This is a genomic window from Streptomyces sp. NPDC041135, assembly GCF_055592085.1.
The window spans coordinates 1-56,512 of sequence record NZ_JBVIYZ010000011.1; the positions used below are offsets into that span (position 1 = coordinate 1).

General features: G+C 72.8%; 50 protein-coding genes (1 of these 50 cut by a window edge). 25 read left to right on the plus strand and 25 right to left on the minus strand.

The genetic code is table 11. The features are described from left to right. The 4 genes from ACZ6CZ_RS24070 to glgB all read left to right on the plus strand — a co-directional run. On the plus strand, positions 1-386 hold a 386-nt coding region (locus ACZ6CZ_RS24070), incomplete at its 5' end, for an alpha-glucosidase C-terminal domain-containing protein (RefSeq protein ID WP_469024688.1). Beyond that, a complete protein-coding gene (gene treS / locus ACZ6CZ_RS24075) occupies positions 383-2,083 on the plus strand; it encodes a maltose alpha-D-glucosyltransferase (protein WP_469024691.1) in 1,701 nt (566 codons plus the stop codon). The genes ACZ6CZ_RS24070 and treS, both read left to right, overlap by 4 nt. A gap of 90 nt (positions 2,084-2,173) precedes the next feature. Beyond that, positions 2,174-3,682 (plus strand): maltokinase N-terminal cap-like domain-containing protein, encoded by a 1,509-nt coding sequence (locus tag ACZ6CZ_RS24080; RefSeq protein WP_469024694.1) that lies wholly within the window; start codon positions 2,174-2,176, stop codon positions 3,680-3,682. 323 nt (positions 3,683-4,005) lie between these two features. Next, a complete protein-coding gene (glgB, locus tag ACZ6CZ_RS24085) occupies positions 4,006-6,228 on the plus strand; it encodes a 1,4-alpha-glucan branching enzyme (protein ID WP_469025228.1) in 2,223 nt (740 codons plus the stop codon). A gap of 57 nt (positions 6,229-6,285) precedes the next feature. Here the strand turns inward: glgB and ACZ6CZ_RS24090 are convergent, their stop codons facing one another. The 5 genes from ACZ6CZ_RS24090 to ACZ6CZ_RS24110 form a co-directional block, all read right to left on the minus strand. After that, a complete protein-coding gene (locus ACZ6CZ_RS24090; RefSeq protein WP_469024696.1) occupies positions 6,286-8,547 on the minus strand; it encodes a HelD family protein in 2,262 nt (753 codons plus the stop codon). A gap of 147 nt (positions 8,548-8,694) precedes the next feature. Next, positions 8,695-9,027 carry a thioredoxin family protein gene (locus tag ACZ6CZ_RS24095; RefSeq protein ID WP_469024699.1) on the minus strand — a complete coding sequence of 111 codons (333 nt, stop codon included), beginning with the start codon at positions 9,025-9,027 and terminating at the stop codon, positions 8,695-8,697. Further along, a complete protein-coding gene (locus tag ACZ6CZ_RS24100; protein WP_469024702.1) occupies positions 9,024-9,452 on the minus strand; it encodes a MerR family transcriptional regulator in 429 nt (142 codons plus the stop codon). Before ACZ6CZ_RS24100 ends, ACZ6CZ_RS24095 begins: the two co-directional genes overlap by 4 nt. Positions 9,453-9,505: 53 nt before the next feature. Next, entirely contained in the window at positions 9,506-10,285 is a 780-nt protein-coding gene (locus ACZ6CZ_RS24105; protein ID WP_469024704.1) for a DUF2127 domain-containing protein, read from the minus strand. Between the two features lie 99 nt (positions 10,286-10,384). After that, positions 10,385-12,061 carry an MFS transporter gene (locus ACZ6CZ_RS24110; protein ID WP_469024706.1) on the minus strand — a complete coding sequence of 559 codons (1,677 nt, stop codon included), beginning with the start codon at positions 12,059-12,061 and terminating at the stop codon, positions 10,385-10,387. Positions 12,062-12,168: 107 nt separating this feature from the next. Between ACZ6CZ_RS24110 and ACZ6CZ_RS24115 the strand changes: the two genes are divergently transcribed. Further along, positions 12,169-12,792: a TetR/AcrR family transcriptional regulator gene (locus ACZ6CZ_RS24115; protein ID WP_469024708.1), complete on the plus strand. Its 624-nt coding sequence runs from the start codon at positions 12,169-12,171 to the stop codon at positions 12,790-12,792. Positions 12,793-12,919: 127 nt separating this feature from the next. Here the strand turns inward: ACZ6CZ_RS24115 and ACZ6CZ_RS24120 are convergent, their stop codons facing one another. After that, on the minus strand, positions 12,920-14,296 hold the full coding sequence (locus ACZ6CZ_RS24120) for a cation:dicarboxylate symporter family transporter (RefSeq protein WP_469024710.1): 1,377 nt from the start codon (positions 14,294-14,296) through the stop codon (positions 12,920-12,922). A 152-nt stretch (positions 14,297-14,448) separates the two neighbouring features. Here ACZ6CZ_RS24120 and ACZ6CZ_RS24125 point away from each other — a divergent pair, with 152 nt between their 5' ends. The 3 genes from ACZ6CZ_RS24125 (at position 14,449) to ACZ6CZ_RS24135 (ending at position 17,659) form a co-directional block, all read left to right on the plus strand. Then, on the plus strand, positions 14,449-16,092 hold the full coding sequence (locus tag ACZ6CZ_RS24125; protein ID WP_469024711.1) for an ATP-binding protein: 1,644 nt from the start codon (positions 14,449-14,451) through the stop codon (positions 16,090-16,092). 65 nt (positions 16,093-16,157) lie between these two features. Then, positions 16,158-16,802, plus strand: a complete 645-nt coding sequence (locus ACZ6CZ_RS24130; RefSeq protein ID WP_469025230.1) for a response regulator — start codon at positions 16,158-16,160, stop codon at positions 16,800-16,802. Positions 16,803-16,942: 140 nt separating this feature from the next. Then, positions 16,943-17,659, plus strand: a complete 717-nt coding sequence (locus ACZ6CZ_RS24135; protein ID WP_469024714.1) for a helix-turn-helix domain-containing protein — start codon at positions 16,943-16,945, stop codon at positions 17,657-17,659. Between the two features lie 23 nt (positions 17,660-17,682). Here ACZ6CZ_RS24135 and ACZ6CZ_RS24140 read toward each other — a convergent pair whose 3' ends face one another. Then, the gene (locus ACZ6CZ_RS24140; RefSeq protein WP_469024716.1) at positions 17,683-18,708 is read right to left on the minus strand and encodes an ATP-dependent 6-phosphofructokinase; all 1,026 of its coding nucleotides are present in this window, start codon (positions 18,706-18,708) and stop codon (positions 17,683-17,685) included. Positions 18,709-18,895: 187 nt separating this feature from the next. Between ACZ6CZ_RS24140 and pta the strand changes: the two genes are divergently transcribed. From pta to pyk, 3 genes are all read left to right on the plus strand, one after another. Further along, on the plus strand, positions 18,896-21,028 hold the full coding sequence (pta, locus tag ACZ6CZ_RS24145; protein WP_469024718.1) for a phosphate acetyltransferase: 2,133 nt from the start codon (positions 18,896-18,898) through the stop codon (positions 21,026-21,028). Then, on the plus strand, positions 21,025-22,248 hold the full coding sequence (locus tag ACZ6CZ_RS24150; protein WP_469024721.1) for an acetate kinase: 1,224 nt from the start codon (positions 21,025-21,027) through the stop codon (positions 22,246-22,248). Before pta ends, ACZ6CZ_RS24150 begins: the two co-directional genes overlap by 4 nt. An 82-nt stretch (positions 22,249-22,330) precedes the next feature. Beyond that, on the plus strand, positions 22,331-23,764 hold the full coding sequence (pyk, locus tag ACZ6CZ_RS24155) for a pyruvate kinase (RefSeq protein ID WP_469024723.1): 1,434 nt from the start codon (positions 22,331-22,333) through the stop codon (positions 23,762-23,764). 101 nt (positions 23,765-23,865) lie between these two features. On the opposite strand, the gene ACZ6CZ_RS24160 is transcribed toward pyk, so the two are convergent. From ACZ6CZ_RS24160 to ACZ6CZ_RS24175, 4 genes are all read right to left on the minus strand, one after another. Next, complete coding sequence (locus ACZ6CZ_RS24160) at positions 23,866-25,287, minus strand: hypothetical protein (RefSeq protein WP_469024726.1); 1,422 nt, start codon at positions 25,285-25,287, stop codon at positions 23,866-23,868. Continuing rightward, complete coding sequence (locus tag ACZ6CZ_RS24165) at positions 25,277-25,939, minus strand: DUF6114 domain-containing protein (RefSeq protein ID WP_469024729.1); 663 nt, start codon at positions 25,937-25,939, stop codon at positions 25,277-25,279. The genes ACZ6CZ_RS24160 and ACZ6CZ_RS24165 overlap by 11 nt, the downstream gene beginning before the upstream one ends. 114 nt (positions 25,940-26,053) lie before the next feature. Beyond that, positions 26,054-26,692, minus strand: a complete 639-nt coding sequence (locus tag ACZ6CZ_RS24170) for a DUF6230 family protein (protein WP_469024732.1) — start codon at positions 26,690-26,692, stop codon at positions 26,054-26,056. Between the two features lie 662 nt (positions 26,693-27,354). Then, positions 27,355-28,329, minus strand: a complete 975-nt coding sequence (locus tag ACZ6CZ_RS24175) for a tetratricopeptide repeat protein (protein WP_469024735.1) — start codon at positions 28,327-28,329, stop codon at positions 27,355-27,357. 334 nt (positions 28,330-28,663) lie between these two features. Between ACZ6CZ_RS24175 and ACZ6CZ_RS24180 the strand changes: the two genes are divergently transcribed. Beyond that, the gene (locus ACZ6CZ_RS24180) at positions 28,664-29,386 is read left to right on the plus strand and encodes a TetR/AcrR family transcriptional regulator (protein WP_469024738.1); all 723 of its coding nucleotides are present in this window, start codon (positions 28,664-28,666) and stop codon (positions 29,384-29,386) included. Between the two features lie 19 nt (positions 29,387-29,405). Here ACZ6CZ_RS24180 and ACZ6CZ_RS24185 read toward each other — a convergent pair whose 3' ends face one another. The 8 genes from ACZ6CZ_RS24185 to ACZ6CZ_RS24220 form a co-directional block, all read right to left on the minus strand. Beyond that, positions 29,406-31,106, minus strand: coding sequence for an acyl-CoA mutase large subunit family protein (locus tag ACZ6CZ_RS24185; protein WP_469024740.1), 1,701 nt, complete (start codon positions 31,104-31,106; stop codon positions 29,406-29,408). Between the two features lie 150 nt (positions 31,107-31,256). Continuing rightward, the gene (locus tag ACZ6CZ_RS24190; RefSeq protein WP_469024743.1) at positions 31,257-31,595 is read right to left on the minus strand and encodes a DUF3817 domain-containing protein; all 339 of its coding nucleotides are present in this window, start codon (positions 31,593-31,595) and stop codon (positions 31,257-31,259) included. Positions 31,596-31,638: 43 nt separating this feature from the next. Beyond that, positions 31,639-32,148, minus strand: coding sequence for a MarR family winged helix-turn-helix transcriptional regulator (locus tag ACZ6CZ_RS24195; protein WP_469024746.1), 510 nt, complete (start codon positions 32,146-32,148; stop codon positions 31,639-31,641). A 142-nt stretch (positions 32,149-32,290) separates the two neighbouring features. Then, positions 32,291-32,941, minus strand: coding sequence for a TetR/AcrR family transcriptional regulator (locus ACZ6CZ_RS24200; protein ID WP_469024749.1), 651 nt, complete (start codon positions 32,939-32,941; stop codon positions 32,291-32,293). Continuing rightward, positions 32,938-33,648, minus strand: a complete 711-nt coding sequence (locus tag ACZ6CZ_RS24205; protein ID WP_469024752.1) for a DUF4166 domain-containing protein — start codon at positions 33,646-33,648, stop codon at positions 32,938-32,940. Before ACZ6CZ_RS24205 ends, ACZ6CZ_RS24200 begins: the two co-directional genes overlap by 4 nt. Then, positions 33,645-34,400, minus strand: a complete 756-nt coding sequence (locus ACZ6CZ_RS24210) for a hypothetical protein (RefSeq protein WP_469024755.1) — start codon at positions 34,398-34,400, stop codon at positions 33,645-33,647. The genes ACZ6CZ_RS24205 and ACZ6CZ_RS24210 overlap by 4 nt, the downstream gene beginning before the upstream one ends. 155 nt (positions 34,401-34,555) lie before the next feature. Next, positions 34,556-34,849 carry an MTH1187 family thiamine-binding protein gene (locus ACZ6CZ_RS24215; protein ID WP_469024757.1) on the minus strand — a complete coding sequence of 98 codons (294 nt, stop codon included), beginning with the start codon at positions 34,847-34,849 and terminating at the stop codon, positions 34,556-34,558. Beyond that, positions 34,846-35,196, minus strand: coding sequence for a DUF3817 domain-containing protein (locus tag ACZ6CZ_RS24220; protein WP_469024760.1), 351 nt, complete (start codon positions 35,194-35,196; stop codon positions 34,846-34,848). Before ACZ6CZ_RS24220 ends, ACZ6CZ_RS24215 begins: the two co-directional genes overlap by 4 nt. 188 nt (positions 35,197-35,384) lie before the next feature. Here ACZ6CZ_RS24220 and ACZ6CZ_RS24225 point away from each other — a divergent pair, with 188 nt between their 5' ends. The 4 genes from ACZ6CZ_RS24225 to ACZ6CZ_RS24240 all read left to right on the plus strand — a co-directional run bounded on the left by ACZ6CZ_RS24225 (position 35,385) and on the right by ACZ6CZ_RS24240 (position 38,046). Then, positions 35,385-36,017, plus strand: a complete 633-nt coding sequence (locus ACZ6CZ_RS24225) for an AIM24 family protein (protein WP_469025232.1) — start codon at positions 35,385-35,387, stop codon at positions 36,015-36,017. Then, positions 36,018-36,668, plus strand: a complete 651-nt coding sequence (locus ACZ6CZ_RS24230) for an AIM24 family protein (protein ID WP_469024763.1) — start codon at positions 36,018-36,020, stop codon at positions 36,666-36,668. Beyond that, positions 36,665-37,477, plus strand: a complete 813-nt coding sequence (locus tag ACZ6CZ_RS24235) for an AIM24 family protein (RefSeq protein WP_469024766.1) — start codon at positions 36,665-36,667, stop codon at positions 37,475-37,477. The genes ACZ6CZ_RS24230 and ACZ6CZ_RS24235 overlap by 4 nt, the downstream gene beginning before the upstream one ends. Positions 37,478-37,569: 92 nt before the next feature. After that, positions 37,570-38,046, plus strand: a complete 477-nt coding sequence (locus tag ACZ6CZ_RS24240) for a MarR family winged helix-turn-helix transcriptional regulator (protein ID WP_469024769.1) — start codon at positions 37,570-37,572, stop codon at positions 38,044-38,046. Positions 38,047-38,083: 37 nt separating this feature from the next. On the opposite strand, the gene ACZ6CZ_RS24245 is transcribed toward ACZ6CZ_RS24240, so the two are convergent. The 3 genes from ACZ6CZ_RS24245 to ACZ6CZ_RS24255 all read right to left on the minus strand — a co-directional run bounded on the left by ACZ6CZ_RS24245 (position 38,084) and on the right by ACZ6CZ_RS24255 (position 41,803). Beyond that, positions 38,084-39,346 (minus strand): MFS transporter, encoded by a 1,263-nt coding sequence (locus ACZ6CZ_RS24245; protein WP_469024772.1) that lies wholly within the window; start codon positions 39,344-39,346, stop codon positions 38,084-38,086. A gap of 262 nt (positions 39,347-39,608) precedes the next feature. Continuing rightward, entirely contained in the window at positions 39,609-40,565 is a 957-nt protein-coding gene (gene meaB, locus ACZ6CZ_RS24250; protein WP_469024774.1) for a methylmalonyl Co-A mutase-associated GTPase MeaB, read from the minus strand. 35 nt (positions 40,566-40,600) lie between these two features. Beyond that, positions 40,601-41,803 carry an acetyl-CoA C-acetyltransferase gene (locus ACZ6CZ_RS24255; RefSeq protein WP_469024776.1) on the minus strand — a complete coding sequence of 401 codons (1,203 nt, stop codon included), beginning with the start codon at positions 41,801-41,803 and terminating at the stop codon, positions 40,601-40,603. A gap of 148 nt (positions 41,804-41,951) precedes the next feature. Here ACZ6CZ_RS24255 and mce point away from each other — a divergent pair, with 148 nt between their 5' ends. The 7 genes from mce to ACZ6CZ_RS24290 all read left to right on the plus strand — a co-directional run bounded on the left by mce (position 41,952) and on the right by ACZ6CZ_RS24290 (position 51,764). Then, on the plus strand, positions 41,952-42,392 hold the full coding sequence (gene mce, locus ACZ6CZ_RS24260; protein ID WP_469024778.1) for a methylmalonyl-CoA epimerase: 441 nt from the start codon (positions 41,952-41,954) through the stop codon (positions 42,390-42,392). 212 nt (positions 42,393-42,604) lie between these two features. Further along, positions 42,605-46,486, plus strand: coding sequence for a polarized growth protein Scy (scy, locus tag ACZ6CZ_RS24265; RefSeq protein WP_469024781.1), 3,882 nt, complete (start codon positions 42,605-42,607; stop codon positions 46,484-46,486). 183 nt (positions 46,487-46,669) lie between these two features. After that, a complete protein-coding gene (locus tag ACZ6CZ_RS24270; RefSeq protein ID WP_469024783.1) occupies positions 46,670-47,605 on the plus strand; it encodes a cellulose-binding protein in 936 nt (311 codons plus the stop codon). 81 nt (positions 47,606-47,686) lie between these two features. Further along, entirely contained in the window at positions 47,687-48,661 is a 975-nt protein-coding gene (locus ACZ6CZ_RS24275; RefSeq protein ID WP_469024786.1) for an ATP-binding cassette domain-containing protein, read from the plus strand. 4 nt (positions 48,662-48,665) lie between these two features. Beyond that, a complete protein-coding gene (locus ACZ6CZ_RS24280; RefSeq protein ID WP_469024789.1) occupies positions 48,666-49,436 on the plus strand; it encodes an ABC transporter permease in 771 nt (256 codons plus the stop codon). 166 nt (positions 49,437-49,602) lie between these two features. After that, positions 49,603-50,907 (plus strand): ABC transporter ATP-binding protein, encoded by a 1,305-nt coding sequence (locus ACZ6CZ_RS24285; RefSeq protein WP_469024792.1) that lies wholly within the window; start codon positions 49,603-49,605, stop codon positions 50,905-50,907. After that, positions 50,904-51,764 carry an ABC transporter permease gene (locus ACZ6CZ_RS24290; protein ID WP_469024795.1) on the plus strand — a complete coding sequence of 287 codons (861 nt, stop codon included), beginning with the start codon at positions 50,904-50,906 and terminating at the stop codon, positions 51,762-51,764. Before ACZ6CZ_RS24285 ends, ACZ6CZ_RS24290 begins: the two co-directional genes overlap by 4 nt. A 24-nt stretch (positions 51,765-51,788) precedes the next feature. Here ACZ6CZ_RS24290 and ACZ6CZ_RS24295 read toward each other — a convergent pair whose 3' ends face one another. Continuing rightward, positions 51,789-52,130 carry an ATP/GTP-binding protein gene (locus tag ACZ6CZ_RS24295; protein ID WP_469024797.1) on the minus strand — a complete coding sequence of 114 codons (342 nt, stop codon included), beginning with the start codon at positions 52,128-52,130 and terminating at the stop codon, positions 51,789-51,791. A 222-nt stretch (positions 52,131-52,352) separates the two neighbouring features. Between ACZ6CZ_RS24295 and ACZ6CZ_RS24300 the strand changes: the two genes are divergently transcribed. After that, positions 52,353-53,381, plus strand: a complete 1,029-nt coding sequence (locus tag ACZ6CZ_RS24300; protein ID WP_469024800.1) for an LLM class flavin-dependent oxidoreductase — start codon at positions 52,353-52,355, stop codon at positions 53,379-53,381. 126 nt (positions 53,382-53,507) lie between these two features. Here ACZ6CZ_RS24300 and ACZ6CZ_RS24305 read toward each other — a convergent pair whose 3' ends face one another. Beyond that, positions 53,508-53,900, minus strand: coding sequence for an SCO5389 family protein (locus ACZ6CZ_RS24305; RefSeq protein ID WP_469024803.1), 393 nt, complete (start codon positions 53,898-53,900; stop codon positions 53,508-53,510). Between the two features lie 254 nt (positions 53,901-54,154). Here ACZ6CZ_RS24305 and nucS point away from each other — a divergent pair, with 254 nt between their 5' ends. Continuing rightward, positions 54,155-54,826, plus strand: coding sequence for an endonuclease NucS (gene nucS, locus ACZ6CZ_RS24310; RefSeq protein WP_469024805.1), 672 nt, complete (start codon positions 54,155-54,157; stop codon positions 54,824-54,826). A gap of 28 nt (positions 54,827-54,854) precedes the next feature. Here nucS and ACZ6CZ_RS24315 read toward each other — a convergent pair whose 3' ends face one another. Further along, positions 54,855-56,512 carry the 3' portion of an ATP-binding protein gene (locus ACZ6CZ_RS24315; RefSeq protein ID WP_469024808.1) on the minus strand. It continues 859 nt past the right edge of the window, so only the last 1,658 of its 2,517 coding nucleotides appear in the window; its start codon lies off the right edge, out of view — the gene reads right to left on this strand; the stop codon is at positions 54,855-54,857.

The window sequence follows — 56,512 nt, forward strand, 5'->3', positions numbered from 1 at the left end:
AGGGCCGCACCATCGCCCCCCTCATCACCCGCCTCAACGCCGTCCGCCGCGCCCACCCCGCCCTCCAGCAACTGCGCGACCTGCACTTCCACCACGCCGATCAGGAGGCGGTGATCGCCTACTCGAAGCGCAGCGGTTCGAACACGGTTCTGGTCGTCGTCAACCTCGACCCGCACCACACCCAGGAGGCCACGGTCTCGTTGGACATGCCGCAACTCGGCCTGGATTGGCACGAGTCGGTGCCGGTGCGTGACGAACTCACCGGCGAGACCTATCACTGGGGCAGGACCAACTATGTGCGACTCGAACCGGGTCAGCGCCCCGCGCACATCTTCACGGTTCTGCGACCGTCCTCCCCGCAGATCGGAGGGTCACCCACCACATGATCGTCAACGAGCCCGTCCAGGACACCTTCGAGGACACTCCTGCCAAGGACCGGGACCCGGAGTGGTTCAAGCGTGCCGTCTTCTACGAGGTACTGGTCCGCTCCTTCCAGGACAGCAACGGTGACGGCGTCGGCGACCTCAAGGGCCTGACCGCCAAACTCGACTACCTCCAGTGGCTCGGCGTGGACTGCCTCTGGCTGCCGCCGTTCTTCAAGTCGCCGCTGCGCGACGGCGGGTACGACGTGTCGGACTACACGGCCGTGCTCCCGGAGTTCGGTGACCTCGCCGACTTCGTGGAGTTCGTCGACGCCGCCCACCAGCGCGGCATGCGCGTGATCATCGACTTCGTCATGAACCACACCAGCGACCAGCACCCGTGGTTCCAGGAGTCGCGCACCAACCCCGACGGCCCCTACGGCGACTACTACGTCTGGGCCGACGACGACAAGCAGTACCAGGACGCGCGGGTCATCTTCGTCGACACGGAGGCATCCAACTGGACGTACGACCCCGTGCGCAAGCAGTACTTCTGGCACCGCTTCTTCTCCCACCAGCCGGACCTCAACTACGAGAACCCGGCCGTGCAGGAGGAGATGATCTCCGCGCTGAAGTTCTGGCTGGACCTGGGCATCGACGGGCTCCGGCTGGACGCCGTGCCGTACCTCTACCAGGAGGAGGGCACCAACTGCGAGAACCTCCCCGCCACCCACGCGTTCCTGCGGCGGGTACGCAGGGAGATCGACGAGCAGTACGCCGACAAGGTGCTGCTGGCGGAGGCCAACCAGTGGCCGGAGGACGTCGTCGACTACTTCGGCGACTACCCCAGCGGCGGCGACGAGTGCCACATGGCGTTCCACTTCCCCGTCATGCCCCGCATCTTCATGGCCGTGCGCCGCGAGTCGCGCTACCCCGTCTCCGAGATCCTGGCCAAGACCCCGGCCATCCCCTCGGGCTGCCAGTGGGGCATCTTCCTGCGCAACCACGACGAGCTGACCCTGGAGATGGTCACCGACGAGGAACGCGACTACATGTGGGCCGAGTACGCGAAAGACCCGCGGATGCGCGCCAACATCGGCATCCGGCGCCGGCTCGCCACCCTGCTGGACAACGACCGCAACCAGATGGAGCTGTTCACGGCCCTGCTGCTGTCGCTGCCGGGTTCGCCGATCCTGTACTACGGCGACGAGATCGGCATGGGCGACAACATCTGGCTCGGCGACCGCGACGCGGTGCGCACCCCCATGCAGTGGACCCCCGACCGCAACGCCGGATTCTCCTCCTGCGACCCCGGACGGCTGTTCCTGCCCACGATCATGGACCCGGTCTACGGCTACCAGGTCACCAACGTCGAGGCCTCCATGTCCTCGCCGTCCAGCCTGCTGCACTGGACCCGCCGCATGATCGAGATCCGCAAGCAGAACCACGCCTTCGGACTCGGCTCCTACACCGAACTGCAGTCCTCCAACCCGGCCGTCCTCGCCTTCCTGCGCGAGTACGAGGACGACCTGGTGCTGTGCGTGCACAACTTCTCGCGGTTCGCGCAGCCCACCGAACTCGACCTCAGTCCGTTCAACGGGCGGCACCCGGTCGAGCTGTTCGGCGGGGTGCGCTTCCCCGCGATCGGTGAACTGCCCTACCTGCTCACGCTGGCGGGGCACGGCTTCTACTGGTTCCGGCTGCGCCGGGACGCCGCGTAGTGCTGTGACCGGGTGGGGCGGTTTCCTCCGCCCCGCCCGGGGCACGCAGTAGTAACACCCCGACGACCCGGGGAAAGGACGTGACGCCCCATGGCGGAAACGGTCACCACTTCCGGTACCACTCCCTCCGGTGCCTCCGCAGGCACCACCCCCTCCTCCGGGGCCTCCTCAGGCTCCGCGAGGCATGCCTCCCTGCTCGCGTCCCTCGATCCGCTGCTGCGCGAGTGGCTGCCGAGGCAGCGCTGGTTCGCGGGCAAGGGACGCCCGGTCACCGGCTTCTCCGCGGTGGCCGTCACCGAGCTGCTCCCGGCCCCGGTGCCCGCGGCCACGCTCGAGCAGAACGGCGCTCCCATCGGCCGCCTCGGCCTGTACCACCTGCTGGTGCGCGCCCACCAGCCGGCCGCCCTGGGCGCCCCGGCCCAGCCCGGCGACTGCTACCAGCTGCTGATAGGCGTGCGCGAGGCGCTGCCGCCCCGGCTGGCGCCCGCGCTCATCGGACACGTGGAGGACGGTCCGCTCGCCGGGCACACGGTCTACGACGCCCTCTTCGACGCCCGGCCCGCCGATCTGCTCCTGGAGGCCCTGCGCACCCAGGCCCGGATCGGCGGGCTGCGTTTCGAGCGGGACGAGACGCAGGAGATCCGGGACGGGCTCGTCGCCCGCCTGATGACCGCGGAGCAGTCCAACTCCTCCGTCGTCTATGGAGATACGTTCATCCTCAAGCTGCTGCGCCGGGTCGTGCCCGGTGTCAATCCCGACCTGGAGCTGCCGCTCGCCCTCGCCCGGGAGGGCTGCGCCCGGGTGCCCGCGCCGACCGGCTGGCTGCGCGCCGAGGTGGACGCGGACTCCTACGTCCTGGGCGTGCTCCAGCCCTTCGTGCGGGGCGCGGCGGACGGCTGGGAGCTGGCGCTGCGCGAGCTGGCCAAGGGCGAGGACTTCGCCGCCGAGGCGCGGGCGATCGGCCGGGCCACCGCCGAGGTGCACACCGCCCTCGCCCGCGCCCTGCCCACGGTCACGCTCGGTCACCAGCAGCTGCGGTCGCTGGTCGACGGCATGATCGAGCGCCTGGAGGCCGCCGTCCAGGCGGTGCCCGCGCTGCGGCCGTACGAGCCGGGGCTGCGCTCCGCCTACGCGGCGCTGGCCGACCTGGCCTCGGAGGGCCGCACCTGGACCGCCCAGCGGGTCCACGGCGACCTGCACCTCGGTCAGTGCCTGCGCTCGGCGTCCGGGGACTGGTCGCTGATCGACTTCGAGGGCGAACCGGCCCGGCCGCTGGCGGAACGGCGCATGCCGCAGCCGGCGGTGCGGGACGTCGCCGGGATGCTGCGCTCCTTCGACTACGCGGCCCACTCGGTGAACCCGCCGGTGCCGGGCTGGGCGGACACCTGCCGGGCCGCCTACTGTGCCGGGTACGCGGAGGTGGCCGGCCGCGACCCGCGCACCGACCCCGTGCTGCTGCGGGCCTACGAGACCGACAAGGCGGTCTACGAAGTCGTCTACGAGGCCCGGCACCGCCCCGACTGGCTGCCCGTGCCGATGTCGGCGGTCCGCCGCCTCGCCACGTCCGACCCGACCCTCGCCCGGGAGACTCGTCCGTGACGTCCAAGAAGTCAGCGACCCCGAAGAACAAGTCCGAGAAGAACAAGTCCGTGAAGAACAAGCCCGAGAAGAACAGGCCCGACAGGGACACGGCCGAGCAGGACAGGCCCGGGAAGGGCACCGTGGCCGAGGAAGCGGCAGAGCGGGGCGCCGCCGCCGGGGGCACCACCGGGACGGCCGCGGCGGCCGCTCCCGCGGAGGTCCCCGGCGCCCGCGCGCCGGAGCCCGCCCCCGCCCCTGCCCCTGCCTCCGAAGCTGTGCCGCAGGCGGCGGCGCCGCGGGTGCCGGCGCCCGCCCGGGAGCCGGTGCCGCAGGCCGCGCCGGTGCCCGAGTCCGGCCCGCGGGTCCTGGAGGTCGCCGTCTCGCCCGCCCTGGACGCCGGTGACCGCGAGCGGCTGCTGCACGGCACCCACCACGCCCCGCACTCCGTCCTGGGCGCCCACCCGGTGCCCGGCGGGGTCGCCTTCCGCGCCTTCCGGCCCTACGCGCGGTCCGTGACCGTCCTGTCCGGCGAGGCGCGGGCGGAGCTGCACGACGACGGCGACGGGTTCTTCTCCGGCCTGCTGCCGCTGTCCGAGGTCCCCGGGTACCGGCTGCTGGTCGGCTACGACAGCGGCGTCCACGAGACCGAGGACGCCTACCGCTTCCTGCCCACCCTCGGCGACCTCGACCTGCACCTCGTCGGCGAGGGCCGGCACGAGCAGCTGTGGCAGGCGCTGGGCGCGCGGCCGATGACCCACCAGGGCGTGGCCGGCACCAGCTTCTCGGTGTGGGCGCCGAACGCACGGGGCGTGCGCGTGGCGGGCACCTTCAACTTCTGGGACGCCGCCGGGCATCCGATGCGCTCGCTCGGCGGCTCCGGGGTGTGGGAGCTGTTCGTGCCGGGGATCGGCGAGGGCGAGCTGTACAAGTTCGAGATCACCCGCCCGGACGGCTCCCGCACGCTGCGCGCCGACCCGATGGCCCGCCGTACCGAGGTGCCGCCCGCCACCTCCTCGATCGTGTACGCCTCGCACCACGAGTGGGAGGACGACGAGTGGCTGGCCCGGCGCGCCGAGGTGCCGGCGACCCGGGCGCCGATGTCGGTCTACGAGGTCCACCTGGCCTCCTGGCGACCCGGTCTGACGTACCGTCAGCTTGCCGAGCAGCTGCCGGCGTACGTGCGGGAGATGGGGTTCACCCATGTCGAGCTGATGCCGGTCGCCGAGCACCCCTTCGGCGGCTCCTGGGGCTACCAGGTCACCGGCTTCTACGCCCCCACGGCCCGCCTGGGCACCCCGGACGACTTCAAGTTCCTGGTCGACGCCCTGCACCGGGCCGGCATCGGCGTGCTGATGGACTGGGTCCCGGCGCACTTCCCGCGCGACGCGTGGGCGCTGGCCGAGTTCGACGGGCGCCCGCTGTACGAGCACTCCGACCCGCTGCGGGCCGCCCATCCCGACTGGGGCACCCTGGAGTTCGACTTCGGCCGCCGCGAGGTGCGCAACTTCCTCGTCGCCAACGCCGTGTACTGGTGCGAGGAGTTCCACATCGACGGCCTGCGGGTGGACGCCGTCGCCTCCATGCTCTACCTCGACTACTCGCGCGAGCCGGGCCAGTGGACGCCGAACGAGCACGGCGGGCGGGAGAACCTCGACGCGGTGGCGTTCCTCCAGGAGATGAACGCGACCGTGTACCGGCGGGTGCCCGGCGTGGTGACCATCGCCGAGGAGTCGACGGCCTGGGACGGTGTCACGCGCCCCACGCACCAGGTGGGGCCGGGCGGCTTCGGCGGGCTGGGCTTCGGGCTGAAGTGGAACATGGGCTGGATGCACGACTCGCTGGACTACGTGGGCCACGCGCCGGTGCACCGCGCGTACCACCACCACGAGATGACCTTCTCCATGGTGTACGCCTACAGCGAGAACTACGTCCTGCCGATCTCCCACGACGAGGTGGTGCACGGCAAGCGCTCACTCGTCTCCAAGATGCCCGGCGACTGGTGGCAGCAGCGCGCCGACCACCGCGCCTACCTCGGCTTCATGTGGGCCCACCCCGGCAAGCAGCTGCTGTTCATGGGGCAGGAGTTCGCCCAGGGCGCGGAGTGGTCGGAGGCGCACGGCCCGGACTGGTGGCTGCTCGACCCGGCGTACGGGGCGGAGGCCGACCACCGGGGGGTGCGCGACCTGGTCCGCGACCTCAACACCGTGTACCGGCACACGCCGGCGCTGTGGCAGCAGGACACCGACCCGGCGGGCTTCCAGTGGGTGGTGTCGGACGCGGCCGACGACAACGTCTTCGCCTTCCTGCGCTACGACGCCGAGGGCACGCCGCTGCTCGCCGTCTCCCACTTCTCCCCCGTCGTCCGCCACGACTACCGCCTCGGGGTCCCCGACGACGTCTCCGCCTGGCAGGAGGTCCTCAACACGGACCTCGCCAGGTACGGCGGCAGCGACGTCGGCAACCCCGACCCGGTCAAGCCCGAACCACAGGGCTGGCACGGCCGGCCGTCCAGCATCCGCCTGACCCTGCCGCCCCTCTCGACGGTCTGGCTCCGGCCGGCCTGATCCCCGTCCTCCCGTCCCGCAGGCCCGGGCCGCTCAGGCGGCCCGGGCCGGAGAGGGTCAGGTGGTGGTCAGGCCCGCGGGGAGCGGGCCGGTGTGCAGGACGGCGAGGTGCTGGGTGGCCCGGGTGAGGGCGACGTACAGGTCGCTCGTGCCGTAGGCGCCCGGTTCCACCACCAGGACCGAGTCGAACTCCAGCCCCTTGGCCTGGCGCGGGTCCAGCAGGACCACGGTGCGCGTCAGGTCGGGTTCGGCGCCGGCGGTGACCCCGTCCAGCCGGGCGGCCAGCGCCCGGTGCAGTGCGCGCGGGGCGATGACCGCCAGCCGGCCTTCGGCCGGGGTGAGTGCGGCGACCGCCTCGCGCACCGCGCCGGGCAGGCCGTCCCGGGCCACCTGCCGCACCCAGGGCTTCACTCCCGTGGAGCGGACCGAGCTGGGCGGTTCGAAGTCCGGCCGGCCGGCGCGGACCACGGCGGCGGCGAGGTCCATGATCTCGGCCGGGGTGCGGTAGTTGACCCCGAGCCGGGTGTGCTCCCAGCGGTCCTCGACGTACGGGGCGAGGATGTCCTGCCAGGAGCCGACCCCGGCCGCCTCCGACGTCTGGGCGGGATCGCCCACCAGCGTCATCGAGCGGGTGGGGCTGCGCCGCATCAGCAGCCGCCAGGCCATCGGCGACAGCTCCTGCGCCTCGTCGACGATGATGTGCCCGAACGCCCAGGTGCGGTCGGCGGCGGCGCGTTCGGCGGCGCTGCGGTGATCCGCCTCCTCCTGCCGCTCGGCGAACCGCTCGGCGTCGATGATGTCGTGCGCGGACAGCACCTCCGACCCCTCCGGGTCGCCCTCCTCCTTGTCCTCGAACTCGTACGTCCGCGAGGCGTACGACACGTCCAGCACGCCCTGCGCGTACGCCACCTGGGTCTCGCGCTCGCGGTCCGCGCGGGCCCGGGCGAGCCGGTCGTCCTCGCCGAGGAGTTCCGCCGCCTCGTCCAGCAGCGGCACGTCCGCCACGGTCCAGGCCCGGGTCACCGGGCGGCGGATCGCGGCCGCGTCCTCCTCGCCGACGTATCCCTCGGGGGCGGCGAGGAAGTCGGCGACCAGCCGCCGCGGGGTCAGCCGGGGCCACAGCCGGTCGACGGCCGCCCAGACGCCCGGGTTCTCGGCGAGTTCGTCGCGGATCTGGGTGATGTCCGCGGCGTCCAGCAGGCTGCTGCCGTCGTAGGGGTCGGTGCCCACGCGCTCGGCGTACAGCTCGGTGAGCGTGTTGAGGATGTGGCCCTCGAAGTGCTCGCGGGCCGCGTTGTGCGGCAGTCCGGCGGCCCGGGTGCGCTCGCGGGCGACGCGGACCAGGCCGTCGTCGAGCATCAGGACCTCGCGGTCGTGCTCGACGGTGATGACCGGGTCGGGCAGTGCCTGCCGGTCGCGGACCACGGCGGCGAGCACGTCGGCCATGTCGGCGCGGCCCTTGACCGCGGCGGCGGCCGGGGTGTCGGTGGCCGTGGCCCGCACTCCGGGGAACAGCTCGCCGACCGTCGCCAGCAGGACGCCCGTCTCGCCGAGGGAGGGCAGCACCTCGCCGATGTAGCCGAGGAAGGCGGGGTTGGGGCCGACGATGAGCACGGCCCGCCGTGCCAGCAGTTCCCGGTGCTCGTAGAGCAGGTAGGCGGCCCGGTGCAGGGCGACCGCGGTCTTGCCGGTGCCGGGGCCGCCCTCGACCACGAGCACGCCCCGGTGCGGGGCCCGGATGATGCGGTCCTGGTCGGCCTGGATGGTCCGCACGATGTCGCTCATGCGGCCGGTGCGCGCGGAGTCCAGCGCGGCCAGCAGCACGGCGTCGCCGCTGGGATCCTCGTGACCGGTGCGGGTGGCGTCGCCGAGGTCCAGGATCTCGTCGTGCAGGGCCGTCACCGTACGGCCGGCGGTGGCGATGTGCCGGCGCCGCCGCAGGCCCATCGGGGTGTGCCCGGTGGCCAGGTAGAACGGGCGGGCGACGGCGGCCCGCCAGTCGACGAGCAGCGGGGTGCGCTCGGCGTCGTCACGGCGCAGTCCGATCCGGCCGATGTGGTGGGTGGCGCCGGAGGTGAGGTCGATGCGGCCGAAGCAGAGCGAACCGTCCACCGCGTCCAGGGCGGCGAGCAGCCCCGACCGCTCGGCGACCAGGATGTCCCGCTCCAGCCGGGCCTGCATGGGCTTGTCGCCCTGGGCGAGCGCGTCCGCGACGGCCGTCTCGGTGTCGCCGCGCAGCGCGTCCACCCGCGTGTACAGTCCGTCGACGAATTCCTGCTCGCGCCGCAATTCCTCGTCCGGAAATTCGGTGTTTGACAATTCCGCTCCCGCCCGGATATACTGTGCCCACTGAACTTCTTACGCGACCCTTTTCCGAAAGTCGCGAACCACTGAATATACGCAGAGAAATCCCCTGAGTGCAATTACTCGGGGGATTTCTTCATGTCCGGGCGGCGGGGGGCGGGATCACAGCACGTCGGTCAGTTCCTCCAGCAGCCGCCGCTTGGCCCGCGCGCCCACCATCGACCGCACCGGCTCGCCGTCCCGGAAGACCATCAGGGTCGGCGTGGACAGCACGCCGTAACGGATCGTCGTCCGCGGATTGCGGTCCACGTCCAGCTGGACGACGCGCAGCCGGTCGCCCTCCTCGGCGGCGATGTCCTTCAGCACCGGCGCCAGCTGCCGGCACGGCCCGCACCAGTCGGCCGTGAACTGCACCAGCACCGGCAGTCCGCAGCCGAGCACCTCCGTCTCGAAGTCGGTGTCCGTCACCTCGGTCAGTCCGCTCACCACGCTCATCCCGTCAGCTCTCCCAGCTCGCACACGGGTTCCGGGCCCCCCGGAACCAGCGCCTCGGCGGCCAGCTCGTCCCGGGCCCGCTCGGCCCGCGCCAGCTGCCCGGCGACCGTCTCCCGCACCCCTTGGAGCTGCCCGATGAGCGCGTCCAGTTCGCCCAGCTTGCGCCGGTAGACCGCGAGCGACGCCGGGCAGGCGTCGCCCTCGGGGTGCCCGGCCCGCAGGCACTCCACGAACGGCCGCGTCTCCTCGAGTCCGAACCCGAAGTCCTGGAGGGTCCGGATCTGGTCCAGCAGCCGCAGGTCGCCCTCGTCGTAGGTGCGGTGGCCCTTGCCGTCGCGCCGGGCGGGCAGCAGCCCGCGTGCCTCGTAGTAGCGCAGGGTGCGGGTGGTGGTCCCGGCCCGTGCGGCCAGCTCGCCGATTCGCATGTCCCCGACCGTAGGTGTTGACGTCGGCGTCAAGGCAAGCCTCCCGGTCCCGGTCACACCGTCCGCGGGTCGGCGGCGGTGCCGGCCGACTCCGCCAGCTCCAGCAGCGACGCGCTGTGGCGCTCCTCGTCGAAGGCCCGGCGGCCGCCGCGCAGACCGAACAGGCGCTTGGCGAGCGCGATGTAGAGGACGGCGAGGATGTTGAGGACCAGGGTGGCGATCTTCAGCCAGCTGACGTGCTCGGTGAGTTCGTAGATCTCCAGCGGCAGGAACGCGGCGGTGGCCACCACCGTCAGGTACTCCGCCCAGCGTTTGGCGTACCACAGGCCCACGGCCTCGACGAGTTCGACCGCCGCGTAGGCCAGCAGCAGGGCCGCCACGAGGACGAGGGTGTGGTGCCGGTAGCCGAAGGCCTTCTGGATGGAGCCGACGACCGGGGAGTGGTCGAGGTCGTAGTGGAAGTGCCGGAACACCGGGCGGAAGACGTTCAGGTTCTCGTCGAACAGCCGCCGCACGGCGTCCTGGCTGTTGCTGAACTTCCACACCGCCACCGCGACCAGCACGATGAACACCCCGCGCACGGCCCGCTCGACCGCCAGGAACCGCAGGACGAACAGGTCCCGCAGCACCTTCCCGCGCGGCACCAGCGGCGCGTCGGCGGACGGTCCCGAGCCGTGCGGCTCGCCGAGCGCGAAGTCGCCGCAGCGCAGGCAGCGCCAGACGTCCCCGAGCGCGGTGACGGCGTGCAGCCGCGTCCGCAGTCGGGGATCGTCGGGTGCGTAGGTCACATGACCCTTGCGCGCACAGGTGCGCCGGTCCCAGTCGATCGTCATCCCCCGTGCCTCCATGCCCGCCGATGTCCGGGAACGTGCCGTCCCGGAACTCCGGCACGGCACGTTAGTGGATGCGGGCGCCCACCGGGCCCGCCGGGGTCAGCGGGCGTCGCTGCCCACCGGCTCGCGCCGCTCCTCGGACGCCTCCTCGGCGGCGGCCGCCTCCCGGCGCGGCAGCAGCACGGCCACCAGGACGGTCCCGGCGCCCAGGACGAGCGCGCCGATCAGGCTGGTGCGGGCGACCGCGTCGGCGAAGGAGGAGCCGACCGCGTCGGCCAGCTGCCGGGCCCCGCCGGCCAGGCCCGCGGCCTGCTGCTTCAGCCGGCCGGCCTGCTCGGGGTCACTGACCTGCGCGGCCTGCGCGGCGAGCCGCTGTGCCTTCTCCCCGATGCCCTGCGCGACCGCGTACCCGCCGCCGACCGAGTCCCGGGCGGTGGCCAGAGCGCTCGCCGGGAGGCCGCGGCCGGCGGTGGCGTCGGTGAGGCGGTCGGCGTACGTCGTCGACAGCAGCGAGCCGAGGATCGCGATGCCGAGCGAGCCGCCCAGCTCCAGCGAGGTGTCGTTGACGGCGCCGCCGACGCCCAGCTCCGACTCCGGGAACGCGCCCATGATCGCGTCGGTGCAGGGCGAGAGGGCGAGGCCGATGGCCAGGCCCAGCAGCACGAGCGGGGCCACGAAGTCGCCGTAGGAGGAACCCGCGTCCACCCGGGTCAGCAGCGCCAGGGCGGCCGTGCCGCCGGCCATGCCCGCGGTGACCGTCCACTTCATGCCCAAGCGGGGGGTGAGCCAGCCGGTGAGGGCGGACCCGGCGAAGACCGCGCCGGCCAGCGGGAGCATGCGCAGCCCGGTGCCGAGGGCGTCGTAGCCGAGGACGAACTGCAGGTGCTGGGTGAGGTAGTAGAAGGCGCCGAAGACGGCCAGGAAGAACAGGGCGACGGCGAGGTTGGAGCCCGCGAACCGGCGGTCGGTGAAGCGCCGCACGTCCAGCACCGGGTGCGGGTGGCGCAGCTCCCACAGCACGAAGGCGATCAGGCCGGTGCCGGCGACGACGGCCGCGGTGACGGCCCGCACGCCCCAGCCGAAGTGCGGACCCTCGATGATCATGTAGATCAGGGAGCCGGTCCACACCACCGACAGCAGCCCGCCGACGTAGTCGATCCGGTCGTGGTGGCCGGCCTTGGACGGCGGTACGAGCACCAGGGCGCCGACGATCGCGACGGCGGCGACGGGGACGTTGATCAGGAAGGTCGAGGACCAGCCGTGGTGGCGCAGCAGCGCGCCCGCGACGACCGGTCCGGCCGCGATGGCGAGTCCGGCGGTGGCGGTCCACAGGGTGATGGCCTTGGCGCGCTCGCCCCGCGGGAAGGTGGCGGCGAGCAGGGACAGCGTGGCGGGCATGATCAGCGCCGCGCCGACGCCCATCACGGCGCGGGCCGCGATGACGGCCGTCGAGCTGTCGGCGAGGTACCCCGAGACCGCCCCCGCGCCGAAGACCAGGAGGCCGAGGACCAGCGCGCCGCGCCGGCTGTACTTGTCGCCGATCGCGCCGAGCACCAGCATCAGCGCGGCGTAGGGGACGGTGTAGCCGTCGATCACCCACTGGAGGTCGGCGCCGGACAGCCCGAGGTCCCGGGTCATGTCGGGGGCCGCGACCGTGAGGGCGGTGTTCGCCATCACGATGATCAGCAGGCTCAGGCAGAGCACGAGCAGCGCCCACCAGCGCCGCCGGTAGGGGGCCGCCGACCGTTCCACCGGTTCGGTCAGGACGAGTTGCATGGCAGGGGTCGCCTTCCTCGACGTGGCTTGCACACTGACGTGCAATTGCACAACACTGTGCAATGTACGCCTTTGCACACCGCCGTGCAACTCGCGAAGGGGGCAGAATGGCCGCCATGACCACCGGTAACGCCAGCCGCGCCGACGCCAACCGGCGCCGCATCCTCGACGTCGCGCTCGCCGAACTGCTGCGCGACCCCGACGCCTCGATGGACCAGATCGCGCGCGCCGCGGGAGTCGTGCGGCGGACCGTGTACGGCCACTTCCCGAGCCGGGAGGCGCTGATCAGCACGCTGGTCGACGGCGCGGTGGAGGCGCTGGTGGACGCCGACGAGCGGGCCCGGGAGGCGGTGGCGGACCCGGCGGAGGCGGTGGCCCGGTCGGTGCTCGCCCTGTGGGAGATCGCCGACCGCTACCGGCTGCTGATCGCCCTCGCCCAGCGCACGGTCACCGTGCAGGGCATCCGCGAGCGGCTCGCCCCCTTGCGCGACGACAAGGTACGGCTGCTCCAGCGGGGCCTCGACGAGGGCACCTTCACCTCCCCGCTGCCCGCTCCCGCCCTGGCCTACGTGCACGAGCAGACGCTGTTCGCGGTCATGGAGGCGGTGAACGACGGCCTGCTGTCCACGCAGGAGGCGGGCCGCGCCGCCACGGTCACCGTCCTGGCCACCGCAGGCGTCCCCACCCCCGAGGCCACCACCCTGGTGACCCGCCTGACCACCCCCCACTGACCCCGGGGCGAGACCCGCGGCACCGCCCGCCCGTCAGGGGCGCGGGGAACTGCGCGCCCAACCCCCACCGCCCCGCACCCGGCGGACAACGGAACCCCCCACCCCCGGCCCCGCCCCCGTCGCACCCCTACGCCGAGGCCAACTCCTTCTCCCCACCCCCACGCGGCCCCGGCACCGCCACCTCCGCGTCGAGCAGCGACGTCTCGTCGAACGGCAGCTCCCCCGCCAGCACCCTCCGCACCCGCTCCCCGTCGATCTCCTTCGTCCAGGTACCGATCAGCACCGTGGCGACCGCGTTGCCCGCGAAGTTCGTCAGGGCCCGCGCCTCGCTCATGAACCGGTCGATGCCGACGATCAGCCCGACCCCGTCGACCAGCGCCGGCTTGTGCGACTGAAGCCCGCCCGCGAGCGTGGCGAGACCCGCACCGCTCACCCCGGCCGCGCCCTTGGACGCGAGCAGCAGGAACAGCAGCAGCGGGATCTGCTCACCGACGGACATCGGCGTGCCCAGGGCGTCGGCGATGTACAGCGAGGCCATGGTCATGTAGATCATCGTGCCGTCGAGGTTGAAGGAGTACCCGGTCGGCACGGTGATGCCGACGACCGGCCGGGAGACGCCCAGGTGCTCCATCTTCGCGATCAGCCGCGGCAGCGCCGACTCGGACGAGGACGTGGACAGGATGAGCAGGAACTCCCGCGCCAGGTACCGCAGCAGCGACAGGATGTTCAGCCCGGCGACGACCCGCAGGAGCGCGCCGAGCACGACGATCACGAACAGGAAGCAGGTCACGTAGAAGCCGAACATCAGCACGGCGAGGCTCTTGAGGGCGTCGACCCCGGCGGAGCCGACCACCGCGGCGATGGCGCCGAAGGCCCCGACCGGGGCGGCCCACATCACCATCGCGAGGATGCGGAACACCAGCCGCTGCACGTGGTCGATGCCACGCAGCACCGGCTGCCCCGCCGGGCCCATGGCCTGGAGGGCGAACCCGGTGAGCAGCGCGATGAGCAGCGTCTGCAGCACCTGTCCCTCGGTGAAGGCGGACACGAAGGTGGTCGGGATGACCGACAGCACGAAGTCGACGGGCGGCAGCGCGTCGCCGGAGACCTGGGCGTGTCCGGTCTGCTTGAGCGCGTCGGTCAGGTGCAGCCCGGAGCCCGGGTGCAGGACGTTGCCGACGACCAGGCCGATGGCGAGCGCCACCAGTGACATGACCAGGAAGTAGCCGAGCGCGATGCCGCCGACGGCGCCGACCTTGGCGGCCTTGCGGACCGATCCGATGCCGAGCACGATCGTGCAGAAGATGATCGGCGAGATCATCATCTTGATCAGGTTCACGAATCCGGTGCCGAGGGGCTTCAGCTCCACCGCGGCGTCGGGCCAGATCAGCCCCACCGCGATACCGAGCGCCACCGCGAGGATGACGGCGAGGTACAGATAGTGGGTGCGGTCCCGTTTCGCAGCGGGTGCGGCAGGTGCCGTATCGGGGGTGCTGGCGGCCACGGCTGCCCTCCTTGACGTCGTCGTCGGCGAACACCGGCGTGCGGCTCACGTCCGGGCGTCGCGGGGAATGCCGTGACTATCTCCCGGCCTGTGAGGGCGGTCACCCTTCCGTTCATTTAGTTCACGCCCGGCCCGGGAGGCACACTGCTGGCATGCGTCTGCCCTCCGTCCCCCGGCCCCGCAGCCTGGCCGGCCAGCTCTTCGCGATGCAGGCCGTGCTGATAGCGGTGGTGGTGGCCGGGTACGCGCTGTTCACCTACGTCAGTGACGAGCGGCAGGCGGAGGACGCGGCGCGCCGCCAGGCCCTGGCGGTGGCCCGCTCGGTCGCCGACGCGCCCTCGGTGCGCGCGGCGATCCGCACCGACGACCCCGCCGGCCGCCTCCAGCCGTACGCGCTGCGGGTGATGCGGGACACCGGCGTCGACTTCGTGACGATCATGGACCCGCGGGGCATCCGCTGGACCCACCCCGACCGGCAGGAGATCGGCCGCCCCTTCCTCGGCCACATCGGCGAGGCCCAGCGCGGCCACTCCTTCACCGAGACCTTCAGCGGCACCCTCGGCCCGTCGGTCCGTGCGGTGACGCCCGTGTGGGACGGCGGCCGGGTCACCGGCCTGGTGAGCGCCGGCATCCGGGTCGAGGCGATCAGCCGCCGCGTCCAGGACCAGGTCACCGCGCTGCTGGCGGTCGCCACCGGCGCGCTGCTGCTGGGCGCGGTCGGCACCTACGTCGTCAACGCCCGGCTGCGCCGGCACACCCACGGCATGAACGCGGCCGAGCTGAGCCGCATGCACGACTACCACCAGGCCGCGCTGCACGCGGTGCGCGAAGGGCTGCTGATGCTGGACGGCCGCCACCGGGTGGCGCTGATCAACGACGGGGGCCGGGAGCTGCTCGGGGTCGGCCCGGAGGCGGAGGTGGTGGGGACGCCGGTGGCGGAACTGGGGCTGCCCGCGCCGCTGACGGGAGCGCTGCTGGCTTCGGGGCCACGGGTCGACGAGGTGCACCTGACCTCCTCCCGGGTGCTGGTGGTGAACACCTCCCCGGTGTCCGGCGGCGAGCGCCGGGGCACGGTGGTCACCCTGCGCGACGTGACCGAACTCCAGTCCCTGATGGGTGAGCTGGACTCGGAGCGCGGTTTCAGCCAGGCGCTGCGCTCGCAGGCACACGAGGCGGCGAACCGGCTGCACACCGTCGTCTCGCTGATCGAGCTGGGCCGGGCCGGGGAGGCGGTACGGTTCGCGACGGCGGAGCTGGAGCTGGCCCAGACGCTCACCGACCGGGTGGTGGCGGCGGTGAGCGAACCGGTGCTGGCCGCGCTGCTGCTGGGCAAGACCGCCCAGGCGAACGAGCGGGGCGTGGAGCTGGTGCTGTCCGACGACAGCCGCCTCGACGACGGTGTCCTGCCCGCCGGCCTCCCGGCCCGGGACCTGGTCACCGTCCTCGGCAACCTGATCGACAACGCGGTGGACGCGGCCCAGGGCAGCCCGCGGGCCCGGGTGACGGTGACGGCGTACGCGCAGGACGGGGAACTGGTGCTGCGGGTGGCGGACACCGGGCCGGGTGTCGACTCCTCCCATGCCGACCTGGTGTTCCAGCGGGGGTTCTCCACCAAGCCGTCCGGACCGGGCGGGCGGGGCCTGGGACTGGCCCTGGTCCGGCAGGCGGTGCACCGCCGCGCGGGCACGCTGGCGGTGTCCCGCGCGGACGGCGGCGGCGCGCAGTTCGAGGCGCGGCTGCCCCTGGACCCGGCGGCGCCGTCCGCGCTGTCCGGCACCCCGGGAGGTGACGCGTGAGCCGAGGGCAGCCCATCCGTGTCCTGGTGGTCGAGGACGACCCGGTGGCGGCGGACGCGCACGTGATGTACGTCGGCCGGGTGCCGGGGTTCGTCGCGGTCGGCGCGGCGCACACGGGTGCGCAGGCGCGCCGGCTGCTGGAGCGCACGGCGGTGGACCTGATCCTGCTGGACCTGCACCTGCCGGACGTGCACGGTCTGCGGCTGGCCCGGTCGCTGCGGGCGGCCGGGCACCAGGCGGACGTCATCGCGGTGACGTCGGCCCGGGACCTGGCCGTGGTGCGCGAGGGGGTGTCGCTGGGGGTGGTGCAGTACGTGCTGAAGCCGTTCACCTTCGCCACGCTGCGGGACCGGCTGGTGCGCTACGCCGAGTTCCACGCGGCGGTGGGCGAGGCGGGGGGCCAGGACGACGTGGACCGGGCGCTGGCCGTGCTGCGCGCGCCGGCGCCCGCCGCGCTGCCCAAGGGCCTGAGCGGGCCGACGCTGGAGCGGGTGACGTCGGCGCTGCGCGAGGTGCCGGACGGGGTCACCGCGGCCGGGGTCGCCGAGGTGGTGGGCATCTCCCGCATCACGGCCCGGCGCTACCTGGAGCACCTGGTGGAGGCGGGCCGGGCGGTGCGCAAGCCGCTGTACGGGCAGGTGGGGCGCCCGGAGCTGGTCTACCGCTGGGTGAGCGGGGCGCCCGGGACACCGGGGGCGGTCACGGGCTGAACGGGATGGTCAAGCGACGGACGGGCCCGGGTGATCCGCCCGTTACCTACCGAACGGCCGGACCCGTACGTTCCTACGACATGTGACTCTGTCCGAACGGACCGTAGTCAGCGGGCGGTGAGCGCCCTAGCTTGTGCTGGGTGCGCCAACTCCCAGACCGGCCGGACCACCCGGCTCCCCCGTTCAACGCCCCCGCCGCCCGCAGGCTCCGCGCCGCCCTCGGCATGGGCCCCGAGCACGTCGCCCACAGCATGCGGTCCTCGTACGGGCTGCCGTACGTCACGCCGGATCTGGTGACCGCCTGGGAACGCGGCACGGCCGCGCCCGGCAACCCCGAACTCACCGCGCTGGCGGGCGTGCTGTGGTGTGCGCCGGGTGAACTCATCGGCCGGCCCAGGACCCTGCGCGAGCACCGGATCGCCCGGGCGCTGGCTCCCGAGGACGTGGCCCGCGCCATCGGCGCCGACCTGCGCGCGTATCTGCGCATGGAGGAGACCGGAGACTGGCGCGGCACCGACCGCCAGTCGGCCGCGCTGGCCCAGGTCCTGAACCTCTCGCTGCCCGACCTCGTCACCGTCACCGGGCGCGAGGGACGGCTCGCGGAGCTGCTGCGCAGCGCGGCGACCACCCGCTGGCAGGCGTACGTCCGCCCGGTCGCGAAGCTCGCCCCGCTGGGCCGGGAGGTGCTGGAGTCCGTCCTCCAGGAGCTGCACCAGGAGTACCAGGGGCAGATGGTCGCGTCGCTGACCTGGGGCGGCACCAGCGCCGCCGAGGACTCCAGCGACAACGGCCGGGACTTCCTGCGGCGGATCGTGGACACCTTCTGGGACCGGGCGGAGACCGCGGCGGCCCGCTGACACCACCCGTCCCGGGCGGGCGTCTAGAAGACCGACTCCGCCTCGTCCATCCGGTCCTTCGGCACCGTCTTCAGCTCGGTCACCGCTTCCGCCAGCGGCACCATGACGATGTCGGTGCCGCGCAGCGCGGTCATCCGGCCGAACTCGCCCTGGTGCGCGGCCTCGACCGCGTGCCAGCCGAACCGGGTGGCGAGGATGCGGTCGTAGGCGGTGGGGGTGCCGCCGCGCTGGATGTGACCGAGGATGACCGGCTTGGCCTCCTTGCCGAGGCGGCGCTCCAGCTCGTAGGCGAGGGCGGTGCCGATGCCCTGGAAGCGCTCGTGGCCGAACTGGTCGATCGCGCCCCGCTCGTAGTCCATGCTGCCCTCGGCGGGGTGGGCGCCCTCGGCGACGCAGATGACGGCGAACTTCTTGCCGCGGGCGAAGCGCTCCTCGACCATCTTGACCAGGTCGGCCGGGTCGAAGGGGCGCTCGGGCAGGCAGATGCCGTGGGCGCCGCCGGCCATGCCGGACTCCAGCGCGATCCAGCCGGCGTGCCGGCCCATGACCTCCACGACCATGACCCGCTGGTGGGACTCGGCGGTGGTCTTCAGCCGGTCCATGGCCTCGGTGGCGACGCCGACGGCGGTGTCGAAACCGAAGGTGCGGTCCGTGGAGGAGATGTCGTTGTCGATGGTCTTGGGCACGCCCACCACCGGCAGGCCCGCGTCGGAGAGCATGCGGGCGGCGGTCAGGGTGCCCTCGCCGCCGATCGGGATCAGCGCGTCGATGCCGAAGGAGCGGATGATCTCCGGTCCGCTCTCGCAGGCCTCGCGCAGCCGGTCGCGCTCCAGCCGGGAGGAGCCGAGGATGGTGCCGCCGCGGGCCAGGATGCCGCTGACCGCGTCGAGGTCCAGGGCGCGGTAGTGGCCGTCGAGCAGGCCGCGGTAACCGTCCTCGAAGCCGATCACCTCGTCGCCGTACTGCGCGACCGCGCGGTGCACGACCGACCGGATCACGGCGTTCAGGCCGGGGCAGTCGCCGCCTGCGGTGAGAACTCCGATGCGCATCGTGCTGTGTCTCCTGCTCGCTGTGGGTACCGGTGAGCCAGTCCGATTGTTTCACGTCCCGGCGGCGGTCACGATCGACCGCCTGTTTTGACGGGCGCCTTATCTAGCGCCAGGGGTATTGTCAAGAGGGTCCTGCTCACCTCGGTGGGCGATTTTTGTGAGCATGAGGCGGAGAGGGAGAGCACGCGTGACGCGCAGCGTGTACGTGACCGGGATCGACCGGGGCGACGGCCGTCAGGTCGTCGAGCTGGGGGTCATGGAACTGCTGACCCGGCAGGTCGACCGGGTCGGCGTCTTCCGCCCCCTCGTCCACGACGGTCCCGACCGGCTGTTCGAGCTGCTGAGGTCGCGCTACCGGCTGTCCCAGGACCCGGCGACCGTCTACGGCCTCGACTACCACGAGGCGTCCGCCCTCCAGGCCGAACAGGGCACCGACGAGCTGGTGTCCGCCCTCGTCGACCGCTTCCACCTGGTGGCCCGGGACTACGACGTCGTCCTGGTCCTCGGCACCGACTTCGCCGCCACCCAGCTGCCGGACGAACTGTCCCTCAACGCCCGGCTGGCGAACGAGTTCGGCGCCTCGGTCGTCCCGGTCGTCGGCGCCCGCGGGCAGAGCGCCGAGTCGGTGCTCGCCGAGACCCGCAACGCCTACCGCGCCTACGACGGCCTGGGCTGCGACGTCCTCGCCATGGTCACCAACCGGGTGGCCCGCGAGGACCGCGAGGACATCGCCGGGCGGCTGGCCTCCCGGCTGCCGGTCCCCTGCTACGTCGTGCCGGACGAACCCGCGCTGTCCGCGCCGACGGTGTCGCAGATCGGCCACGCCCTCGGCGCGACCGTGCTGCTGGGTGACGACGCGGGGCTGGCCCGGGACGCGCTCGGCTTCGTCTTCGGCGGTGCCATGCTGCCGAACTTCCTCACCGCCCTGACCCCGGGCTGCCTGGTCGTGACCCCCGGCGACCGCGCCGACCTCGTCGTCGGCTCGCTGGCCGCGCACAGCGCCGGCACCCCGCCGATCGCCGGTGTGCTGCTCACCCTGGACGAGCGGCCCACCGACGAGATCCTCACCCTGGCCGCCCGCCTCGCCCCGGGCACCCCGGTGCTGTCCGTGGCCGGCAACAGCTTCCCCACCGCCGAGCAGCTGTTCTCCCTGGAGGGCAAGCTGAACGCGGCCACCCCGCGCAAGGCCGAGACCGCGCTCGGCCTCTTCGAGCGGTACGTCGACACCGCCGACCTGGCCAAGCGGGTCTCCGCGCCCAGCAGCGACCGGGTCACGCCGATGATGTTCGAGCACAAGCTGCTGGAGCAGGCCCGCTCCGACAAGCGGCGCGTGGTGCTGCCGGAGGGCACCGAGGAGCGCGTCCTGCACGCGGCCGAGGTGCTGCTGCGCCGGGGCGTGTGCGACCTGACGCTGCTGGGACCGGTGGAGCAGATCCGCAAGAAGGCCGCGGACCTCGGCATCGACCTCGGCGACACCCAGCTGATCGACCCGGCCACCTCCGAGCTGCGCGATCATTTCGCCGAGCGGTACGCCCGGCTGCGCGCCCACCGCGGGGTCACGGTGGAGCTGGCCCACGACGTGGTCGCCGACGTCAACTACTTCGGCACGCTGATGGTCCAGGAGGGGCTGGCGGACGGCATGGTGTCGGGCTCGGTGCACTCCACGGCCGCCACCATCCGGCCCGCCTTCGAGATCATCAAGACCGAGCGGCCCGCGGCCGGCGAGGGCGGCGCGGCGGACGGGGCGCCGATCGTGTCCTCGGTCTTCTTCATGTGCCTCGCGGACAAGGTGCTGGTCTACGGCGACTGCGCGGTCAACCCGGACCCGGACGCCGAGCAGCTGGCGCAGATCGCCATCCAGTCGGCCGCCACCGCCCAGCAGTTCGGGGTGCAGCCGCGGATCGCGATGCTGTCGTACTCCACGGGCACCTCCGGCTCGGGCGCCGACGTCGACAAGGTGCGCCGGGCGACCGAACTGGCCCGGGCCCGGCGGCCCGACCTGAAGATCGAGGGCCCGATCCAGTACGACGCGGCCGTGGAGCCGACGGTCGCCGCGACCAAGCTGCCGGGCTCCGAGGTCGCCGGGCAGGCCAGCGTGCTGATCTTCCCCGACCTCAACACCGGCAACAACACCTACAAGGCCGTGCAGCGCTCGGCCGGCGCGATCGCGGTCGGCCCGGTCCTGCAAGGCCTGCGCAAGCCGGTGAACGACCTCTCCCGCGGCGCGCTCGTGCAGGACATCGTGAACACCGTCGCCATCACGGCGATCCAGGCCCAGACCTCCGACCAGCTTCCCAGCGAGAAGGCGACCGAGCAGTGAGCCCCACCCGTGTCCTCGTCCTCAACTCCGGCTCGTCGTCCCTGAAGTACCAGCTGCTGGACATGCGGGAGCACAGCCGGCTCGCGGTGGGCCTGGTGGAGCGCATCGGCGAGGAGTCCGGCCGGCTCACGCACAGCCCCGCCGGGGCGGAGCCCCGCGAGTGGACCGGCCCGATCGCCGACCACGACGCCGCGCTGAAGGCCGTCGCCGAGGAGCTGGCCCGGGACGGCCTCGGCCTGGACTCCCCCGAACTGGCCGCCGTCGGGCACCGGGTGGTGCACGGCGGGAAGTACTTCACCGCGCCGACCGTGATCGACGACACCGTGCTCGCCGAGATCGAGCGGCTCATCCCGGTGGCCCCGCTGCACAACCCGGCCAACCTCACCGGCATCCGCACGGCCCGCAAGCTGCGCCCCGACCTGCCGCAGATCGCGGTCTTCGACACCGCCTTCCACACCACGATGCCGGAATCGGCCGCCCGCTACGCGATCGACACCGAGACCGCCGACCGCCACCGCATCCGCCGCTACGGCTTCCACGGCACCTCGCACGCCTATGTGGCCCGGACCACCGCCGAACTGCTGGGCAGGCGGCCCGAGGACGTCAACCTCATCGTGCTGCACCTGGGCAACGGCGCGTCCGCCAGCGCCGTGCGGGGCGGCAGGTGCGTGGACACCTCCATGGGGCTGACGCCGCTGGAGGGGCTGGTGATGGGGACGCGTTCGGGAGACCTGGACCCGGCCGTCATCTTCCATTTGATGCGCGTAGGCGGAATGTCCGCCGACGAGATCGACACTCTTCTCAACAAGAGGAGCGGGCTGATCGGCCTGTGCGGTGACAACGACATGCGCGAGATCCGCCGCCGCGTCGAGGAGGGTGACGAACAGGCGCAGCTCGCCTTCGACATCTACATTCACCGGCTGAAGAAGTACATCGGCGCCTATTACGCGGTACTCGGCCGGGTCGACGCGGTCGTCTTCACAGCGGGAGTCGGTGAAAACGCGAGCCCGGTGCGGGAAGCTGCCGTGGCGGGTCTGGAGGAACTGGGCCTGGCGGTGGACAGCGCGCTGAACGCCGTGCGCGGCGACCGGCCGCGGCTGATCTCGCCCGGGCACGCCCGGGTGGCCGTCGCGGTGGTGCCGACGGACGAGGAACTGGAGATCGCGACACAGACCTACGCACTGGTCGAAAAAGAACAGCTGGGCAATACACCGCGGTAACACGGCTGAGCGCATGCCCGCCCATTTGTATCTTCCGCCAGACGGAATATTCCGCAGCGAAACAAACCGATAGGATCGCCCCATGCGCCGTTCGAAAATCGTCTGTACTCTCGGCCCCGCGGTCGACTCCCACGAGATGCTCGTCGCCATGCTCGAGGCGGGCATGAACGTGGCCCGCTTCAACTTCAGCCACGGCTCCCACGCCGAGCACCAGGCGCGGTACGACCGCGTCCGCGCCGCCTCCAAGGAGACCGGGCGCGCCGTCGGCGTCCTCGCCGACCTCCAGGGCCCGAAGATCCGTCTGGAGACCTTCGCCGAGGGTCCGGTCGAGCTGGAGCGCGGTGACGAGTTCGTCATCACGACCGAGGACGTCCCGGGCGACAAGCAGATCTGCGGCACCACCTACAAGGGCCTGCCGGGCGACGTCTCGCGCGGCGACCAGATCCTGATCAACGACGGCAACGTCGAGCTGCGGGTCGTCTCGGTCGAGGGCCCCCGGGTGCGCACGATCGTCGTCGAGGGCGGCGTCGTCTCCGACCACAAGGGCATCAACCTGCCCGGCGCGGCCGTGAACGTGCCCGCGCTGTCCGAGAAGGACGTCGAGGACCTCCGCTTCGCCCTCCGCATGGGTTGCGACATGGTCGCCCTGTCCTTCGTCCGCGACGCCAAGGACGTCGCCGACGTCCACAAGGTGATGGACGAGGAGGGCCGCCGGGTCCCGGTCATCGCCAAGGTGGAGAAGCCGCAGGCGGTGGAGAACATGGAGGCCGTCGTCGCGGCGTTCGACGCCGTCATGGTGGCCCGTGGCGACCTGGCCGTCGAGTACCCGCTCGAGAAGGTCCCCATGGTGCAGAAGCGCCTGATCGAGCTGTGCCGGCGCAACGCCAAGCCGGTGATCGTGGCGACCCAGATGATGGAGTCGATGATCACCAACTCCCGCCCCACCCGCGCCGAGGCCTCCGACGTGGCCAACGCGATCCTGGACGGCGCCGACGCGGTCATGCTGTCGGCCGAGTCCAGCGTGGGCGCGTACCCGATCGAGACCGTCAAGACGATGTCGAAGATCGTGCAGGCGGCCGAGCAGGAGCTGCTCTCCAAGGGCCTGCAGCCGCTGGTGCCGGGCAAGAAGCCGCGCACGCAGGGCGGTTCCGTCGCGCGTGCCGCCGCCGAGATCGCCGACTTCCTCGGCGGCAAGGGCCTGATCGCGTTCACCAAGTCCGGTGACACCGCCCGCCGGCTGTCCCGCTACCGCGCCGCCCAGCCGGTCCTGGCGTTCACCACCGACGAGGGCACCCGCAACCAGCTGACCCTCAGCTGGGGCGTGGAGTCGCACGTCGTGCCGTTCGTGAACTCCACCGACGAGATGGTCGACATGGTGGACCAGGAGCTGGCCAAGCTGGGCCGCTTCAACGCGGGCGACACCGTCATCATCACCGCCGGCTCGCCCCCCGGCGTCCCCGGCACCACCAACATGGTCCGCGTCCACCACGTGGGCGGCGTCGAGGACACCGACTGACCGACCGGCCACAGGCCCCGTACGGCGCTGAGGGCGCCCCCTGCTCGGCAGGGGGCGCCCTCAGTTTCTTCCGCGGCTCCCGGAAGGGTTCGTAGGTCCGCTCAGTCGGTGGTGTACACGTGCATGCCGGGCACGTGCAGGGAACCGCCGAACTGGGCGGCCTGGACCACCTTGGCCTTGGTGAAGTAGATCAGCGGGATGTTCAGCGGCGGCGGGCTGTCGGGGCTGAACGTCACGGGTATCAGACCGAACAGGTTCCCGGAGATGCTCTCGGTGTACATCACCGTGTCGCCGTCGCGGATGGTGGACGTCGAGCCGGCGGACGCCTGCACGTGGTAGGTCTTGCCGGACTGCTTGTCCTGCACGGTCTGGTGCAGGTCGCCGATGTCGGTGCCGCCGGAGATGACGTACTTGAGCACCTTCTTGACGGTGCCGTCGGCCGTCCTCACCTTGACGATGCCCTGGTAGTCGGCGCCCTTGAGCGTCAGCGAGCTGGCGCTCAGGTACCAGGGGTCGGCCGCCACCGGCACCTTGTTGTCGACGCCGCCGGTGTCGTCCGTGGCGACCGGGCAGCCGTCCGCCGGGTCCGTGGCGTCGGCGGAGGGGCTGGGCGTGGCCGAACCGGTCGCCTCTGCGGCCTTCCCGGCGGTGTCCGCGGCCGCCTTGGACGCCGCGTCGGTGGCGTCCCCCAGCGTGTCCGTGACCTTCTTGGTGGTCTTGGAGACCGTGTCCCCGGCCGTGCCGGAGCCGCCGCCCTGACTGCCGCCGGAACCCGTCGACCCCGAGGTGCCCGTCGACCCCGACGTGCCCGGCGTGTCCGGGGAGGACGACGGCGAGGGCGTCGAGGACGCGGACGGCGTGGGGCTCGCGCTGGGGGCCGAACCCGAACCGCCGCCGGTGAGGATGCCGGTCACGGTGTCGCTGATCGTGTCGCCGACGGTGTCGAGCAGGTTGCCGCTGCTGCGCGACGCCGACGGGGCCGGCGTGGCCGTGTCGCCGCCGGAGGAGCCGCCGGCCGTACCGCCCGGGGAACCCGACGAGCCCGAGGAACCGCCGGAGCCGGAGTCCGGACCGGAGTCCGGGCCCTGCGTGGCCGTGGGCGCGGGCGTGGCCTGTTCGTCGGAACCTGAATCCGGCGACGAGGTCTTGCCCGGCTCGTCCTGGCCGGCCGTGGCCGAGGGCGACGGCGTGGCCGAGGAGGAGGCGCTCGCGGAGGGCGACGGCGTGGCCGAGGCGGAGGCGTCGGGGTCGAGTGCCTCGACGCAGTCCTTGTACTCGTCCGCGCTCAGGCTCTTGGAGGTGGTCGACGGCGAGGGCGAGCCGGTGCTGTCGGCGAGGGCGAGGGAGGACGTGAATCCCATGCCCATGAGGACCGCGGTCGGCATCGCGACCGTGGCTATCGCCTTGCCGGCCGGCATGTGGAACCTGGTGAACAGCGGCTTCTTGGGTGCCGCGTGGCGGGGCCCGGTTCTCGCACGGGACTCGTCCACATCGGTCCCGTGGGTCACCTCGTCAGCCGGCACTGTGCCTCCCGTTCGCCCCGTTGGCCGGGCTCGTTCCTGACAGGTCCCGCACGTCGCCCGTCCCGTCGGCGTCCCGGCCGTAGGGTCCGTGCTGTCCGTCCGGGCCGTGGTATCCGTCCGGGCCGCGGTGTCCGTCCAGGCCGCGCTGACCGGGCAGGCCGTAGTGGCCGTCCTGGCCGGGGCCGTCCAGCGGCGCGCTCCCGGGGGCGCCGCCCTCGGCGGGAGCGGGCTGCGGCCCGGCCGGCGGCTGCGGTACGGCGCCCGGCGCCCACGACACGGCCATCGCGCCGCCGATCAGGGCGAGCAGGAAGCCGATGACGAAGCCGCCGAAGTTGGCCACGGGGATGGACACCAGCGCCAGCAGGATCGCCGCGACGCCCGCGAAGACCCGTACGTGCTTCTGGAACCAGAGGCTGATGCCCAGGACGATGAGCAGCACACCGATGATCAGGGACCCGGCTCCCGCGGTGGTCGCCATCGCCAGCGTGAGATGCCCGAGCTGGAGGTGGGCGTACGGGAAGTACATGATCGGAAGGCCGCCGAGCAGGACGAACAGGCCGGCCCAGAACGGTCGGGCGCCCCGCCAGGCGCGGAACTGCTGCCTCCGGTCGACGGAGGGGCCGGGTGCGGCGGCAGGGGTCTCGGCGCTCATGGAAAACAGCTCCCTGGTGCGGTGTTGCTGTGGTGAAGTGTGCCGCGAGTGAGCACGCGGCCGGAGAGTGGACGGGCGGGGGCGCCACCGGCTCCCCCGCCCGTCAGCGAGTGCTTAGTAGCACTCCTTGGCACCCGTCGACAGCGACATGTGCAGACCGCTGAGCTTGAAGGTGCCGGCGGTGGTCGCCCACGCCGTCTGCTTCACGCCGATCAGCGTCGCCTTGTCGGCCTGCTGGGCGAACCCGTAGGGGTTGGCCTGCTCGCCGCCGCCCTTCATGCCCGGACCCTTGGCGGCGTCCTTGGCGGCCACACCGATGTCGATGTTCTCGAACGTCGCGTCGGCGTTGAGGTCGGCCACATCGATGTAGATGTTCTCGGCCTGGACCTTGTCGTGGCCCTCGCCGCCCGCCCGCAGGATCAGGCTGACGCTGCCGAACACCGGCACGTCCGGGGTGACCACGGACTGGCACAGGTTGGTGATCTCGGCGTGCTTGAACGCCGAGACGGCCACCGGGTGAGCCGTCTTCTTGCCGTCCAGCGTGTAACCGCTGTCGATGGCGCCGTACTGCTCGAAGCCGGTGCCCACGAGCGAGTCGGCCGACACCTTGAACGACTGGCCGGACACACTGAACGACGCGGCCAGAGCACCCTGCGCGAGGGCGACACCTATACACGCCGTGGCGGCGACGCTGGGCACCATGACCACAGCGAACCGCTTCCATCTGGTCCCGCCACGCACCTGGGACTCCATATTTCCTCCTTCTCGGACGTACATCTCCTGGCCCTGGCAACGCCCCTGGATCGGCGGCTCAGCCGGGCAGGGATGGGAGAAGTGCTACGTCCTCGGGAAGGGGAGCGCCCGTACTCGGCGGCGCGAACAGCGCCCGAATCACCGGCGATCACCCCCGAGCGACAACCACTGGTCGCGCCTGACACGCATCACGCACAACCTTGCTGGACAGGCTTCACCGGACGGCGAAGACCCCCCTGTCCCAGGGCCGGCGCCACTGCCGCCGGCCCTGCCCGGTGGGGACCCACAGTCTCTCGTCACCCGGCCGGATGCCGGGGTACGGGAATGGACCGAGCGTCGCCGATCGTGGTGCATTCTCGGCGCCTGCACAAGGGGGTTCGTTACTCGCTAGTAACGGCCGGATAACCGAACAACGACCTAGCGGTCTCGTTGCGCGACGCTGGGTGCCGCCGAGGGGCTGAGCAAAACAGTTGATTGCTGGACAGACCCAGACAGAACAACGCCCCTGATTTACTGCGAGTAACAGCGGCCGCGATTACCAAGATTTGGCAAAGCGCGGCCGCCCTCGCGTCCCACCGGCCGATCTTTCACGCCGGCATCACACCCGCCGGGGCGTTTAGCGACTGGTCACCACCGTGCCGCCGCCGCACCCGGCCCACCGGTCAGAACAGCGCCCGCGCCAGTGCCCGGCGCGCCCCGACGACCCGCGGGTCGTCGGCGCCGACGATCTCGAACAGCTCCAGCAGCCGGCGGCGTACGGCGTCCCGCTCGTCCCCCGCCGTCCGGCGCACGGTGTCGATCAGCCGCCCGAAGGCGTCCTCGACATGACCGCCCACCAGGTCCAGGTCCGCCGCCGCGATCTGCGCCCCGGCGTCGCCCGGCCGCTCCGCCGCGTCCTGGCGCACCCGCTGCGGGTCCAGGTCCTGCACCCGCTGGAGCAGCTCGGCCTGCGCCAGACCGAGCTTGGCCTCGCTGTTGCCCGGGTCGTCGCCGAGCACGTTCTTGTAGGCCTGGACGGCTCCGCCCAGGTCGCCGGCGTCCAGCGCCCGTACGGCGGCCTCCAGCAGGGCGTCGTACGGCCCCGCGGGCACCTCGTGCGCGGGGGCGCCGCCCGGCTGCCCGTCCGGGTCGACGGCCAGGCCGGTCAGCCCGAACCGCTCCTCCGCGACCTGCACCAGCTGGTCCAGGGTCTGCCGGATCTGCTGCTCGGAGGCCGCTCCCTGGAACAGCGGCAGCGCCTGTCCCGCCACCACGGCGAAGACGGCCGGGATCCCCTGGACCCCGAACTGCTGCATCAGCATCTGGTTGGCGTCGACGTCGATCTTGGCGAGGAGCAGGCGCCCGGCGTACTCGACGGTCAGCCGCTCCAGGACCGGGCTCAGCTGCTTGCAGGGCTGACACCACTCGGCCCAGAAGTCGATGACGACCGGCACCTCGGCGGACCGCTGGAGGACATCGCGTTCGAAGGTGGCCTCGTCGACGTCGATGACGAGATCGGCCGGGGAGACGGCTCCGGCGCCGCCGCCCTGCCGGGCGGCCTCGGCGCGCGCCTGCTCCGCCTTGGCCTTGGCGTCCTGGGCCGCCTTCACCGCGGCGAGGTCGACGACGCCGCTCATGGACATGTTCCGTGGCTGCATGCGTCTATCCTCCCCCGTTCCCCGCGCGTGTGTGAAAACGGTCCGAAAGCCGGGCCGCCGCCGGGCCGTTGCCCGCCCGCCGGTCCGCCCGCCGTCCGCCGTGCTCCGCCGGCCCGCCGCTGGTCTGCGGCCGGTCGGCGGCTGGTCCTCGTACTGCCCGGGTGCCGGGTCCCCACCCCGCACCCCGTGGTCGTCACTCGTGAGCGTGACCCGCGCACGTCCCGCACGGGTTTTCGCTACGAGTCGTAGCGTAATGCCATCGGGGACACCGGCGACACCACCCCCCGGTGATCTCCCTCACGGCGGCGCGGGAATGGCCGGTTATGGTCGGGGAATGCAGAGCCGCACCCCCGCCAGCCGTTCCGGACGCCCGCGCAGCGCGACCGCGGACGCCGCGATCCTGGCCGCCACACGGGAGGCGCTGGTCGACCTCGGCTGGTCCAAGCTCACCCTGGGGGACGTGGCGACCCGGGCCGGGGTGGCGAAGACGACGCTGTACCGGCGCTGGGCGGGCAAGAACGAACTGGTCGTCGACGCGGTCGCCGAACTCTTCGACGAACTGCGGCTGCCCGACCGCGGCACCCTGGCCGCCGACATCGAGGGCGTGGTCCTGCAGTTCGCCACCATCCTGGCGCGGCCCGAGGCCAGGAGCGGGCTGATGGCGGTGATCGCGGAGTCGACACGCGACGACGCCCTGCGCGAACGCATCCGCGCCTCCATCGTGGACCGGCAGATGCGCCTGGTCCTGGAGGGCCGCGCGCGGGCCCAGCAGCGCGGCGAACTCCCCCCGGAGCCGGACCCGGTGGAGTCCGCCCGCACGGTGGACCTGATCTTCGACATCGTCGCGGGCGCGGTCGTGCACCGCACCCTGGTCAGCGGCAAGCCGGCGGACGAGGAGTGGGTGCGCGGCTTCACCCGCATCCTGCTGCTGGGCCTGGCCGCCCAGCCGGAGACACCCGCCGGCGCCGGGGCACCGGGCGGCGGCAGGGCGCCGGACGGCGACGGGCGGCACCGGGAGCCCGCGAGCCCGCCGGTACCGCCCGCCGCCGAGGCCTAGGGCCTGTCGTGGGGCTGTCCTAGAAGCCCGCGGGCTCCGTGTAGACGCCCCACTCCTCGCGCAGCACCCCGCAGATCTCGCCGAGCGTCGCCTCCGCGCGGACCGCGTCCAGCATCGGCGCGATCATGTTGCTGCCCGAGCGGGCCGCGGCGAGCATGGCGTCAAGGGCCGCGCGGACCCGGGTCTCGTCGCGTGCGGCGCGCCGCTCGGCCAGCACCCGCACCTGCTCGCGCTCCACCTCGTGGCTGACCCGCAGGATCTCCAGGTCCCCGGTGACCGACCCGGTGTGGACGTTGACGCCGACGACCCGCTTCTCGCCCTTCTCCAGGGAGCGCTGGTAGCGGAAGGCGGACTCCGCGATCTCCCCGGTGAACCAGCCGTCCTCGATGCCCCGCAGGATGCCGGAGGTGACGGGGCCGATCGGGTGCCGGCCGTCCGGGTGGGCCCGCAGTCCCCGCTCCTTGATCTGCTCGAAGATCTTCTCCGCGTCGGCCTCGATCCGGTCCGTCAGCTGCTCCACGTACCAGGCGCCGCCCAGCGGGTCGGCCACGTTGGCGACCCCGGTCTCCTCCATCAGCACCTGCTGGGTGCGCAGCGCGATCTCCGCCGCCTGCTCGCTGGGCAGCGCGAGGGTCTCGTCCAGGGCGTTGGTGTGCAGCGAGTTGGTGCCGCCGAGCACCGCGGCCAGCGCCTCCACGGCCGTGCGGACCACGTTGTTGTACGGCTGCTGCGCGGTCAGCGACACCCCGGCGGTCTGGGTGTGGAAGCGCAGCCACTGGGCCTTGTCGGTCTTCGCCCCGTAGACGTCCCGCATCCAGCGCGCCCAGATGCGGCGGGCGGCGCGGAACTTGGCGATCTCCTCGAAGAAGTCGAGGTGGGCGTCGAAGAAGAAGGACAGCCCGGGCGCGAAGACGTCGACGTCCAGCCCGCGGCTCAGCCCCAGCTCGACGTAGCCGAACCCGTCGGCCAGCGTGTACGCCAGCTCCTGCGCGGCCGTCGCCCCGGCCTCGCGGATGTGGTAGCCGGAGACGGACAGCGGCTTGTACGCGGGGATGCCGGCCGCGCAGTACTCCATGAGGTCGCCGATCAGGCGCAGGTGGGGCTCCGGCTGGAAGAGCCACTCCTTCTGGGCGATGTACTCCTTGAAGATGTCGGTCTGGAGCGTGCCGTTGAGCACCGCCGGGTCGACGCCCTGGCGCTCGGCGGCGACCAGGTACATGCAGAAGACGGGCACGGCGGGCCCGCTGATGGTCATCGAGGTGGTCACCTCGCCCAGCGGGATGTCCTGGAACAGCACCTCCATGTCGGCGGCGGAGTCGATGGCGACGCCGCAGTGCCCGACCTCGCCGAGCGCGCGCGGGTCGTCGGAGTCGCGGCCCATCAGCGTCGGCATGTCGAAGGCCACGGACAGGCCTCCGCCGCCGGCCGCCAGGATCATCTTGTACCGCTCGTTGGTCTGCTCGGCGTTGCCGAACCCGGCGAACTGGCGGATCGTCCAGGTCCGCCCCCGGTAGCCGGTCGGATGCAGTCCGCGCGTGAAGGGGTACTCCCCGGGCCACCCGATCCGCTCGAACCCCTCGTAGGTGTCCCCGGGCCGGGGCCCGTAGACGGGCTCCACGGGGTCGCCGGAGAGCGTGGTGAAGTCGGCGTCGCGCGTGCGCGCCGCGTCGTAGCGGGCCTGCCAGCGGCGGCGGCCCTCGTCGATCGCGTGAGCATCCATGCGGTCAAATTTACTAGGACGTCCAAGTAAATGTCGATGGCAGACCACCGCACGGCACTCGTACGGCGGTGGAGCCGGTCGTCCGGAGACCCGACGAGGGCGCCCGGACGCCGGGCGCCGGACCGTCCGGTCCGGCCGTGCCGCCTGCGGCTAGGCCTTGACCGCGGCCGGCGCCGGAGCGGCCGTCCTGCCGTCCAGCTCGCGGCTGATGCGGCGCTCCACGAAGAAGGCGGCGGTCGGGATGGTGCCCGCCAGCAGGACCCACAGCTGCTTGCCGACCGGCCACTTCGCCTTGGAGCCCAGGTCGAAGGCGAAGACCAGGTAGATCACGTACAGCCACCCGTGCGCGATGGCGACGACCCGCGTGAAGTCGGCGGCGCCGTCGATGTCCAGACCGTACTTCGCGATCATGCTCAGGCACAGCAGGACCAGCAGGACGCCTGTGGTGTAGGCCAGGACGCGGTAGCGGGTCAGCACGCTCTTTTTCATGCCGTCGAGCGTAACCGCCCGTTCCGGGAGATCTTGTCCCGGGTCACTCCTCGTCGAAGTCGTGTGCCGCGACCCTCAGCGGCCGCAGCATCGCGAACAGCTCCGCGCACTCCTCGGCGTCGTAGACCCCGAGCCCGAAGTCCATCGCCATCAGGTCCCGGGTGGCCGCGTCGACCACCTCGCGCCCCTTGTCGGTGATGGTGGCGAGCGTGCCGCGCCCGTCGTTCGGATTGGGCCGCTTGGCGACCAGGCCCGACCGCACCAGCCGGTCGACGGTGTTCGTCACCGAGGTCGGGTGCACCATCAGCCGCTCGCCGATCTTGGACATGGGCAGCTCACCGGCCTTGGAGAAGGTCAGCAGCACCAGCGCCTCGTACCGCGCGAACGTCAGTCCGTAGGGCTTGACCACCGCGTCGACCTCGGCCAGCAGGATCTGGTGGGCCCGCATGATGGAGGTGATCGCCGCCATGGACGGGACGTTTCCCCACCGCTGCTTCCACAGCTCGTCGGCGCGGGCGATGGGGTCGAAGGGAAGGCTGAGAGGCTTCGGCACGGCATCAGACCCTACCGGCCGGTCATATGACGGGCAGCCCCGTCTCGGCCTTCGGTCATCCGGGCCACCGGCGCGGTGGCGGGCCGGGCTCCGGGCGCGGCGGCGGCCGGTCCCCCGGCTCGGTGGCGGCCGGGCTCCCGGCTCAGCGGCGGCCGGTGCGGCGCAGGTGGTGGCGGACCGCGCGCTGGGCGACCGGGCCGAGCGCCTCCAGCGCCGCCACCAGGGCACCGAGGTGCTCCAGGGCGTCCAGGGCCGCGTGGGCGCCGGCCTCGTCCACGCCCTCGTACAGCTCCAGGCCGACGAAGGACGCCGCGACCGCGCGGGCCAGTCCGGCCGGGTCGGCGTACTCGCCGAACGGGGTCGCCGGGAGCACCCTGCGCAGCACCCGCTCGATCTCGGCGATCCACAGGTCGAGCCCGGCGGCGGTGGCCGGTCGCAGGCTCGCGTGGGTCTGGGCGCCGGCGAGCAGCTGACCGAGCAGCGCGACCTGGCCGCCGGCCCGTTCCCGCTCGTGGATCTCCCGGCCGACGGCGAGCAGTTCGGACAGCGAGCCGGCCGCGGCGAGCCGCGCGCGGTGGCGCGACACGGCCTGCTCGGCGCCGTACCGGCAGGCGGCCGCGAGAAGTTCGTCCACCGAGCCGAAGTGGTAGAAGACGAGCGCCTGGTTGACGCCGGCGGCCGCGGCGACGGTCCGGGCGGACGTCTTGGCGATCCCCTGCTCGGTGAGCGTGCGCAGCGCGCCCTCCAGCAGCTTCGTCTTCGTCTCGAGCGACTTGGCCGTCTCCGGGCTCATGCGCGCGCCTCCTCCCGCACCGGCTTCAGACCCGGCCGCACGCCGCGGCCCCGGACGCGCGTGTACGACGCCGTGAACGACCCCTCGTAGCCGAAGAGCGGCCCGGCGTACCGGTTGACCACCCGGACCGCGACGCGGAAGCGGCCCAGGTCGTCGTCGTAGGACTCCCTGACCTCGGCCGTGGCGCCGATCAGTGCGGGCACCCGGACGTCCACGCGGCCCTCCCGGAAGCGGTGCTCGCCGGAGCGGATCAGCAGGGAGCCGTCGGGCTCGGCGTGCAGGTGCAGCTCGCTGGCCAGGTGCTGGTGGGTGCCGAGGTAGTCGAGGACGCGGTCGCCCTTGGGACTGAGCACCATCTGGGCGTCGAAGCGCCGGGGGCGGCCGGGCAGGTCGAAGGTGCGCACGAAGGTCACCGTCTCACGGCCGAAGGAGTCGGCGTACGGCACGTTCTCGATGACGAAGGGGACGTTCCGCGCGGCCCTCGGCACCAGGATGTTGCGGGTGGCGCCGAGCGCCAGGAACGGCTTCACGAACGCCGGGCCGTGCCAGATCCGGTCCATCACCCCCCGCCCGGTGCAGGCCTCCCCGCTCGCCAGGCCGACCGAGAAGCGGCGCTGGAGCTGGGGGTGGAGGCGGTGGAAGGCGGGGCCCATCGCGGTGGCGAACAGGGAGGCCGGGGTGGTGGCCGGGAGGGTCGTCGAGGTCATGGGTGCTGCTTCTCCAGGGTGCGCAGGAGGCGGGGGGCGCGCACCGGCGCGGGCGGGGTGCGCAGACAGCGGCGGGCGGCCGGGGTGACCGGGAGGGGCGCCGCGCACAGGGCGAGGCAGAGGACGGTGAGCAGCAGCAGCGGGCACAGGTAGGCCAGGGCGGGCGCGAGCGGGCCGAGGCCGTCGCGCGGGGGTCCGGCGGCCAGGCCGGTGAGGCAGCCGGCCACGACGAGGGCGCGTACGGCCAGTTCGGCGAGCCAGTGGGCGAGGGCGCGCCGGGGGGTGATCCCGCGCTCCAGCCACAGCCGCAGCCGGTCGAAGGACCAGGCGGTGGCCCAGCCCATCAGCGGGCGCAGCACCAGCCGGTCGGCCGGCGCGCCGAGGGGGCCCCAGCGGGGGCGGTAGTCGTAACCGGTGAGGAAGCGGACCCCGTCGGGGCCCGGGACGTAACGCCAGTAGCCGCTGCCCTCGGCGATCAGGGAGAGCGGGTGGGCGGAGGCGAAGCGCAGGGCCGAGGTGCGGGTGCCGTCGGGGCGGTCCCGCTCCCCCGCCGAGACGCCGGTGCCGGACACGGTCAGGAACGGCAGCACGCGCGTCGCGTACCGGAAGCGCTGCGGGCCCGCGTCCGCGCGCGGGAGGTGGTCGATCTCGGTGAAGCGGAGGTCCCAGCGCCGGTGCTGGGCGGGGTCCTGGGTGCGGGCCCACAGCTCGTCCAGATCGGCCCGGATGCGCGCCTCGATGTAGAGCCTCATGCCTGTCCCCCCGGAACGACCGTTCTCACCTGCGGTGTTGAGCGACTGCTCAAGACGCCTGAGGGTGAAGGTACCGTTTTTTGAGCGGTCGCTCAATGCTCGGTCGAAGAAAACCCCGGCCCTGAGAGGGCCGGGGTCGGTGCGCGTGGCCGGGGTCAGCCGGCGAGGTGCCGTTCGACCGTCGCGACCTTGGAGGTGAGGCCGTCGGTCACTCCGGGCCGGATGTCGGCCTTGAGGACCAGGGAGACGCGCGGGGCGCGTGCCTCGACGGCGGCGACGGCACGCTTCACGACGTCCATGACCTCGTCCCACTCCCCTTCGACGGAGGTGAACATGGCGTCGGTGCGGTGGGGCAGGCCGGAGTCCCGGACCACGCGGACGGCGTCGGCGACGTACTCCCCCACGTCCTCGCCGACACCCAGGGGCGTGACGGAGAAGGCGACGATCATGCGTTCACCACCCCTTCCTGGCGCGCGCGGGCGGCGATGACCGCGTCCTCGGACTCCCGGCGCAGCCGGCGCTCCGCGACGAACCCGCCGCCGGGGATGATCGAGAAGGCGAAGTAGAGGGCGGCCTTGCCCGCGTTCCACTTGGTGCGGTTCCAGGCGTCCAGCCAGAACAGCAGGTACAGGATGAACAGCACGCCGTGGATCGGACCGAGCACCGGGGCCGCGTCGAAGCCGGGGGCCGCCGTGTACTTGATGATCGTGCACGCCGCGAGGACGATCCAGGAGATGCCCTCCGGTACGGAGACCAGACGGAGGCGGCGGATGGCGGATGCTGTCTTGAGGTCCACGGGTCACCTTCGGTGGGAGAGTCGCTGAAGAGTCGCTGACGGCGCGGTCACTGCGGGTCCGCCGTGCGGGGCGGACGCCTTTGTGAACGGAAGCACAAGGTCCGTCCATTGTGGCAAACGTCGGCGATGACCTCACGGGTGGGGTCTGTCCCCCGCGAGCCGCTCCCCGCTACCGTCACAGCGTGGCGATGTTCCGACTCCAGGGAAGCAAGGTCCTGGCCGTCGACATGACCGGGGATGCCGTGAAGGCCAGGAACGGCTCGATGGTCGCGTACGACGGGCAGATGGCGTTCAAGAAGCTGAGCGGCGGCGGTGAGGGGCTGCGCGGGATGGTGACGCGGCGGATCACCGGCGAGCAGATGACGGTGATGGAGGTGAAGGGGCACGGGACCTGCTGGTTCGCGGACCGGGCCGCGGAGATCAACCTGGTCGCGCTGCACGGGGACACCCTGTACGTGGAGTCCGGCAACCTGCTCGCCGCGGACGCCGGGCTGCGGACCGGGACGACGTTCACCGGGGTGCGCGGCGCCTCCCAGGGCAACGGCCTGTTCACCACGACCGTCGAGGGACACGGGCAGGTGGCGATCACCTCGGACGGCCCGGCCGTCGTGCTCCGGGTGAGCCCCCAGTACCCGCTGGTCGTCGACCCGGGCGCCTACGTGGCCCACCAGGGCAGCGTCCGCCAGTCCTTCCAGTCCGGTGTGACCTTCCGCACCCTTCTCGGCGAGGGCGGCGGGGAGGCCTTCCAGATCCGCTTCGAGGGGGACGGGCTGGTGTACGTACAGCCGAGCGAGCGCGCCACCGTCGCGGGGGACGTGTAGATGGCGCTGCGCGAGGTCAACTCCAAGATGGTCGAGGCGACGGTGGCGCCCGGCACCCGGCTGTTCAGCCAGCGCGGCGCCATGCTCGCCTACCGCGGCGACGTCTCCTTCACGCCCAACGTCCAGGGCGGGCAGGGCGGCGTGATGTCCATGATCGGGCGGCGGGTCGCCGGCGAGGCGACGCCGCTGATGACCGTGGAGGGCAGCGGCACCGTCTTCTTCGGGCACGGCGGCCACCACGTCCACGTCGTCAACCTCACCGGGGACACCCTCCACGTCGAGGCGGACCGGCTGCTCGCCTTCGAGGGCACCCTGCGGCAGGGCACGATGTTCATGGGCTCGCAGGGCGGCGTGATGGGCATGGTGCGCGGGCAGGTCACCGGGCAGGGGCTGTTCACCACCACGCTCACCGGGCAAGGGGCCGTGGCCGTGATGGCGCACGGCGGCGTCTTCGAGATCCCGATCACCCCGCAGCGCCCGGTGCACGTCGACCCGCAGGCCTACGTCGCCCACCACGGCGACGTGCGCAACCGCCTGTCCGCCGCCCTGGGCTGGCGCGACATGGTGGGGCGCGGCTCAGGCGAGGCGTTCCAGCTGGAGCTGAGCGGCAGCGGCACGGTGTACGTCCAGGCGTCGGAGGAGAAGCTGTGAGCGGATACGGGGCGGCGGGCGGCGGCCCGGCGGTGTACGACCCGGCGACCCTGCCCGCCGACGACAACGTGAACGCGTACACCTTCTGCGTGGAGCTCAAGGGCGGGCAGTGGTTCCTTCAGAAGGGGAAGATGATCGCCTACTACGGGACGATCGATTTCAACGGCGTCGGGCACGGCCGGCTCGACCGACTCGTCCGTACGTCGTTCCATTCGCCTCTGCACGCGAGCGACTGGGTCGTCGCCGAGGGTTCGGGCAAGATGCTGCTCGCCGACCGGGCCTTCGACGTCAATTCGTACGATCTGGACGAGGGCAACCTGACCATTCGCTCGGGCAACCTGCTCGCTTTTCAGCCAACTCTTTCGCTCAAGCAGTCGATCGTGCCGGGCTTCCTCACCCTGATCGGAACCGGAAAGTTCGTGGCCGCGTCCAACGGGCCGGTGGTCTTCCTGGAACCCCCGCTGCGGGTGGACCCGCAGGCGCTCGTCGGGTGGGCCGACTGCCCCTCGCCGTGCCACCACTACGACCACGGGTATCTGACGGGTGTCATGGGGGGTCTACGTGCGATGACAGGCCTGGGCGGGGCGTCCGGCGAGGAGCACCAGTTCGAGTTCGTGGGAGCGGGCACCGTCCTGCTGCAGTCGTCGGAGGCGCTCATGGCGGAGCAGGCGACGGGGGCGGTCCCGCACGGCCCGGGGGTGCCCGGTGGTGGCGGTGCCGGGGTGCCGGGCGGGCACCCAGCGCAGCCGCCGGGGGCACCGCGCCTTCCCGGACAGCTGGGGGACCTCCAGCGTCGCTTCGGGCTGTGAGCGGTAGTCTGCGGAGTGTGACATCGAACGCGTGCGCGCAGTCACACCACCGTCAGTAGTTCGGCTTTCAACTTCTTAGGTAGACTTCATTCATGGAGACCGAGACGGCCACGCGCTGGCTGACCGATGCGGAGCAGTGCGCCTGGCGCACCCACCTGGAGGTCAACAGGCTGTTGACGTACCAGCTCGAAAGGGACCTCCAGCCGTTCGGCCTGACAATGAACGACTACGAGATCCTGGTGAACCTCTCCGAGTCGGAGGACGTACGGATGCGGATGAGCGACCTCGCCTCCGCCACCTTGCAGTCCAAGAGCCGGCTCTCCCACCAGATCACGCGGATGGAGAACGCGGACCTCGTGCGGCGCGAGAACTGCGAGTCCGACCGCCGGGGACTGTACGCCGTGCTCACCGAGCACGGCATGCAGACGATGCAGAAGGTGGCGCCGCACCACGTGGCGTCCGTGCGCAGACATTTCATCGACCTGCTGTCGCCCGAGGCGCTGCGGGAGCTGGACAAGGCGCTCAAGCCGATCGGTGAGCACCTGCGCGGGCAGCGGGGGCGTCCCTAGCCACCCCCGCGGCGCCGGGCGGGCGCACGGCCCCGCGTCAGCGGACGCCCGGCGCCCCCGCCCGCGCCCCCGCGGCCGCGCCGCCCAGGACCGCCGCGGTCAGCGCCGCGAGCACCGCGGTGGCCCCCGCCAGCCCGAAGCACACCGCCGACGGCAGCCGGCCCGCCAGCAGTCCGGCGAGCAGCGCCCCGAACGCGACGCCCGCGTTGAACGCCGTGTTCACCCAGGCGCCGGCCCGCGTCCGGGAGTCCTCGCCTGCGGCCTCGTCGGCCAGCAGGTACGCCGTTGTCAGCGCCGGGGCGAGGAACACACCCGCGCCCGCCATGGCCGCGGTGAGCGTCCACAGGCCGGGGGCGAGGCCCGCGGCGGCGAGAACGGCGCCGAGCCCGGCCGCCGTCCACGGCAGCCGCACCCGCGCGGGCGTGCGCCAGTCGACCGCCCCGTTGAGCAGCCCGCCCACGGCGCTGCCCGCGGAGAGCGCGCCCAGCACCCACGGCACCAGGGCGGTGTCGTAGGACCGCCGGGCCACGAAGGCCATGACCAGCAGTTCCACACCGCTGAGCGCCAGCCCGAGGCCGGCGGCCACCACGACCGGGGGCAGCAGCCCGCGGCCGGGGCCGGGGCGCGGGCGCCGCTCCCGCGGGCGGGGCGCCCGGCCGGGGCGCGGTCCGGGCAGGGCCGGGGAGGTGACGAAGGCGCAGGTGCCCGCCACGTTCACGGCCGCGCTCAGCAGGATCGCGCAGGCCGGCGGCCCGTACCCCAGCAAAGCGCCCACCAGCGCCGGACCGGACACGAACAGCAGTTCCTCGGCGACCCCGTCCAGGCTGTAGGCCCGCTGCACCAGGCGGCGGTCGTCGGCGAGCCGGGCCCATACCGCGCGCATGGCCGGACCCAGCGGGGGCGCGCAGGCACCCGCGAGAGCGGCGACCGCGCCGAGGGCGGCGACCGGTGCCCCGGGGCGCCAGGTGAGGGCGGCCAGGGCGGACAGCGTGACCCCGTAGGACACCGCCAGCGGCGGCAGGGCGCGGCGCGGGCCCCAGCGGTCGATGAGCCGGGCCCGCAGCGGCATCAGGAAGACGCTCGTGGCGCCGAACAGGGACATCACGGCGCCGGAGACGGCGTAGGACCCGGTGGCCCGGGTGACGGACAGCAGCACGGCGAGCGAGACCGTGCCGTAGGACAGCCGGGCCGTCAGGGCGGCGGCGAAGGTGCGGCGGGCGTGCGGGAGGCGCAGCACGGCGGCATACGTGGGCCGCGGCGGTGCAGGCAGGGCAGGGCGCGACGACGTGGACGCGGGCATGGCTGGGGTTCCTCGCTTCGGGCGGGAGAGGGGACACCGGAGCGCCGCGCCACCGCCGGCCGTGAGGCGGCCGCGGTGCGCGGGCGCGGTGCGCGCTCTACGCCATGACGAGGAACATGCGGCAGACGATAACAGCGGCGCCCACGGCCCGCCGTGTCTTTCGGCGGAGGGGCCCTGGTCGTCGGCGGTCGGCCGCCGGGCGCGGGTCCCGTGGGCGGCGCCCGCGGCTCAGCCCTGCGTGAGCCGCTGTGCCGGCCCCGCGTCAGCCCTCCGTGAGTCCCGCGACGAGTTCGTCCGCCGCGCGGTAGGGGTCCAGGGTGCCGGTGACGATGCGTTCGGCCAGGGCGCTGAGGCGGCGGTCGCCGTGCAGGTCGCCGATGCGTGTGCGCAGGGCGGTGACCGCGATGGTCTCCACCTCGCGGGCCGCCCGGGCCAGCCGCCGCTCGGCCAGCACGCCGTGCTCCTCCATCCAGGCCCGGTGTTTCTCCAGGGCCTCGACCACCTCGTCGACGCCCTCGGAGCGGGCGGCGACGGTCTTGACGATGGGCGGGCGCCAGTCGCCGGGGCCGCGGGACTCGCCGAGGCCCAGCATGTGGTTCAGTTCGCGCGCGGTGGCGTCGGCGCCGTCGCGGTCGGCCTTGTTGACGACGTAGACGTCGCCGATCTCCAGGATGCCCGCCTTGGCGGCCTGGATGCCGTCGCCCATGCCCGGGGCGAGCAGCACGACCGAGGTGTCGGCCTGGGAGGCGATCTCCACCTCCGACTGGCCCACGCCGACCGTCTCGACCAGGATCACCTCGCAGCCCGCCGCGTCCAGCACGCGGATGGCCTGCGGGGCGGACCAGGCGAGGCCGCCGAGGTGCCCCCGGGTGGCCATGGAGCGGATGTAGACGCCGGGGTCGGAGGCGTGGTCCGACATGCGGACCCGGTCGCCGAGCAGGGCGCCGCCCGAGAACGGCGACGACGGGTCGACGGCCAGGACGCCGACCCGGCGGCCCTGCTTGCGGTAGGCGGTCACCAGCGCGGACGTCGAGGTGGACTTGCCGACCCCCGGGGAGCCGGTCAGACCGACGACGTAGGCGTTGCCGGTCAGCGGGGCGAGCGCCGCCATGACCTCCCTGAGCTGCGGTGACGCCCCCTCCACCAGGGAGATCAGCCGGGCCACGGCCCGCGGCCGGCCTTCCCTGGCCTGGGCGACCAGCGAGGAGACGTCCTGCATCACAGCTCCGTTCGAAGAGATTACGGCGGCCCGGCTCAGGCCTTCGGCACCCGCACGATCAGCGCGTCGCCCTGCCCGCCGCCACCGCAGAGGGCGGCCGCGCCGACCCCGCCGCCGCGGCGCTTCAGCTCCAGCGCCAGGTGCAGCACCAGACGGGCACCGGACATGCCGATGGGGTGACCGAGGGCGATGGCACCGCCGTTGACGTTCACCCTTTCCGGGGAAACCCCGAGGTCCTTCATCGACTGGACGGCGACGGCGGCGAACGCCTCGTTGATCTCGATGAGGTCGAGGTCGGAGACCTCCAGCCCCTCCTTCTTCAGCGCGTGCGCGATGGCGTTGGACGGCTGGGACTGGAGGGAGTTGTCCGGGCCCGCCACGTTGCCGTGCGCGCCGATCTCCGCGAGCCACTCCAGGCCCAGCTCCTCCGCCTTGGCCCTGCTCATCACGACCACGGCGGCGGCGCCGTCGGAGATCTGCGAGGAGGAGCCGGCGGTGATCGTACCGTCCCGGGAGAAGGCCGGGCGGAGCTTGCCGAGGGACTCCGCGGTGGTGTCGGCGCGGATGCCCTCGTCCTTGCTGAAGACGACCGGCTCGCCCTTGCGCTGCGGGATCTCCACGGGGGTGATCTCCGCCTCGAAGACGCCGTTCTTCTGCGCGGCGGCGGCGCGCTGGTGGGACAGGGCGGCGATCTCGTCCTGCTCGGCGCGGGCGATGCCGAGCCGCGTGTTGTGCTTCTCGGTGGACTCGCCCATGGCGACGTTTTCGAAGGCGTCGGTCAGGCCGTCGTAGGCCATCGCGTCGAGCATCTCGACGGCCCCGTACTTGAAGCCCTCACGGGACTTCGGCAGCAGGTGGGGGGCGTTGGTCATGGACTCCTGACCGCCGGCGACGACGATGTCGAACTCGCCGGCCCGGATCAGCTGGTCGGCCAGCGCGATCGCGTCGAGGCCGGAGAGGCACACCTTGTTGACGGTGAGCGCGGGCACGCTCATCGGGATGCCGGCCTTGACCGCGGCCTGACGCGCCGGGATCTGCCCCGCACCGGCCTGGAGCACCTGGCCCATGATCACGTACTGCACCTGGTCGCCACCGATCCCCGCACGGTCGAGGGCGGCCTTGATCGCGAAGCCGCCCAGATCGGCTCCGGAGAATGACTTGAGCGAGCCCAGGAGCCGCCCCATCGGGGTGCGAGCACCCGCGACGATGACGGAGGTGGCTCGGTTCGTTCCTGACATGAGGTGCGATCCCCTTCCAGCTGCGAAAAGCCGAGGAGTGAACGAGGGTTTACCTCGAATGTACTGAGGCGGGACCAGCCCGTCATCGGGCCGTCGGTGTGATCGCGCGCACGTTGCGTAACCACCCCGGGAGCGCTTCATTGAAACCATGCTGACGCGAATCGACCACATCGGGATCGCCTGTCACGACCTCGACGCCACCGTCGAGTTCTACCGGGCCACGTACGGCTTCGAGGTGTTCCACTCCGAGGTCAACGAGGAACAGGGCGTGCGGGAGGCCATGCTCAAGATCAACGAGACGTCCGACGGCGGGGCGTCCTACCTCCAGCTGCTGGAGCCGACCCGCGAGGACTCCGCGGTCGGCAAGTGGCTGGCGAAGAACGGCGAGGGCGTGCACCACATCGCCTTCGGCACCGCGGACGTCGACACGGACGCCGCGGACATCCGCGGCAAGGGCGTACGCGTCCTGTACGACGAGCCGCGGCGGGGCTCCATGGGGTCGCGGATCACCTTCCTGCACCCCAAGGACTGCCACGGCGTACTGACAGAACTGGTCACATCGGCCCCTGTTGAGTCACCTGAGCACTGACCCTCGTACATAGGGGCCGGTAGGGTTGGGGGCGGTCGCCGCTTCACCCGGGTGGCGGCCGCATGCCGGGGTCCGGGTTACGGGGGAAGAGCGTCGGGGCGGCAGCCCGTGCTCCGCCGTAGATCTGACACCATTCCCCGGGGGCCCCGTCCGGCGGATGGACGGAGCTCGTTTCCACAAGCTTGCGACCAGGGGACGGATGGGACCGCGCAGTGCGGGGCTACGAGAGCCAGGAGCGAGAGCCGGCGGCTGACGTCGACCACCTCTCTCGGTTCGAGGCCGAGATGAAGCGGCTGAAGACCGAGCGGGAAAAGGCGATCCAGCACGCCGAGGACCTCGGCTACCAGGTCGAGGTGCTGCGCGCCAAGCTGCACGAGGCGCGGCGCACCATCATGACCCGGCCCGCCTACGACGGCGGTGACATCGGCTACCAGGCCGAGCAGTTGCTGCGCAATGCCCAGGTCCAGGCCGACCAGCTGCGCCAGGACGCCGAGCGGGAGCTGAGCCAGGCCCGGGCGCAGACCCAGCGCATCCTCCAGGAGCACGCCGAGCAGGCCGCCCGGCTCCAGGCCGAGCTGCACGCCGAGGCGGTGGCCCGGCGCCAGCAGCTGGACCAGGAGCTGGCCGAGCGCCGGCAGACCGTCGAGTCGCACGTCAACGAGAACGTGGCGTGGGCCGAGCAGCTGCGGGCCCGCACCGAGCAGCAGGCCCGCAGGCTGCTGGAGGAGTCCCGCGCCGAGGCCGAGCAGGCCATGGCCGCCGCCCGCGCGGAGGCCGAGCGGCTCACCGGTGAGGCCCGCCAGCGCCTGCGGAGCGAGGCGGAGTCCGCCCGCGCGGAGGCCGAGCAGCTGCTGCGCCGCGCCCGGGCCGACGCCGAGCGGCTGCTGAACGCCGCGTCCACGCAGGCGCAGGAGGCCACCGACCACGCCGAGCAGCTGCGCACCTCCACCGTCACCGAGTCCGACGCCGCCCGGCGCCGGGCGACGGAGCTGAGCCGGGCCGCCGAGCAGCGGATGACCGAGGCCGAGGAGGCGCTGCGCAAGGCGCAGAGCGAGGCCGAGAAGGTCGTCACGGAGGCCAAGGAGGCCGCCGCCAAGGCGCTCGCCGGTGCCGAGGCCGCCAACGAGACGCGCACGCGCACCGCCAAGGAGCAGGTCGCCCGGCTGGTCAGCGAGGCCACCAAGGAGGCCGAGTCCACCCGGGCCGACGCCGAGCAGCTCGTCGCCGACGCCCGCGCCGAGGCCGAGAAGATCGTCGCCGAGGCCGCCGAGAAGGCCCGTACGGTCACCGCCGAGGAGGCCGCCTCCCAGCTGTCGAAGGCCGCCCGCACCGCCGAGGACGTGCTGGACAAGGCGGCCGAGGAGGCCAAGCGGACCACGAAGGCGGCCGCCGAGGAGGCCGAGCGCATCCGGTCCGAGGCCGAGGCCGAGGCGGACCGGCTGCGCGCCGAGGCGCACGACATCGCCGAGCAGCTCAAGGGCGCGGCGAAGGACGACACCAAGGAGTACCGCGCCAAGACGGTCGAGTTGCAGGAGGAGGCCCGCCGGCTGCGCGGCGAGGCCGAGCAGCTGCGCGCCGACGCGGTCGCCGAGGGCGAGCGCATCCGGGCCGAGGCCCGGCGCGAGGCCGTCCAGCAGATCGAGGAGGCGGCCAGGTCCGCCGAGGAGCTGCTGGCCAAGGCGAAGGCGGACGCGGACGAGCTGCGCCAGGCGGCGACCGCGGACAGCGAGAAGGTCCGCACCGAGGCCATCGAGCGGGCGACGTCGCTGCGCCGGCAGGCCGAGGAGACCCTGGAGCGCACCCGCAAGGAGGCCGAACGGCACCGCGCGGAGGCCACCGAGCAGGCCGAGGCGCTCACCGCGGACGCCGAGCGGGCCGCGCGCGAGCTGCGCGAGGAGACCGAGCGGGCCGTGGAGGCCCGCCGCGCGGAGGCCGCCGAGGAGCTGACCCGGCTGCGGACGGAGGCCGAGGAGCGGCTCGCGTCGGCCGAGCAGGCGCTGTCCGAGGCCCGTGCGGAGGCCGACCGCATCCGCCGGGAGGCCGCCGAGGAGACCGAGCGGCTGCGCTCGGAGGCCGCCGAACGCATCCGCACCCTCCAGCAGCAGGCCGAGGCGGAGGCCGAGCGGCTGCGCGACGAGGCCGCGTCCGACGCGTCCGCGTCCCGCGCCGAGGGCGAGGCCATCGCGGTACGGCTGCGCTCGGAGGCGGCCGGTGCGGCCGAGCGGCTGAAGACCGAGGCCCAGGACACCGCCGACCGGCTGCGCGCGGAGGCGCAGGCCGCCGCCGAGCGGCTGGCCGCGGAGGCGTCCGAGACGCTGGCCGCCGCCCAGGAGGAGGCCGCCCGGCGCCGCCGCGAGGCCGAGGAACTCCTCGGTGCCGCGCGCGCCGAGGCCGGGCAGGAGCGGGAGCGGGCGCGGGAGCAGAGCGAGGAGCTGCTGGCCTCCGCGCGCACCCGCGTGGAGGAGGCGCAGACCGAGGCGACCCGGCTGGTCGAGGAGGCCGAGCGGCGGGCCACCGAGATGGTGTCCGCCGCCGAGCTCCACGCCCAGCAGGTACGGGACTCCGTCGCCGGGCTGCACGAGCAGGCGCAGGAGGAGATCACCGGGCTGCGCTCGGCCGCCGAGCACGCGGCGGACCGTACCCGGCGCGAGGCCGAGGAGGAGGCGGACCGCGTCCGCGGCGACGCCTACGCCGAGCGGGAGCGGGCGAGCGAGGACGCCTCGCGGGTGCGGCGCGAGGCGCACGAGGAGTCGGAGGCGGCGAAGGCGCTCGCCGAGCGGACGATGGCCGAGGCCATCGCCGAGTCGGAGCGGCTGCGAGCGGACGCGGCGGCGCACGCCCAGCGGGTGCGCACCGAGGCGTCCGACACCATCGCCCAGGCCGACCAGGACGCCACCCGGACCCGCGCCGAGGCCCGGGAGGACGCCAACCGCATCCGCTCGGACGCGGCGACCCAGGCCGACACCCTCATCACCGAGGCGCGCAACGAGGCGGAGCTGCTCCAGACGGAGACGGCCGCCGAGGCCGACCGGGTGCGCACGGAGGCGCTCACCGAGGCCGACCGGGTACGCGCCGACGCCGTCGCGAAGGCGGAGAAGCTGATCTCGGACGCCACCGGTGACTCCGAGCGGCTGCGGGCCGAGGCGGCCGAGACGGTCGGCTCCGCCCAGCAGCACGCCGAGCGGCTGCGCGGCGAGGCCGAGCGGCTGCGGACGGAGGCGGCTGCCGAGGCCGAGCGGCTGGTCGGCGCGGCCCGCGAGGACGCCGAACGCACCCTGGACGAGGCCCGCCAGGAGGCCAACAAGCGGCGTTCGGAGGCGGCCGAGCAGGTCGACACGCTCATCACGGAGACCGCGGCGGAGGCCGACAAGCTGCTCACCGAGGCGCAGCAGCAGGCGCTGAAGACCACCGCGGACGCCGAGTCGCAGGCCGACACCATGGTGGGCGCGGCCCGCCAGGAGGCCGAGCGGATCGTCGCGGAGGCGACGGTCGAGGGCAACTCGACGGTGGAGAAGGCCCGTACGGACGCCGACGAGCTGCTGGTCGGCGCGCGCCGGGACGCCACCGCCATCCGGACGCGCGCGGAGGAGCTGCGCGACCGGATCACCGGCGAGATCGAGGAGTTGCACGAGCGCGCCCGCCGCGAGGCCGCCGAGACGATGAAGTCCACCGGTGACCGCTGCGACGCGCTCATCAAGGCGGCCGAGGAGCAGCTGGCCAAGGCGCAGGCGAAGGCCAAGGAGCTGATGTCGGACGCCAGTTCGGAGGCGGGCAAGGTGCGCATCGCCGCCGTGAAGAAGGCGGAGGGCCTGCTGAAGGAGGCCGAGCAGAAGAAGGCGACCCTGATCCGGGAGGCCGAGGAGCTGAAGGCCGAGGCGATCCGCGAGGCGCGGCGCACGGTCGAGGAGGGCAAGCGGGAGCTGGAGATCCTGGTGCGCCGCCGCGAGGACATCAACACCGAGATCTCGCGGGTGCAGGACGTGCTGGAGGCGCTGGAGTCCTTCGAGGCGCCGGTGGCCGGCAAGGACGGCGGGGTCAAGGCGGGCGCCACGGTCGGCGCCCCCCGCTCGGGTGGCAAGCCGTCGGACGGCTGACCCCGTGAGCCCGGTTCAGGCCCCTTCTGGCGTCTTTGACCGGTCTTTGGCAAGGTCTCGGCCGGTTAGCCACCCGAAAGGGGTGTCATTCTCCAGATCAAACACGCATCCGCTCGATGACACACCGCTTCGGCGCCTAGGATTCCACCTATCACCTCACCGGTCTCATTCGACAGGAACCCCATGAGCGACACTTCCCCCTACGGCTTCGAGCTTGTGCGGCGTGGATACGACCGCGCTCAGGTGGACGAACGAATCTCCAAGCTCGTCTCCGACCGTGACAGCGCTCTCGCCCGCATCACCGCTCTGGAAAAGCGCATCGAGGAGCTGCATCTCGAGACGCAGAACGCCCAGGCCCAGATCACCGACGCCGAGCCGTCGTACGCCGGGCTCGGGGCACGCGTGGAGAAGATCCTGCGCCTCGCCGAGGAAGAGGCCAAGGACCTGCGCGAGGAGGCCCGGCGCGCCGCCGAGCAGCACCGTGAACTCGCGGAGTCGGCGGCCCAGCAGGTCCGCAACGACGCGGAGTCGTTCGCGGCCGAGCGCAAGTCCAAGGCCGAGGACGAGGGCGTCCGGATCGTCGAGAAGGCCAAGAGCGACGCCTCCCAGCTGCGTTCCGAGGCGCAGAAGGACGCGCAGTCCAAGCGTGAGGAGGCGGACGCCCTCTTCGAGGAGACCCGCGCCAAGGCCGCGCAGGCCGCCGCCGACTTCGAGACCAACCTGGCCAAGCGCCGCGAGCAGTCCGAGCGCGACCTGGCCTCGCGTCAGCAGAAGGCGGAGAAGCGCCTCGCCGAGATCGAGCACCGCGCCGAGCAGCTGCGGCTGGAGGCGGAGAAGCTGCGCACCGACGCCGAGCGCCGCGCCCGCCAGACGGTGGAGACCGCTCAGCGCCAGGCCGAGGACATCGTGGCCGACGCCAACGCCAAGGCCGACCGCATCCGCTCGGAATCCGAGCGCGAGCTGGCCGCGCTGACCAACCGCCGCGACTCCATCAACGCCCAGCTGACGAACGTCCGCGAGATGCTCGCCACGCTGACCGGCGCGGCGGTCGCCGCCGCGAGCACGCCGGCCGAGGACGAGCCGATCTCGCGCGGCGTCCCGGCGCAGCAGTCCCGCTGAGCGCGGACCCGCTCGAGGCACCCCGCCCCCTGCCCCCTGTTCCCGGTGGCAGGGGGCTTTGTCCCGTTCTAGCGTGGTCGCATGATCGAGCTGGCGGGGCTGACCAAGCGGTACGGCGAGAAGCTGGCGGTCAGCGACCTGACCTTCGCCGTCCGCCCGGGCCTCGTCACCGGCTTCCTCGGACCCAACGGGGCGGGGAAGTCCACCACCATGCGGATGATCCTCGGCCTCGATCACCCCACCAGCGGTGACGTCCGTATCGACGGCACGCACTACGCCCGGCTGAAGGACCCGCTGACGTACATCGGCGCCCTGCTGGACGCCAAGGGGACGCACGGCGGGCGCAGCGCCTTCAACCACCTGCTGTGCCTGGCGCAGAGCAACGGCATCCCCACCCGCCGGGTGCACGAGGTGCTGGACGCCGTGGGGCTCACCGCGGTGGCCCGCAAGAAGGCCAAGGGGTTCTCGCTGGGCATGGGGCAGCGCCTCGGCATCGCGGGCGCGCTGCTCGGCGATCCGCGCATCCTGATGTTCGACGAGCCGGTCAACGGCCTCGACCCCGAGGGCATCCACTGGATCCGCACCCTGATGAAGTCCCTGGCGGCGCAGGGGCGGACGGTGTTCGTCTCCAGCCACCTGATGAGCGAGATGGCGCTGACCGCGGACCATCTGGTGGTCATCGGGCAGGGGCGGCTGCTCGCGGACACCTCCATGGCCGACTTCATCCGGCAGAACTCCCGGTCGTACGTGCGCCTGCGCAGCCCGCAGCGCGAGCGGCTGCTCGACGTGCTGCAACGCGCCGGCCTCACGGTGGTGCAGACGGGCGGCGGGGCGATGGAGGTGGACGGCGGTGACGGCGAGCGGATCGGGGAGCTGGCCGCCCAGTACGGGATCACCCTGCACGAGCTGAGTCCGCGCCAGGCCTCGCTGGAGGAGGCGTTCATGCGGCTGACGGCGGGGTCGGTGGAGTACCACGCGCACGAGGCCGGCACCCCCGCGCCGGGGCCGCCGGGCTGGGGCGCCGGCCGGCGCGGCACGTCGGGCGAGAGGGTCTGACGCCATGGCGGCCCTGCGGGTCATCCGCTCCGAATGGACCAAGATCCGGTCGGTGGCGTCCACGGTGTGGACGCTGTCCCTGGCCGTGGTGGTCACCCTGGCGCTGGGCATGCTGATCTCGGCGCTGTCGAGGAGCCAGTTCGACCGGATGCCCGTGCGGGACCGGCTCTCCTTCGATCCGACGTACGTCAGTTTCGCCGGGATGAGCCTCGGGCAACTCGCGATGATCGTGTTCGGGGTGCTGGTGGTGTCGAACGAGTACAGCACCGGCATGATCCGCACCTCGCTGGCGGCCGTCCCGCGCCGCGGCACCTTCCTGTTCAGCAAGCTCGCGGTGGCCACCGCGCTCGCCCTGGTGGTCGGCATGGCGACTAGCTACGCCGCCTTCTTCCTCGGGCAGGCCGTGCTGGGTCCGCACCGCACCTACCTCGGCGATCCCGGCGTGCTGCGGGCGGTGACCGGCGGCGGCCTCTACATGACACTCATCGCCATGTTCTCGATGGGCGTGGCCACGATGCTGCGCTCGCCGATGCTGTCGCTGGGCATCCTGATGCCGTTCTTCTTCCTGATCTCCACCATCCTCGGCAACGTCGACGCCACGAAGAGGATCGGACGCTTCCTGCCGGACCAGGCGGGCAGCCGGATCATGCGGGTGGTCCCCCGGATCGGCGACGACACCCCCTACGGCCCCTGGGGCGGCCTCGGCATCATGGTGCTGTGGGTGCTCGCCGCGCTGGCCGGGGGGTATGTGCTGCTGCGCAGGCGCGACGCGTAACCGGACCGCCGGACGGCCGCCCGCCACCGGGTTCCGGCCGGGATCACCGGCCGTAGAGCCTTGGCCTTTGCTTTCCCTTGGGCGGAACCGTCAGCGCCCCGTTATCCTCCTAACCCTTACGGGGGCGTGTGCCCCGCTGTCCTGAACCTTTCGATGGGTGCGGAGCATGATCGAGGCTGTCGGCCTGACCAAGCGCTACGGCGACAAGACCGCCGTGTACGACCTTTCCTTCCACGTACGACCGGGTGCCGTGACCGGCTTCCTCGGGCCCAACGGCTCGGGCAAGTCCACGACGATGCGGATGATCCTGGGCCTGGACAACCCCAGCGCCGGTTCGGTCACGATCGGCGGCTACCCGTACCGCAAGCTGCCCAACGCCCCGCGCCAGGTCGGCGCCCTGCTCGACGCCAAGGCCGTGCACGGCGGCCGGCACGCCCGCAACCACCTGCTCAGCCTGGCCCAGCTCTCCGGCATCCCGGCCCGCCGGGTGGACGAGGTGCTCGGCGTCGTCGGGCTCCAGGACGTGGCCCGCAAGCGGTCCAAGGGCTTCTCGCTGGGCATGGGCCAGCGCCTCGGCATCGCCGCCGCCCTGCTGGGCGACCCCCAGGTGCTGCTGTTCGACGAGCCGGTCAACGGCCTCGACCCCGAGGGCATCCTGTGGGTGCGCAACCTGATGAGGGCGCTGGCGGCGGAGGGCCGCACGGTCTTCGTCTCCTCCCACCTGATGAGCGAGATGGCGCTGACCGCCGACCACCTCATCGTGATCGGGCGCGGCCAGCTGCTCGCCGACATGAGCGTGACCGACTTCATCTCGGCCAACTCCGCCGACTTCGCGCGCGTGCGCACGCCCGACACCGAGCCCCAGCTGCGCGAGAAGCTGACCTCCGCGCTCACCGAGGCGGGCGGCCACGTGCTGCCCGAGCAGGACGGCGCCCTGCGCGTCACCGGGCTGCCGCTGCCGCGCATCGCCGACCTGGCGCACCAGACGGACGTACGGCTGTGGGAGCTGTCGCCGCACCAGGCCTCGCTGGAGGAGGCGTACATGCGCATGACGCAGGGCGCCGTCGACTACCGCTCCAGCACCGACCAGCGGGCGGGCCTGCAGCAACCGCTGCCGGCCGGCGCCCAGCCGCCGATGCCGGTTCCCGGCCAGGGCCAGCCCGGCTGGTACGCCCCGCCGCCGCCCCAGCACGGCGGCGCCCCGTTCGGCATGCCGCACCCCGGCGCGCCCGCGGCGCCCTACGGCGCTCCGCCCGCGAACCCCTACGCCGCCCCCGGGGCACCGAACCCCTACGCCCACCCGGCCCCGCAGGCCTTCCAGGCCCCGCAGGCCGGGCCGCCCGCCGCCGCCCCGGCCGCGCACCCGCAGCCGCCGGCGCAGGCCCCCGCGACGCCCGCAGCCCCCGCAGCCCCCGCGGAACCGTCCCTGCCCGTCTCCGCCGACCCGACCATGCCCGAGGACGCCCGATGAGCACCCACCAGCCCCCGATGCCGCAGGCAGGCACCGCCGCGCCCGGCGGGTCGTACTCCGGATACACCTCCCCCATCCCGGTGGTGCGCACCCACCTCGGGCACGCGCTGGCCTCCGAGTGGACGAAGATCAAGTCCGTGCGCTCCACGCTCTGGACGCTCGGGGTGTTCCTGCTGCTCGTCGTCGGCATCGGCATGCTGGCCGGCGCGCTGGTCAGCAACTCCTCGTCCTCGGACATGTCCGGCGAGAACCCGCTGTCCCTGGGCTTCTTCGGCCTGCTGCTCGGCAGCATGTGCATCATGACGCTGGGCGTGCTGACCACGGCCTCGGAGTACGGCACGGGCATGATCCGCACCACCATGACGGCCTGCCCGACGCGGCTGCGGGTGCTGGGCGCCAAGGCCATCGTGTTCTTCGCGGTCGCCTTCGTGGTCACCCTGGCCGCCTCCTCCTTCGTCGCCATGGTGCAGGCGGCCATGCTGGACGGCACCGCCCGCACCCCCACGGGACAGGAGTGGCTGAAGGCCACGGTCGGCGTGAGCCTCTACATCGCGCTGCTGGGGCTGCTGTCGCTGCTCATCGGCTCGGTCATCCGGCACTCGGCGGGCGCCATCACGATCATGATCGGCACGCTGCTCGCCCCGCTGGTGATCGCGCTGTTCATGTTCGCCTCGTCCCTGGAGAAGGTCCGCTCGGCGCTGCTGGAGTACTCGATCCCCAACCAGATGAGCGTCTTCTACTCCAACTCCCTCAGCGAGTCCGGCCCCTCCGGCTGGGACCCGCTGTGGATCATGCTGGGCGTCACCGCGGCGGTGTTCGCGGGCGCGTGGGCGCTGCTGGAGAAGCGGGACGTGTGAGCCGCTGACTCCGCTCGCGAGACCCTAGAACCTCGGCGCGTTACGGGACCGCTGCACCCGCGTGGTGCGGCGGTCCTTGGCGTTCCAGCAGGCCTTGTGCCAGTGCCGGCGGTCGTCGATCCCCGCGTGCTCCGGCCAGGCCACCACGTGCGGGACGCCGGAGGGGATCAACTGGTCGCAGCCGGGACAGCGGTAGGTCTTGCCCGCCGCGCCGGCCCCGGCGACATGGCGCACGCTCCACTCCTCGCCCCGCCAGCTCTCTGTCGACTGCCAGCCGCCGTAACGGCCGGCGCGGTCGTCCTCCGCGCTCCGGCCGGACGCGACCGCTCCGTTCGGGCCCTTGGGTCGGTTGCGGCGCGGGGACACGGGACACCTCTCGGGGTATACAGGGAGCAGGGGGCTGCGTCCAGCCTACGCGGCCCCGGCCGGGGCCCGCGGGGGAACCAACCCTGACAAGTCCCCCTCCGGGGCCACCTATTCTGCAGACAATCCGCAAATCCCTTCGCCAGGCCGTGTCCTCGTCACGTGTCGCGCGGTTATGCCGGGCGGGGGAGCTCCGGTCGGGGAGCCAAGGAAGCAGGAATCGCGATGCACGTAGGCAGTTTTGTGCTGGCCGCCCAGTTCCCGGGCCAGGGCCAGGGAGAGGCCCTGCACCGGGCGGTCCGCTCCGCGGAGGTCGCCGAGGAGGCCGGGCTGGACGCGGTGTGGCTGGCCGAGCACCACTTCGTGCCGTACGGCACCTGTCCGTCGGCCGTCACCCTGGCCGCGCTGCTGCTGGGACGCACCCGCCGCATCCGGGTGGGCACGGCGGTCAGCGTGCTGCCCACGGCGCACCCGGTCGCCCTCGGCGAACAGGCCGCGCTGCTGCACGTGACGAGCGGCGGCCGGTTCAGCCTGGGCGTGGGCCGCGGCGGGCCGTGGGTGGACCTGGAGGTGTTCGGCGCGGGCCTCGGGGCGTACGAGCACGGGTTCCCCGAATCACTCGATCTGCTGGTGCGCTGGCTGCGCGACGGCGCGGTCGGCGCCTCGGGGCCGCGGTACGCCTTCCGCGAGGTGCCCGTCGTCCCCCGCCCCTCCCAGGCGCTGACGGAGACCCCGGGGCCGGAGGTGATCGTGGCCTGCACCTCACCGGCGAGCGTCCGCCTCGCCGCCGAGCGCGGACTGCCGATGCTGCTGGGGATGCACATCGGGGACGAGGAGAAGGCCGAGATGACCGCCCTGTGGCGGCGGCACGCGCGCGCGGCCGGACGGCCGGCCGGGGAGATCGCGGACGCGGCCCACGTCTCCGCCGGGGTCTGCCAGATCGCCGACCGGCGCACGGCCGCCGTGGAGACGCTGACGAAGGCGATGCCGGGCTGGCTGAAGCAGGGCCTGGAGGCCCATGTGACGGTCGACGACCGGGTGCGGGCGATGCGCGACCCGCTCGCCTACACCGAACTCCTCTGCGGGCTGCACCCGGTGGGCCCGCCCCGGCTGTGCGCCGACCGGCTCGCCGCGACCTCGGAGCGCACCGGCATCACCCGCTTCGCCCTGCTGGTCGAGGGCTCGGGCGACCTCGCGGCCACGGAGGACACCGTACGGCGGCTGGGCGCCGAGGTACTGCCCCAGCTGCGCTGACCGGCCGCACCGGCCGGCCGGCGGCGCCGTCCGCGCGAAGGCTTGCCGCCCCTGTACCGATCGCACCTCCCGCGTACGGAGCGGCAAGCAAGCGGATCACCGCGTCAGCGGCCCCGGAGCGCCGCGTCAGCAGTCCCGCAGTTCCGGGGACTGGTTGAGCAGTTGGTTGCGCGCCGACGTGAACCGGGCGAGCGTCTCGTCGACCGAGGCGTCGAGCGGGAACACCGCCACCCGGTGGCAGTTCTGGAAGGCCAGCCGCACACCGAAGTGCCGCTGCAGCGCGCCGCGAATGGCATCACTCGCGAGCGCGCGCAGCAGCTGACCGCGTGCCTGCTCGTCCGGCGGGGGCGTCTGGTTGTCGGCGAACTGGCCGCCGTCCACCTTCAGCTGGGCCACCAGAGAGCTGATCATCTCCCATGCGTAGGGCAGGGAGGTCCGGACGCAGTCGACGAAGGCTGCGTCGTCGACCTCGCCTCGCTCGGCCTGTTCGAGTAGGGCCGGTGAGACGTCGAGCGACATGGGTTCTCCTCTCGCACCCCCGGACAGCAGGGGTTGGCGGACAGATGAGGGAGTCCGCGACGGTGGACACACTCCGTACACGCATCGCGACCTCCCGTTCTCTACGGTAGGCAACGGTCGGTGACCACACCAGCAGATTGCGTATATGAAACGGTCCGGTTGCGCCCACAATCGGCCAGCTGGGGACCCGAGATGAACAGCGGATTCCAGGGCGAATCGCGCGCAGCGATGCGCGTGAAGTAGCGTTGCCGACCATGCGTCTCGTCATTGCCCGGTGCTCGGTCGACTACGCCGGCCGGCTCACCGCCCACCTTCCCTCGGCGCCGCGCCTGATCCTGGTCAAGGCGGACGGCAGCGTCTCCATCCACGCGGACGACCGGGCGTACAAGCCCCTCAACTGGATGTCCCCGCCCTGCACGCTGAAGGAGGGTGCGGGTGACGAGGCGGGCGTCTGGACGGTGATCAACAAAGCGGGCGAGAAGCTGATCATCACCATGGAGGAGGTCCTGCACGACTCCTCGCACGAACTGGGTGTCGATCCCGGCCTGATCAAGGACGGCGTGGAAGCGCACCTCCAGGAACTGCTCGCCGACCGCATCGAGACGCTCGGCGAGGGCTACACGCTCATCCGCCGCGAGTACATGACGGCGATCGGACCGGTAGACATCCTGTGCCGGGACGCCGAGGGGCGGACGGTCGCCGTCGAGATCAAGCGCCGCGGCGAGATCGACGGCGTCGAGCAGCTCACCCGCTACCTCGAGCTGCTGAACCGCGATCCGCATCTCGCCCCGGTCCGGGGCGTGTTCGCCGCCCAGGAGATCAAGCCCCAGGCCCGCGTTCTCGCCACCGACCGCGGCATCGGCTGCCAGATCCTCGACTACAACGCCCTGCGCGGCATCGAGGACGACAAGCTGCGGCTGTTCTGACCGCCGCGGCCCGCGGCGGTCCGGCGGATCAGATCAGCGGGCCCCCGTCGCCCACCGTCGGCCCGCCGCCGCTCGCCGGTGCGCTCACGGTGCCGCTGGACGCGGTCGGGGCGCTCCCGGTGCTGCCGCCGGCCGAGTCGGTGGTCGTCGGGCTCGGGGTGGGCGTCTCGGTGGGTGTCGCGGACTCGCTCGGCGTGGCGGAGTCCGTCGGGGTGGTCGTCACCTTGGTGGGCCTGGTCGTCGGCGGCCTGCTCGTCGCCGGCTTCGACGACGTACGGGTCGGGCTCGGACCGTCCGATGCCTTCGTGCCGCTGGGCTCGCCGGACGGGGTGCGCGGAGCGGGTACCGGCGTCGGGTCGTCCGCGGTGCCGTAGGTGCCGTCGGGGCCCGGGTCGGTCGGGCGGGCCGTCGTGACACCGGCGCCGGCGCCTGCCTTCCCGCCGGTGGTGCCGCTGCTACCGGGCTCCTGCCCCGGGTCGGCGTCCGTGCCGCCGTCGCCGGTGTCCTGACTGGCGGACGGGTTGACGCTGACGTTGCGGGCCGGGTCGCCGGCCTTGTCGTCGCCGGTCATGCCGAGCGTGACGACCGTGCCCAGGACGGCCGCGAGCAGCGCGCCGGAGCCGACCGCGACCATGTTGCGCCGGGCCAGCCGCCGCAGGCCGCCGCTCTCGGGCGGCGCCGGGGCCGTCCCGGCGCGGTGCACGACCAGCGGGTCGGTGACGGCCGGCCAGGGCGCCGGGACGCCGCGCGCGGGGGACGACGGATCCTCGTGCCGGACGTCGAGCGCTTCCTCGGCGGCCGTCGCCGCCGGCCCGGGCACGTCCCCGGAGCGGTCGGCGACCAGGGCCAGGGCGCGCCGTCCGGCGACGGTGCCGCGCTTGTCTGCGAGGGCGCCGCGCAGCCCGATGGAGGCCTCCAGCTCGGCGCGGGCCCGGTCGAGCTGTCCTCCGCAGAGCGCGAGGATGCCCAGCTCGTGGTGGAAGTAGGCCTGTTCGGACACCTCGCCGGCCAGCCGGGAGGCTTCGGCGCCGCCGCGCAGCGCCCGTTCCCAGGCGCCCCAGTGCAGTCCCGCGGCGAAGGCGGGCGCCGCCGTGCGGGCGAGCCGTACGGCGGTGTTCTCCTCGTCCTCGGCGGGCGCTTCGGTGGCCGGCACCAGGGCGGCCAGTGCGCACAGCACGGCGTCGGCCTCGGCGCACACCCGCTCGGGGGTGACCGAGGGGTGCCCGGCCCACCAGGCGTAGTGCTGGGCGGCGGTGAGGGCGTGGGCGTCGGCGTCCGCGCCGTACCCGGCGGCCTCCAGCTGGGTCCGCACGCCGGCCGCGAGGCGGTAGCGGGTGCCCGTCGGGGAGACCAGGCCGCAGCCCGCCAGTTCGCCCAGGGCGGCGTCGGCGTGGGTGTCGCCGACCAGCGCGGGCAGGTGCGCCTGGTGCGGGACCTCGCCGCCGAGGGCGACGGCGAAGCGCAGGGTGGCGCGGGCGGCGGGGCTCAGCCGGGAGGCGAGCAGCGGCGCGGGCGCGGCGGCGTCGCCGAGGGAGGGCAGCGGCACGTCCTCGGCGTCCTCGGGGACGGCGTCGAACGGCTCGTCGAGGGAGTGCCGTACGTCCTCGAAGACGCCGAACTCGTCCACCGCGCCGGCGCTGACCCGCAGCTGGTCGCGCTGGATCAGCAGGGCGCCTGCCTGGACGA

Bases quoted from the DNA above. Each gene is read 5' to 3' on its own strand.
- ACZ6CZ_RS24165 (WP_469024729.1), bottom strand. From the start codon at position 25,939: ATGAGCGCCGAGACCCCTGCCGCCGCACCCGGCCCCTCCGTCGACCGG.
- ACZ6CZ_RS24230 (WP_469024763.1), top strand. From the start codon at position 36,018: ATGGCGCTGCGCGAGGTCAACTCCAAGATGGTCGAGGCGACGGTGGCG.
- ACZ6CZ_RS24100 (WP_469024702.1), bottom strand. From the start codon at position 9,452: ATGCGAATCGGCGAGCTGGCCGCACGGGCCGGGACCACCACCCGCACC.
- meaB (WP_469024774.1), bottom strand. From the start codon at position 40,565: ATGCAGGACGTCTCCTCGCTGGTCGCCCAGGCCAGGGAAGGCCGGCCG.
- pyk (WP_469024723.1), top strand. From the start codon at position 22,331: ATGCGCCGTTCGAAAATCGTCTGTACTCTCGGCCCCGCGGTCGACTCC.
- ACZ6CZ_RS24210 (WP_469024755.1), bottom strand. From the start codon at position 34,400: ATGAGGCTCTACATCGAGGCGCGCATCCGGGCCGATCTGGACGAGCTG.
- treS (WP_469024691.1), top strand. From the start codon at position 383: ATGATCGTCAACGAGCCCGTCCAGGACACCTTCGAGGACACTCCTGCC.
- ACZ6CZ_RS24275 (WP_469024786.1), top strand. From the start codon at position 47,687: ATGATCGAGCTGGCGGGGCTGACCAAGCGGTACGGCGAGAAGCTGGCG.
- ACZ6CZ_RS24215 (WP_469024757.1), bottom strand. From the start codon at position 34,849: ATGATCGTCGCCTTCTCCGTCACGCCCCTGGGTGTCGGCGAGGACGTG.
- nucS (WP_469024805.1), top strand. From the start codon at position 54,155: ATGCGTCTCGTCATTGCCCGGTGCTCGGTCGACTACGCCGGCCGGCTC.
- ACZ6CZ_RS24225 (WP_469025232.1), top strand. From the start codon at position 35,385: ATGTTCCGACTCCAGGGAAGCAAGGTCCTGGCCGTCGACATGACCGGG.
- ACZ6CZ_RS24175 (WP_469024735.1), bottom strand. From the start codon at position 28,329: ATGCAGCCACGGAACATGTCCATGAGCGGCGTCGTCGACCTCGCCGCG.
- ACZ6CZ_RS24080 (WP_469024694.1), top strand. From the start codon at position 2,174: ATGGCGGAAACGGTCACCACTTCCGGTACCACTCCCTCCGGTGCCTCC.
- ACZ6CZ_RS24125 (WP_469024711.1), top strand. From the start codon at position 14,449: ATGCGTCTGCCCTCCGTCCCCCGGCCCCGCAGCCTGGCCGGCCAGCTC.
- ACZ6CZ_RS24140 (WP_469024716.1), bottom strand. From the start codon at position 18,708: ATGCGCATCGGAGTTCTCACCGCAGGCGGCGACTGCCCCGGCCTGAAC.
- ACZ6CZ_RS24285 (WP_469024792.1), top strand. From the start codon at position 49,603: ATGATCGAGGCTGTCGGCCTGACCAAGCGCTACGGCGACAAGACCGCC.
- ACZ6CZ_RS24185 (WP_469024740.1), bottom strand. From the start codon at position 31,106: ATGGATGCTCACGCGATCGACGAGGGCCGCCGCCGCTGGCAGGCCCGC.
- ACZ6CZ_RS24255 (WP_469024776.1), bottom strand. From the start codon at position 41,803: ATGTCAGGAACGAACCGAGCCACCTCCGTCATCGTCGCGGGTGCTCGC.
- ACZ6CZ_RS24110 (WP_469024706.1), bottom strand. From the start codon at position 12,061: ATGCAACTCGTCCTGACCGAACCGGTGGAACGGTCGGCGGCCCCCTAC.
- ACZ6CZ_RS24200 (WP_469024749.1), bottom strand. From the start codon at position 32,941: ATGAGCCCGGAGACGGCCAAGTCGCTCGAGACGAAGACGAAGCTGCTG.
- ACZ6CZ_RS24115 (WP_469024708.1), top strand. From the start codon at position 12,169: ATGGCCGCCATGACCACCGGTAACGCCAGCCGCGCCGACGCCAACCGG.
- ACZ6CZ_RS24300 (WP_469024800.1), top strand. From the start codon at position 52,353: ATGCACGTAGGCAGTTTTGTGCTGGCCGCCCAGTTCCCGGGCCAGGGC.
- ACZ6CZ_RS24270 (WP_469024783.1), top strand. From the start codon at position 46,670: ATGAGCGACACTTCCCCCTACGGCTTCGAGCTTGTGCGGCGTGGATAC.
- ACZ6CZ_RS24290 (WP_469024795.1), top strand. From the start codon at position 50,904: ATGAGCACCCACCAGCCCCCGATGCCGCAGGCAGGCACCGCCGCGCCC.
- ACZ6CZ_RS24170 (WP_469024732.1), bottom strand. From the start codon at position 26,692: ATGGAGTCCCAGGTGCGTGGCGGGACCAGATGGAAGCGGTTCGCTGTG.
- ACZ6CZ_RS24190 (WP_469024743.1), bottom strand. From the start codon at position 31,595: ATGAAAAAGAGCGTGCTGACCCGCTACCGCGTCCTGGCCTACACCACA.
- ACZ6CZ_RS24180 (WP_469024738.1), top strand. From the start codon at position 28,664: ATGCAGAGCCGCACCCCCGCCAGCCGTTCCGGACGCCCGCGCAGCGCG.
- ACZ6CZ_RS24095 (WP_469024699.1), bottom strand. From the start codon at position 9,027: ATGAGCGTGGTGAGCGGACTGACCGAGGTGACGGACACCGACTTCGAG.
- mce (WP_469024778.1), top strand. From the start codon at position 41,952: ATGCTGACGCGAATCGACCACATCGGGATCGCCTGTCACGACCTCGAC.
- ACZ6CZ_RS24245 (WP_469024772.1), bottom strand. From the start codon at position 39,346: ATGCCCGCGTCCACGTCGTCGCGCCCTGCCCTGCCTGCACCGCCGCGG.
- ACZ6CZ_RS24280 (WP_469024789.1), top strand. From the start codon at position 48,666: ATGGCGGCCCTGCGGGTCATCCGCTCCGAATGGACCAAGATCCGGTCG.
- ACZ6CZ_RS24305 (WP_469024803.1), bottom strand. From the start codon at position 53,900: ATGTCGCTCGACGTCTCACCGGCCCTACTCGAACAGGCCGAGCGAGGC.
- ACZ6CZ_RS24205 (WP_469024752.1), bottom strand. From the start codon at position 33,648: ATGACCTCGACGACCCTCCCGGCCACCACCCCGGCCTCCCTGTTCGCC.
- ACZ6CZ_RS24240 (WP_469024769.1), top strand. From the start codon at position 37,570: ATGGAGACCGAGACGGCCACGCGCTGGCTGACCGATGCGGAGCAGTGC.
- ACZ6CZ_RS24105 (WP_469024704.1), bottom strand. From the start codon at position 10,285: ATGACGATCGACTGGGACCGGCGCACCTGTGCGCGCAAGGGTCATGTG.
- ACZ6CZ_RS24130 (WP_469025230.1), top strand. From the start codon at position 16,158: ATGTACGTCGGCCGGGTGCCGGGGTTCGTCGCGGTCGGCGCGGCGCAC.